Raw genomic sequence first — 57001 nt, forward strand, 5'->3', positions numbered from 1 at the left:
CGACCCCGATCATCAACCACCCGGAGGCGGCGTTGCTCGGCATCGGCCGCATCGTGGACAAGCCGTGGGTAGTCGACGGGCAGCTCGCGGTCCGGAAGGTGACGCAGCTCAGTCTCACCTTCGACCACCGGGTCTGCGACGGCGGCGTGGCCGGCGGGTTCCTGCGGCACGTGGCGGACTGCGTCGAGCAACCCGGTTTGCTGATCGCGGCGGTCTGACGGCTCAGGTCGATCGAGGGGCCCGTCCCGGCCGGGACCGGCCCCTCGATCGACCGCCGTCCCGCCGGATCAGTGGTACGGCGGACATCGCGCCACAGTCGGCCGAGTATCGCCCGTAAGGTCGTCGTTGACATTTTTTGTTCGCCTCGGTGCGATTACGGAAAAGCTTCTCAGGCAATGTTTCTCGCTCTTGGTCGAAACCACGGAAACGTCGGTACCGAGCTGGTGAGAATGTGCGGAGGAAGCGGCGACAACGGGGGGACGCATCATGATGTTGAGGCGGCGACTGACGCTGTTGGCGGTGAGCGTCGCAGCGGCACCGCTGGCGCTTGGCGCGTGCACCGGCGACCGCAGGACCGGGCAGCCCGCCGAGGCGCGCGCAAACCCGGAGCTGTCCGTGACGCCGGCCGAGGGCACCCGCGACGTGCCGATCACCGGGGAGATCGGCACCGTGGTCAAGCACGGGCGGGTCACCGCCGTGCGGATCACCGACGACAAGGGCGCGGCGGTCGCGGCGGAGCCCCGGGAAGACGGTAGCGGCTGGGTGCCGAGCCGGACACTGGAGCCGAAGCGGACGTACACCGCGGAGGTCACCGCGACCGGCGACTCCGGAAAGACGGTCACCCGCCGGACGACGTTCACGACCCAGCCCAAATCATCCAAACCAGCCATCGTCAGCACTTTGTATTTCGCCGGTGATCGGACGTACGGAACCGCTATGCCGGTGACCGTCGCCTTTGACCCGCCAATTCCCGAAGAGGCGCGGGCGGATGTGCAGCGCCGATTGTTTGTGAAAACCGACCCGCCGCAGCCGGGCACCTGGTCCTGGGTGTCCGACGGCAGCCAGGTCTACTACCGGGCGCCCGATTTCTGGCGGCCGGGTACGACGATCAAGGTTCGTTCGGCGCTGGAGGGCCTGCCGATCGGCAAGGACAGCGTCGGTGACGCCGACCGGCGGGCCACCTCGAAGATCGGTCGGCAGGTCGAGTTGGAGATCGACAACGCGACCAAGCAGATGTCGGTGATCCGCGACGGCAAGCTGTTGCGCAAACTGCCGGTCAGCCTCGGCAAGCCGAGCACACCGACCTCCAGCGGCAAGATGGTGATCATGGAGAAGCACGACTTCACCACGTTCGACACCCGGGGCTCGGCCGATCCGTACGTGGTCGACGTGGAGGACGCGCAGCGGCTCACCTGGGGCGGCGAGTTCATCCACGGCGCACCCTGGTCGGAGGGGGATCAGGGCTACACGAACGTCTCACACGGCTGCACCAACCTGTCGGCGGCCAACGCGGACTGGCTGATGGGTGTCACGCAGGTCGGTGACCTGGTCACCGTCAAGGGCACCGAGGTCTCGCTCAACGAGGGCAACGGCTGGACGGCGTGGAACGTCAGTTGGGAGCAGTTCGCCAGGGGCAGCGCGCTGCCGGTGCCGGCCGGCCTGCGGCCCACGCCCACCCAGGCGCCGGACCCGGGGGCGGTCGCCGGAGGCTCGCCCGAGCCGCAACCGTCGGCGAGCGGCGGCTGACCCAGGCGTACGCCGGGCCGCCCGCCGTGGGTCGGCCCGGCGTCTCCTCGCGGCTGGTCACCCGGGGGCCGGGGTTGCTCCCTAGGGTGGAGCCGGGCGGCCGGCGGGTCATGCCCTGGGCTTACCCGGAACCACCTCTCAGCAGGGTGGAAGTGTCGGTGGTGGGGGATAGGTTCGTCGTATGCGAGAGCGCGAGGAACGGTTCCACGTCGAGACCGTCGTGTCCGGCGACGCGGTGTGCGTTCGCGTGGTCGGTGTGATCGACATCGCCACGGTCGCGGCGTTCCGCGCCGCGCTCTGGGCGGCCCCCACCCGCACCGAGTTGCGGGTGGATCTCTCCGGGGTCCGGCTGCTCTCCGCGGCCGGGGTCCGCACCCTCGTCGCGGCCCGGCTCTGGGTGCGGTCGCAGGGCGGCAACCTGGTGCTGGTCGACCCGCCGCCCTTGGTGGAGCGGGTGCTGCGGGCCACCGGCCTGGGGCGGGTCATCCCGGTCGTCGGCGGCACGCCGGAGCGGGTGCTCGCCGCGGCGTGAGGGTCGACGCCGCCCGGCCGCCGGTGCCGGCATGCCGGTAGGTGGGTAGCGGGCGTCCGGCGCCGGGCACGGGGCCGGCGCCGGACGCCCGATGTCAGCGGACGCCGAGCAGGTCGACCACGAAGACCAGCGTCTCGTTCGGCTTGATGACGCCGCCGGCACCCCGGCTGCCGTACCCGAGGTGCGGCGGGATGGTCAGCCGGCGACGCCCGCCGACGCGCATCCCCACCACGCCCTGGTCCCAGCCGGCGATGACCCGTCCACCACCGAGCGGGAAGTCGAACGGCTCGCCCCGGTTCCAGGAGGCGTCGAACTCCGCGCCGGTGGAGTGGGACACACCGACGTAGTGCACCCGGGCCACCTGCCCGGGCTGGGCCTCCGGGCCCTCGCCCACGGTGATGTCCTCGATCACGAGGTCGGCCGGCGGGGTGCCCTCGATCGGGCCGATCTCGGGCTTGCTCGCTGCCTGGTTCATGCGGATTCTCCTGGTGCGTCGGTTCCGGTCAGCACCATCCTGCCGGATGCTCCGGCCCGGTGCGCGACGTGCACCGACGCGGCCGATCCGGACGGACACGGTGTCGGCGGGCGCCACCCGTGGGTGACGCCCGCCTCGGGGAGGTGATCAGGGTCAGCGGAGCCAGCCGAACCGCTTGACGATCGGCAACCGCGCCCAGGTGCGACCCAGCCCCCAGGTGTCACCGGCGTTGGTCACCGCGATCAGGGCCAGCACGCCGGCGTAGACGAGGTGGTCGTCCATGAAGGGGTTGTTCTCCGGCGGCAGGACGGCCGTCCACATCAGCACCAGCAACAGGCCACCGGTCGCCGCGGCGACGCGCACCCCGATGCCGAGCAGCAGTGCCGTACCGATGGCGGCCAAGCCGATCATGAAGAGCCAGTCGGCCCAGGCGGCTCCGGCGATGCCGTTGTAGAAGCCCTGGAACGGGCCGGCGGCACCGAAGCTGAGGAAGCCCTTGGTCGGGCTGCCCCCGTTGATCCAGGCGTTCTTCGTCTCGGTGGCGAAGCCCAGGCCGAACACCTTGTCCAGGAAGGCCCAGAGGAAGACCCAACCGAGCGCCAGGCGGAGCCCGGCGAGCAGCCAGCGGGCGGCCCGGGTACGGAGGTTCTGGTCCTGGCTGGTCTCGGCCACCGGGGTCTCGGCGGCGGTGTTCCGCTCGATCATCGCGGTCATCATGTCCACGTCCCTTCTCTGCTTCGCACCGCGTGTCCCGGTGGCACTTCCATTGGACGTGGGGAGGGCAGGTGGCGATCAGGGCCGGCGGGCCGTTACCGGCCGGGACCTTCGGCCCCTGTTCGTCGGGACCGCTGACACGGGCCGGCCGGCACCGGGGACGCCCGCCCGGGTCAGTGGGCGACGTACAGGTCGGCCAGTTGCGCGGCCAACAGTGCGGGAGCTTCGGCCAACGAGGGCCCGTACCAGGTCAGGTGGCGGCCGGACAACAGGGCGCAGGGAACCCCGGGAAACGCCTCGGGCCCGTCGTCGCGGGTGAAGCGGTACGGCTCGTCCGGCAACACGACGAGCTCGGGTGCCTGGTCCCGCAGCTGCGGCAGGCTCGGCCGCGGATAGCGCTGCGGCTGGTCGGCGTACGCGTTGGCGACGCCGAGCCGCCGCAGCAGATCCCCGGCGAACGTGTCGGCGCCGAGCACCACCCAGGGACGCCGCCAGACCGGGACCACCGCGCGTCGGAGGACCGGGGTCGCCGGTAGCGCGGCCCACTCGGCACGAGCCTGGGTCAGCCACCGCGGTTGCCCTACGCAGCCCAGAGCGCGCAGCAGCTCGGCCAGCTCGGTCAGCGCACCGTCCACGGTGCGCGGATAGGTCACCCGGACCGGTACGCCGGCCGCGGCCAGGGCATCGGCGTCCGCACGCCGATTCTCCTCGACGTTGAGCAGGACCAGGTCGGGGCGCAGCGAACGGACCCGATCCAGGTCCGGGTACTTGGTGCCGCCGACCCGTGGCACGTCCAGGTCCGCCGGATGGGTGCACCAGTCGGTGGCGCCGACCAGCAGCCCGGGCAGGGTCGTCGCCACCGCCTCGGTCAGCGACGGCACCAGGGACACCACCCGCACCGTTGACCTCCTCGGCCCGGCCGCCGGGTGACCGCCGTCGACCATCGTCCGGTCACCGACGGCCCGCCGGGGGAGCCGCCGGCATGATCGTCATCCTAGACTCGGTCGGCCGGCGGGAGGAGACCCTTGTCGAGCCGGTCGCGTGCCGCGGTCCGGTCCAGCGGCCGCCGACCCGCCAGGAGAGGTTGGGCAGGACTCATGGGTACCACGATGGACGGTGACCACGACCGCGAGCTGGCCCCGGTGGCGGAGAACGCGGGTCGTGGACCAGTGCTGGTCCGGGGGGAGCAGCGGGTGCACGCCGGCCTGCGCCTGGGTGAGATCGTCCGGCGGCGCCCACCGGGTCTCACGGCCAGCCAGTGGAACACCGCCAGCCGGACGCTGTTCGACCACGTGGTCTGCACGGCCGCGACCGGACGGCCCGAGTTCGCCGTCGAGTTCCACGCTCCGTCGACCGACGCCACCGCCAGGCGGGCCGCGCGGACCACGCAAGCCGTCGCCGCCGCGACCGGCCTGCCGCTGCTGCGGATCGTCTCCGCCACCCTGCGTACCGCCGGACACGGGCCACGGATCGTCGCGTACCTCGTCGACGCCCGCCGGTACGCCGCCGGTGCCGCCGGCTCGGACGTGGTGGCGGTCGGATTCCGGGACATCGTGGGCCGACTGCCCGACGGGCGCGAGGGCGCGGTCAACGACCTCGGCGCGCTCGCCCGGGTCGAGGCGGTGCAGGCGTACGTGGCGCGACGACTGGCCGACCCCATCCTGCGCGGGCTGCACGTGCACTGGACGCGAGGTCCGGCCGAGGGCTGGAGCTGGGCCGAGGTGCGTCCGGGTCAGCTGCTTGTGGAACGGGTGACCACGCAGGCGTACGGACTCTCCTGCGGCGTCGAGCCGTCCCGGTTCGCCGAGGACCTGGCCGTCCTCGCGGTCGGGGAGCGGTTGCGGACGGTCGAGGCGGGTGAGCCGCCGTTGCTGCCACGCGAGGATCTGCTCGCCGACATCCGGCGGCTGCGGGACCGCCGTGACGAACTCGTGGGTGACTTCGCCTACGACCATCTGCTGCCCGCGGTGACCGCCTCCTGAACGGTGCCGGTCCGGGCGGACGGTGACCGGCCGGGCGCGGAAAGAAACATCGAAAAAAAGTCCGCGGCCTTTGAACCGCCGTCGGAGCGGGCCCGTACCTCACCGCGAATGGACAGGAACTCCCCAACCCGCACCGGCAGGCGCGGGAGACGGTGCGGAAAGGGCATCGTCGTTCGTCGACGTGCCACCGGCGCGTTCAGGCGGTCACCGTCGAGCGTGCCACCAAGATTCCGTTCGGTCCGTCGAGTCACGAATCAGGAACCGGATCGAGAAGGAGAGCAATTCGATGCGCAGGTCAACCCGGTCGCGCCGACCAACCGGTAACGCGCGGACCAAGCGACTTCTGGCCGTTGGCGCCACGCTCGCTGTCTTCGGCGGCGTCGTCGCCGTGACCCAGATCTCGTCGGCCGGTGACCGACGGTCAAACCAGCAGCAGCGACCGGTGGCGGCCGAATGTGTCGAGCCCAGCCCCGGCGCCACCGCGCCGACCGCTCGCGGCGCCACCACGACCCGCACCTGGCAGAACGGCCGCTGGGTGGTCAACCACTGGGGCGACGGGCAGCAGACCGTCGAGGAGTGCCAGGAAACCCGCGACGGCACCGATGACGCGACCACCGGCGCCCTCGCGGTGGCCTGCCCGGACGTGGTCAGCCGACTGCCGCAGGTGCCCGACCGGGCCCGCGCCGAGGTCGACCGCAACCTGAACGCGTTGCAGACCCAGATCACGGAGGCCGACGAGCGGCTCGCCAGGGAGGGCGACCGGGGCGAGGGGTTCATCCGTAACGCCATCCTCAACCCGCTGGCCAGCAAGCGTCGGGCGACCCTCGGCCGGATCACGATCGCCATCGACCGCTTCGGCCCCCGGCCGCGCGGCCTCGGCAACCTCGCCACCTGCCAGGTGCAGCCGGTCGACAACAACAACGGCGGCAACAACGGTGGCGACAACAACGGCGGCGACAACGGTGGCGACAACGGCGGCGGCAACAACAACGGCCTGGATGTGCTGGCGAACAACTGTGACAACAGTCAGCTCCAGGCGCACGACGGTTTCCAGAACGGCAACCGCTGCATCAGCACCGCCTTCGGCGAGGTCGGCGCCGCGGCCAACAACCCGTCGCTGCTGATCACCGACTTCCCGCAGGAGATCAACCGCAACGAGGGCTTCTCGATCCAGGTCAGCACCCGCAACCTCGTCCGGGACCGGTTCCTGCCGGCCGGGCAGGGCGGCTACTACCTGGAGAGCTCGCTGCTCAACGGGCAGGGCCTGACCCGTGGCCACTTCCACACCGCCTGCCGGATGCTGAACAACACCGACGAGGCGCCCGCGCCGGAGCCGGTGCCGGCCTTCTTCGTCGCCACCGAGGACGGTGGCGGCGGTGCCGAGCCGGACCAGGTGACCATCCAGATCCCGGGCCTGCCGGACTCGGGTATCGCACAGTGCGCGGTCTGGGCCGGTGACGGTTCGCACCGCATCCCGATGTCGGAGCGGGCCAACCAGACCCCCGCCTTCGACGCGGTGCGTATCCAGGTCAACTGACAGCGAACACGCGGCGGGGCCGCCCGGAATTCCGGGCGGCCCCGTCACCTGCCGGAAAGCCGAGCAAACCTGTGGTGACCGGCCCCGGGCCGCGACATACCCGACGCAAACCGTTCCGAGCGGTATTCTCGCTGCTCAGCGGTTCTTGTACGCCTCGGTCACCTCGACCGGGATGCGACCCCGCTCGGAAATCTTGTAGCCGTTCTGGATCGCCCATTCGCGGACGGCGCGGTTCTGCTCGCGGTTCATTCCGGGGGTGCCTGAACCGATGGTACGACGTGGGTTACGGCCCGTGTCGGCGGCGCCACGGCCGAGCCGCCGGCCGGCATTGATAAACGGATCCAGCGCCTTGCGCAGGACGCCCGCGTTCTCGTCGGAAACGTCGATGGTGTATGCCACGCCATCCAGGCTGAACTCGACCGTGCGGTCGGCCTTTCCGCCGTCGAGGTCGTCGGTCAGCACCGTGATTACTTGTTTGGCCATCGTGGATTACTCCCTGTGTCTGGCGGGGTGTGCTCAAAGTTTGACTGATCGTCCGCCAATTGCGCAACAAAAGCGCTTCCGGCGGCGGTTCGCGTTTTGCGCGGCATCGGAATCCCCGATTTCGGATCTGCTCCGCGTGGGCACGGCTCGCCGCGGCGGCCGGTCGGCACCGCCGCGGCCGGTGGGCTGTGTGCCGGGTCACACCGAGGAACAACCTGGGCCTGCCGTGACTTGAGCCAGACACGCTCAACCCAACGCGATAGCAGGTGTTCGATGGCAACTCTTCCGGTACTTCCACTGACCGACGCCGTGCTGCTGCCCGGCATGGTCATCCCGGTGACCCTCGACCCGACCACCCAGGCCGCGGTCGACGCGGCCCGGGCCACCGGCGACCGCCGGCTGCTCGCCGTGCCCCGCCTGGACGGCGAGTACGGCTCCGTCGGCGCGATCGCCACGATCGAGAAGGTGGGGCGGCTGCCCAGCGGCGAACCCGCCGCGGTCATCCGTGGCCTGTCCCGTGCCCGCATCGGCTCGGGTGTGCCCGGCCCCGGCGCCGCGCTGTGGGTCGAGGCGACCGAGATCGACGAACCCGCCCCCGCTGGTCGGGCCCGCGAGCTGGCCCGCGAGTACCGCGCGTTGATGACCTCCGTGCTCCAGCAGCGGGGCGCGTGGCAGGTCATCGACGCGATGGAACGGATGACCGACCTCTCCGAACTGGCCGACTCGGCCGGTTACGCCTCCTGGCTGAGCCTGGGGCAGAAGACCGAACTGCTGGCCGCGCCCGACGTCACGGCCCGGCTGGAACTGCTCGTCGGCTGGGTCAAGGACCACCTGGCCGAACAGGAGGTCACCGAGCAGATCAACTCCGACGTCCGCGAGGGGCTGGAGAAGTCGCAGCGGGAGTTCCTGCTGCGGCAGCAGCTCGCCGCGATCCGCAAGGAACTCGGCGAGGACGCCCCGGACGGTTCGGCCGACTACCGGGCCCGCGTCGAGGCCGCCGACCTGCCCGAGAAGGTACGCGAGGCGGCGCTGCGCGAGGTCGGCAAGCTGGAACGGGCCAGCGACGCCTCCCCGGAGGCGGGTTGGATCCGTACCTGGCTCGACACGGTGCTGGAGATGCCGTGGAGCACGCGTACCGAGGACAACACGGACCTGGCCGCGGCGCGGGCCGTGCTCGACGCCGACCACGCCGGCCTGGCCGACGTCAAGGACCGCATCCTGGAGTACCTGGCGGTGCGCAACCGGCGCGCCGAGCGTGACCTCGGGGTGGTCGGCGGTCGTGGCTCCGGTGCCGTGCTGGCCCTCGCCGGCCCGCCCGGCGTCGGCAAGACCAGCCTCGGCGAATCGGTCGCCCGGGCACTCGGTCGGACGTTCGTCCGGGTCTCCCTCGGCGGCATCCGGGACGAGGCGGAGATCCGGGGACACCGCCGCACCTACGTGGGCGCGCTGCCCGGCCGGATCGTGCGGGCGCTTCGCGAGGCGGGCTCGATGAACCCGGTGGTGCTGCTCGACGAGGTGGACAAGGTCTCCGTGGGGTACGCCGGCGACCCGGCCGCGGCCCTGCTGGAGGTGTTCGACCCGGCGCAGAACCACACCTTCCGGGACCACTACCTGGAGGTCGATCTCGACCTGTCCGATGTGTTGTTCCTGGCCACCGCCAACGTGGTGGAGGCCATCCCCGGTCCGCTGCTGGACCGGATGGAACTGGTCACCCTGGACGGGTACACCGAGGACGAGAAGGTGGCCATCGCCCGGGATCACCTGCTGCCCCGGCAGCGGGAGCGGGCCGGGCTGACCGCCGACGAGGTCGACGTGGACCCCTCGGCGCTGGGTCGTATCGCGGGGGAGTACACCCGGGAGGCCGGCGTACGGCAGCTGGAGCGTGCCCTGGCGAAGATCATGCGGAAGGTGGCCGTGACCCTGGCCGACGACCCGACGCCCGCCCGCGTCGGCGCCGACGACCTGGTCCGCTACCTCGGCCGGCCGAAGCACACGCCGGAATCGGCGGAACGCACCGCGACACCTGGCGTGGCCACCGGCCTGGCGGTCACCGGTGCCGGGGGAGACGTCTTGTTCATCGAGGCGACCAGCATGGATGGCGAGCCGGGGCTGACCCTCACCGGCCAGCTCGGCGACGTGATGAAGGAGTCGGCGCACATCGCCCTGTCCTACCTGCGCGCCAACGGCCGTCGCCTCGGCCTGGACCCGAACGCCCTCGCCGGGCGGCGGATCCACCTGCACGTCCCGGCGGGCGCGGTGCCCAAGGACGGTCCCAGCGCCGGCATCACGATGGTCACCGCCCTGGCGTCGCTGGCCAGCGGCCGACCGGTACGTCCCGAGTTCGGGATGACCGGCGAGGTGACTCTCTCCGGGCGGGTGCTGCCCATCGGCGGCGTGAAGCAGAAGCTCCTCGCCGCGCACCGGGCCGGACTGACCGAGGTGATCATCCCGGCCCGCAACGAACCGGACCTGGACGACCTGCCGACCGAGGTTCGCGAGGCGCTGACCGTGCACACCCTGGCCGATGTCGCCGACGTCCTCGCGCTGGCGCTGCGCCCGGTGGACATCGACGCGGTGTCGCTCGGCGGCGATGGTCAGCGTCTGACCGCAGCCTGAGACACACCCGTGGGGGCCTGGGCAGGTCGGTCCAGGCCCCCACGGGGTTTGTGCGGCGGAGTACGGCGATCAGTCCGGCAGATTCTTGATGATGGCCTCGGTGACGGCCTTGGTGCTGGCGTTGCCGCCAATATCCCGCGTCAGTAGACCCTGCGCGGTCGTTGCCTCGATGGCGGCGTTTATCTTCTTTGCCTCGTCGGGCAGGCCGAGATGGGTCAGCATCATGGCGGCGCTGCCGATGGCGCCGATGGGGTTGCAGATTCCCATTCCAGCGATGTCGGGTGCGGACCCGTGCACCGGCTCGAACATGCTCGGATACCGACGTTCGGGATTGAGGTTGGCGCTCGGGGCGAGGCCGAGGCTGCCCGCCAAGGCGCTGCCGAGATCAGAGAGGATATCCGCATTCAGGTTGGATGCGACGACCACCGAGAGGTCCTCGGGGTGCAGGACGAACTTTGCCGCCATAGCATCCACCAGAACACTCTCGGTCTCGACGTCCGGATAATCGGCGGCAACCCTCCGGAATGTGTCGTCCCAGAGGACCATGCCGTACTGCTGTGCGTTGCTCTTGGTGACGCTGGCCACTTTCTTGCGGGTCCTGGTCCGGGCAAGATCGAACGCGAACCGCATGATCCGTTCGCACCCGACCTCGGTGAACAGGGCAGACTGGACGGCAACCTCTCCGCCCGCACCGCGGGCGGAAAGGTTGCGTCCGCCAAGGCCGGCGTATTCGCCCTCGGTGTTCTCGCGTACGACGACCCAATCGAGTTCGACGGTGTCGGCCTTGCGCAGCGGGCTGGTGATGCCCGGCAGAAAGTTCACCGGCCGCACATTCGCCCAATGATCGAAGCCTTGGCAGATGCGCAGGCGGAGACCCCACAGGCTGATGTGGTCAGCCACGGTGGGCCACCCTACGGCGCCGAAATAGATGGCGTCGAAGTTGCGCAACTTTTCCAGACCGTCATCGGGCATCATGACTCCGTGCTCGGCATAGTAGTCCGAGCCCCACGGGAACTCCTCCCAGTGGAATCCGAAACGGCCACCGGAGCGCGCTTCCAGCGCGTCGAGGACGTCCCGTCCAGCGGCGACTACCTCGCGACCGACACCGTCGGCGGGAATGGCGGCGATACGGAAACGGTGCTGATTGCTCATGGCAACTCCGGCCTCGTGGCAGTTGGTAGGCACAAATCAGTGAACCCGGATGTTCCATAGGCGTCCAACACCGCTATCCGATCGGTTGCATTGGCGCAGCCTATGAATCCCGCCGCACTACACCTCGCAGCTGTGGGTGTGCTCGCCGGCCGTCATGCGCTGCTTACCCACGAACGCCTTGACCGCGCGGGGCCGGCCCAGCTTGATCCGGTCCAGGGCCTTGATCCTGTCCTTTTTGCTCTTATCGCGCCACGTGTCGTCGTCGGTGTCGAAGGCGAGCGGCTGCAGATAGTCGACCGGGTCGATGACCCACCGCACGTGCGGCCGGTCGGCGTCCGGCACCTCCATGAGGTCCATCTGTTCCAGGTAGCCGGCGTACACGGCCAGGGAGCAGCCTTCCCGCGTCCGGGTGCCCGAGGTCAGATGGTTCGGCACGAAGATGCGTGGGTGCAGGACCGACTGGTAGTGGATGAGGTCGCGCAGGCCGTTGTTGGTGTAGTTCGCCGTCGACGCGGTCGCCAGGTGCAGGTCGGTCTGGGGAAGCGACGCGAGGCGGCCACGGATGCGCTCGCCGTCCTCGGGAGTGCCGGACCAGCCGTTGCCGATGCCCTCCTTCAGGGCACCCGCGGTGTTCTGCCACCCGAAGCTGAAGTTGCTGCCGTGCCGCAGGGTGATGTGGAAGTAGATGCTCACGGTGCCGCCGGAGCCTCCGCCGGTACGCAGGTTCATCTGCCCGGGCTGCGGGCTGGAACCCGGAGTGAGGGATGTGCCGGACGGGAAGAGCGCCGCGTCGCGCGGGTCGACGAGGATCTCGGTACGCGGTGGCGGGTACTGCGGGTCCTGCGGCACCGCGACCGAGTGCAGGTGCCGGAAGGCCACCACCTGGGCGTAGGGTTCGAGCACGTCGAGCCGGATCATCTCGGTGCCGGGAACGGAGTCGGCGCTGGTGACCGGCACGGTCCGGAGGACGGCGTCGGCGGGGATCCGGGTCTTCTGATCAGCGTTGACCAGCGGGTCAGCCTTCAGCCGGGCGAAGTCGGCGGCCAGCACGGCACAGGTCTCCTCCGAGGCGTAGATCGTCGCCCCGGTCATCGCCGCGATGTACGCCGCGTTGTCGGCGTGGTCGCCATGCCCATGACCGAGCAGGATGGCGTCCGGGCGGGCATCGATGAGGTCGGCGATCACCAGCGGCGTCCGGCCCCGTTCCACCTCCAGCCGGCTGATGAACGTGTCGAGGTAGACGAGCCGTCCGCCGACCGCCACGGCGAACGACGAGTTGGACAGCCAGGATGTGATGACGCGTTCCTGGGGAAAGGCGCCGGTCCGAGGATCGACGTTCTCCGGGCCGAACAGCCGCAACCGGGCGGCGATGCCGGCATCCGAGAGGCGTCTGCCGCCCTTCAGCGGTGCCCAACTGGTACCGAGGTGGGAGGCGAAACCCGGGGCGGCGGCGACTGTCGAACCGATGGCGACGCCGGACACCGCGGTGGCCGAGGCGAGGAACAACCTTCGTTTCATTGCTTCTCCTCATTGCCTGGTGCAGGCACGGAGTAGGGACGGGGAAGGTGAGGGTGCTCGCGGGTGGGGCTGAGATCGACTCACTCAACCAATGTGATCGCCGCCACGTCCAAGACCGGTGTCCTCTGGACGCGATAGCGCGCTCCTATGAGTCGTCGCGTCGCGCCTGATCAGCCGCGACGCTCGCAGCTACAGCACCGCCCGCCGACGTCACCCGGTGAGATGGTCCCGAGCGATCCGTCGGCCGATCTCGGTGAGCAGCTCGGCGGCGTTCGACTGGCATCGGTGGACGTCCGGTTCGACGCTGGTGAGCAGGTAGACACCGGCGAAGCCGGCGGCGGCGAGTTCGGCGGCGTCGAGCGTCGACTGACCGGCCACCGCGACGACCGGCACACCCGCGGAGCGTGCCGCGGCGGCCACCCCGACGGGAGCCTTGCCGGCGAGGCTCTGCCGGTCGAGCTGACCCTCGCCGGTGATCACGAGCCGTGCGGTGGCCAGGGCCGGGGCGAAGTCGGTCAACTCCAGGAGAAGCTCGATACCCGAGCGGACGCTCGCGCCGAGGGCCAGGGCGGCGAATCCGACCCCACCGGCGGCGCCGGCCGAGGGCGACGAGGCCAGTCGCGTACCGGTGCTCTGCTCCACCACGGTCGCCCACCGGGTCAGGGCGTGTTCGAGGTGGTGGACCTGCGCGGGGTCGGCACCCTTCTGCGGACCGTACGTCGCGGCTGCGCCCCGGGCACCGAGCAACGGGTTGTCCACGTCGGCGGCCACCGTCACGGAGACGCCCTGGAGCAGTTCGCGGGCCGGGTCCAGGTCGACGGAGGAGACGTCGGCGAGCCAGCGACCACCGCGCCGGACCTCCCGCTGATCGCCGTCGAGCAGCCGGGCGCCCAGTGCCTGGAGCAGGCCGGCGCCGCCGTCGGTGCTGGCGCTGCCCCCCAGACCGATGACGAGTTCCCGGCAGCCGTTGCGCACCGCTGCGGCGACGACCTGCCCGAGCCCGTACGACGAGGCGTCCAACGGCGCGGGAACGTTGTCGGGTAGCCGGCTGAGCCCGCATGTGTTGGCGAGTTCGACCACCGCGGTCGTGTCACGGGCCGCGTAGCTTGTCTGCACGGTGCAGCCGGTTGGCCCGTCGACCGTGACCGGGATCCGCTCGAAGCCGGCGGCAGTCAGGACCGCGAGTGTGCCATCCCCACCGTCGGCCATCGGCCGGCATCCGACGTCGAGTTCCGGACGTACGTCCTGCAGCCCGGCTCGTAGAGCCTGCGCGACCCCTGTCGCGTCCAGGGAGCCCTTGAACTTGTCCGGTGCCACAAGACATGTTGTCCTGCTGGTGGGCACGGTGCCTCCCGGGGTTGCTGCTGCACGATGGGCTGCCGGATCGGTAGCCCCATCAACCTTGGGTTGGCCCCGGTACGGCGTCCAACACGCTGGGTCTACCACTCCCATAGGTGGGGCCTATCGGACTGGCTCCGGCGAGATGGACCGGAGTCGGGTCGATTTGGTACGCGACCGACGAGGCCCGGCCCGGGTGCCGATCCGGTCTGTCAGGCGACCGGCCGATCACGTCTCTCGGCGCGGTACGCCTGGGCGACGTCGATGAACGCTCGGGCGGCGGGCGTCAGCTGGGTGCGGCGACTGACCATGACGACCCGGAGATGCGCCGTGGGGCGAATTGGCAGCACGTCAGCGCCAGCCCTGATGGCCAGATCTTTCCAGGCGGCGGGCAGGATCGCGTCGGCCACCCCGGCAAGGACGAGTGGCAGGATCGACGTACGGTGGGCGACCTCGGCGACCAGCCGGGCCTGGCTGCCCTGGGCCAGGATGTGATCGACGAGCTGCCGCATGAGGGAACCGGGCTGCGAAGCGATGAGCCGGTGACCGTCGAGATCGTCGGCGGTGACATGGTCACGCCCGTGAAAGGGGCCACCGGGAGCGGTGAAGAGCATCAGCGGCTGGTCCTCCAGGGCCACGATGTCGAGCTCCGCGACCCGGACGAGGTCAGGCGCACCGAGCAGGCCGATCTCGACGGCCCCGGTCCGCACGGCGTCGATGACCTCGTCGGGTACGAAGGCGGCGTTGACACTGACGGTGACGTCTGGATGGGCGGCGGCGAATCGTTGCATGATCGGTGCCAGCGGCTGGATGCCTGCGGAGGGCATCGAGGTGATCTCGACCCGGCCTCGGGCGACTCCCTTGATGGCGTCGATGGTCGCCTGGGCCGTGGCCAGGTCCCGGATGACCTGTCGGGCCGGGCCGATCAGTTGCTTGCCGGCGTCGCTGAGTACCACGCCGCGGCCGACCCGGTGGAACAGGGCAACGCCCAGCTCGCGTTCGAGGCCGGCGATGGCCTGCGACAGTGACGGTTGCGCGATGTAGAGCCGTTCGGCGGCCTTGCCGAAGCCCTCGGCATCGACGACGGCGAGAAAGTAGCGCAGCTGGCGGGCGTCCATCGCCGGTCAGTGCCGGGCACCGCTACGACGCCGCAGTGGTCGGTGGCGGCCGTCGTCGGATACAGCCATGGTGAACCTGCGGTGTGTCATGCGCGCACACCTTTCGCCGAAGTTCATGATCAGATCTTCCTGACCTGCCGACATGCAACCAGGCTGACGCCGATAGGTCCAGTGCCGGTTCGCGAGGGATCACATAGGTGACGCCTACTGGCGAGGATTCCTCGGCCGGACGGCTCTGCATCACCGACGTACGGACGAGTGAGCGCCCTCGGGTGGGCGTCAGCCCCGCAACGATAGGCACGACCTATCGGTTGGATCGATGCAGCGTCTTGGACGTCACTATGACCGCCGAGTTAACTGTTGTGCTGCAGGACACAGTCAGCTTGGAGACAGCAGATGCCGCGATCCCCGCCACCCCCACTGGACCTGTCGAAATGCAGGGCGACGTGCGAGCGTCAGGTGCCCTGAAGGTTGGATCGCCATGACCGGCTCGCTCCCGTGCCCGTCCGGTCGGTGACTCCGACGCAGCACGGCGTCGTCCGCGGAACCTGCGGCTAGGACGCAAGCGGCGCGAGACCTGTCCAGGTCGGCCCCGACTGGCGTGTCAGCGCGCCGACGAACGGACCCGACCGTTCCAACACCACGGCCACCAACCGGAGCCAGTCGCCTAGCCGACGAGTCCAAGGGAGTCCCTGCATGGTTCAACCGTCCCCGCCGCGTACCGAGCCGGAACGGAGCGTGCCGCACCCCGGCGAGCGACCGGACACGCTGCTCCGCGTGTCTCACGCGTCGATCGGCTATCGGGTCAACGGCGCCTTCACCCGAGCCGTGGCAGACGTGAGTTTCGACGTCGCCGCCGGCGAAACGATCATGTTGATCGGCCCGTCCGGATGCGGAAAGTCGACCCTCCTCAAGACCATCGCGGGATTCCTGGACCTCGCCGACGGCACGATCACCGTCGCCGGGCGACGCACACTCGCTCCCGGGCCGGACCGCGCGGTCGTGTTTCAGGAGTTCGACCAGCTGTTTCCCTGGCGTGACGTACTGGACAACGTGGCGTACCCGTTGCGCCGCAACGGCCGCACAAAGGCCGAAGCGGAGCAACAGGCTCGTCGCTATCTGGAGATGATGGGGCTGAGCCGTGCTCTCGACCGCCACCCGCACCAGCTCTCGGGTGGCATGAAGCAGCGGGTGGCGATCGCGCGTGCGTTCGCGCTGGAGCCCGTCATGCTGCTGATGGACGAGCCGTTCGGCGCCCTGGACGCCCTCACCCGCGCCCGCCTCCAGGCCGAACTCAACGCCATCGCGAAGCGTACCGGGGTGACCATCCTGTTCGTCACCCACAGTATCGAAGAGGCCATCGTCCTCGGCGATCGCGTGGTCGTGCTGACCGACCCGCCCTCGGTCGTCCGCGAGGTTGTGACGATCACCGAGGAGGCGAAGGTGGTCGGTTCAGAGCAGTACCGAAGCGTGCGGACACACTTGGGCAGCCTGCTGCACCGGGATGGTAAGGAGGCAGACGAGGATGTCGCTGAGTTCACCGACTGAACAACAGACGATCGCGCCGGCCGGGGGGACTCCGGCGCCGCCGACGACCACCACCGACGCCGCGCCGCGGCGGGTGCGGGACTGGCGGTGGGGATCGATGCCGGTATGGCTGCGACGGGTGCTCGTTGTCGTCCTGCTGCTGACCGGTTGGCAGCTCTACGTCACGGTGTCGGGCGTCAACCCCCTGCTGTTCTCCTCGCCCGCGGACGTGGGCAAGGCCCTGGTCGCCGGATTCCAGAACGGCGAGCTGCTCCGATCGACCGGCACCACGATGCGGGTCCTGCTGCTCGGCATGCTCTTCGGCAGTCTGATCGCGGTCGTGCTGACCACTCTCGCAGTGTGGACGCGTTTCGGGGAGGACGTCCTCGTCGTCTTCTCCTCGATGCTGAATCCATTGCCATCGATCGCTGTGCTGCCGCTGGCTATCCTGTGGTTCGGGCTGAGTGAAACGGCGCTGGTCTTCGTGGTCGCCAACGCGGTCATCTGGCCGATTGCCATCAATGTCAATACCGGTTTTCGGACGGCGAACCGCACGATTCTGGCGGTGGGGCGCAACATCGGCCTCAAGCGCTGGCGCATGATTTCCGAGGTGCTCTTTCCCGCCGCTCTCCCGCACACCATCTCGGGGGTGAAGACCGCCTGGGCGTTCGGCTGGCGCACCATCGTCGCCTCCGAACTCGTGTTCGGCGTTGCTGGCGGTGGGGGCGGCCTCGGCTACTTCATCAACAACAGCCGTTACTACCTCGACATCCCCGACGTTTTCGCCGGCCTGGTGACGATCGCTGTCATCGGTCTCCTGATTGACATGGTGTTCATTCTCATCGAGCGGCGTACCGTCGTGCGATGGGGCATGAAGACGTAGCCGGCTCGCCGACCCGTCGGCCTTCCGGTGACCACCACCGCAGGTGGAACGCAACTGTCCACCGCACACCCCCGTCCACTACCAGCAAGACAAGGTGGGGTTCACTTCATGACTTCAACCAAGCCTCGAACCGCTCGGCGATCCCGTTTCACCGCCGTCGCCGCACTTGCCGCGCTCCTGCTGACCTCGACCGCGTGCGGTTCGGACGAAGCCACCGAGCAGGCCAGTGACGGTATGCCGGCCAAGGTCACCATCGCGTACCAGCCGGGCCTGTCATACGCTCCGCTCATCCTGCTCAAGCAGAGCGGCACCCTGGAGAAGGAATTCCCCAACACAACGTTCGAGTGGACGGAGTTGTCGTCCAGCGCCGCAGTGCAGGACGGCATGATCTCCGGCGACATCCAGGTCGGCGCGGGTAGCGCGGCGCAGATGATTCTGGCCTGGGACAAGGGCGTCGACTGGCGGTACCTCGCCTCACTCAACGACGCGGAGCTGTGGCTGATGGCCAAGGACGAGCGTCTCAAGTCTCTCAGTGACTTCACCGGCTCCGACAAGATCGCAATGCCCTCGTTGACGTCTATCCAGGCGCTGGTCCTCCGCAAGGGAGCCCAGGCGCAGCTCGGTGACGCCAAGGCGCTCGACACCAACATCGTGCCGATGTCTCACCCGGACGGCTTGCAGAATCTGGTCAGTGGCCAGATCGCCGGGCACCTGACCTCACCGCCGTTCCAGTTCGACGAGCAGGATCAGGGCATGCGCGTCGTCCTGAAGAGCAGTGACCTCTTCGGGCCGATCATGTTCAACGGCGTGTTCATGATGAACGAGTACTACGAGCAGAACACCGAGTTCTCGACGAAGTTCTATTCGATCCTGGAGAAGCAGATCGGCGCGCTCGCGGACAACCCGGCCGCGGCGGCGAACGACCTCTCGACGAACTCCGGCGGAAAGACCTCGCCGGAGAGCTTCGAGAAGTACCTCACCAATCCGGCGATCACCTACACGACCGAACCGCACGGTCTCCAGGACATCGCCGGTTTCATGAAGGAGATCGGAATGATCTCGAAGACCCCGGGCAGCTGGAAGGACCTCACCTTCCCCACCGTCCACGAGAGTGCTGGCAGCTGACAGCACGACCCGTATATCCCGCGCGGTGACCTCGCCGTCGGCGGTCGCTTCCGGCGACCGCCGACGGCTCGTCGTGCCCCAGTGACCGGCAACGGACGGCGCTGCGGTCAGCGGCGCTCGTCGCGGTCCCGGCGGACGGTGGCCTTGCGACCCTTGATGGTGCTTCCCCGCAGCCCGGCGATGACCTCGTCGGCGACAGTGACAGGCACCTCCACCAGGGAGAATCGATCGGCGATCTCGATCGAGCCGATGTCCCGGCCCCGGACCCCGGTCTCCCCGGTGATCGCGCCCACCAGATCCTGCGGGCGCACCCCGGCCCGCCGGCCCACCCCGATGAAGACCTGGGTGGTGCCGGCGGTGCGGGGCCGCGCCGGTCGGCGCTCGCCCCGGCCCTCGTACCCCGCCGACCGGCCCTCCCGAGGCGGGCGGACCGCGACCTGCGGGATCTCCTCCTCGGCCTCGTCGGAACCGGGCAGCGTCGCCTCGTGGGCCAGCTTCACGGCGGCGAGCGCCACCTCCATCAGGTCGAACTCGTCGCTGAGCGTCTCGACGATCACCCGGAATGGGTCCAGGTCGTCCTCCAGCAGGCTTTCCCGCAGCGCGGCCTGGGTCAGCTCCAGCCGACGGGTCCGAAGATCGGCGACCGTGGGGATCTTGTCGATGGTGATCCGCTGCCCGGTGACCCGCTCGATGGTCTTGAGCATCCGGTGTTCCCGGGGCTCGGCCAGGGTGATCGCCACCCCCTCCCGGCCGGCTCGGCCCACCCGACCGATGCGGTGCACGTACGACTCAGGTGCCGACGGCACGTCGAAGTTGACCACGTGGCTGAGCTGCTCGACGTCGAGCCCACGGGCCGCCACGTCGGTGGCGACTAGCAGATCGGCGGTGCCGGCGCGCAGCCGCCCCATCACCCGGTCCCGCTGCTCCTGGCTCATGCCGCCGTGCAGCGCCTCCGCCCGGTAACCGCGACCGTTCATCGTCTCGGTGAGCCGGTCCACCTCCTCCCGGCTGCGACAGAACACGATCGCCGCGGTGGGCGACTCGACGTCCAGCACCCGCCCCAGCGCCGCTGGTTTGTGCGCCCGCGCCACCAGGTACGCGCTCTGCCGTACCCGGGGCGCCTCACCGGCCACCGGCTGCTCGCGGGCGATCAGGATGCGCACCGGATCGGTCAGGTGCGCTCGGGCCATCCCGTCGATACGCGCCGGCATGGTGGCCGAGAACAGCACCGTCTGCCGCTGCTCGGGGGTGTGTTCCAGGATCGCCTCGATGTCCTCGGCGAAGCCCATGTCGAGCATCTCGTCGGCCTCGTCCAGCACGACCGTGGCGAGATTGCCCAGCCGCAGCGTGCCCCGGGCGATGTGGTCCAGAGCGCGACCGGGAGTGGCCACCACGACGTCGATGCCGGCGTCCAGCGCCCGCAACTGTCGACCGATCGGCTGCCCACCGTAGATCGGTAACACCCGCGCACCGAGGTCCTTGCCGTAGCGGTGGAACGCCTCGGAGACCTGCACCGCGAGTTCCCGGGTCGGCACCAGCACCAGCGCGTGCGGGTCGTCCCCCGCCCGGTCGTCGGGCATCCGCTGCAACAGCGGCAGGGCGAACGCCGCCGTCTTGCCCGTTCCCGTCGCCGCCTGCCCGAGCAGATCCCGGCCGCTCAGCAGCGGTGGGATCGCCTCCCGTTGGATCGGCGTGGGCTCCTCGTACCCGAGCCCGGCGAGCGCGGCGAGCAGTTCGGGCCGGAGGCCGAGTTCCGTGAAGGCGGGCGGCTCGGTGGACGGGTCGGGCAGTACGGACGTGGAACTCATGGGTCAAGCCTTTCATCACGCCCACCGGTCCGCTGCGGCGACCACCCGAAGATGTGTGCGGGGCCGCCGACGGCGGCCCCGCACACCCTGCCCGGTCCCGGTCATCCGGTGAGCAGCGCGAGGATGATGGTGATGCCCAACACGGCGTCGATGACCGCGCAGCACTCGGCGTAGGCGCGCGGCACCACCCGCCGACGGCGGTGGTGGAGCAGGTCCCAGCCGGCATGGGCCAACCAACCGAGCGCCACGAGCCAGTGCCCCACCGTGCCGCCCGCCAGCACGGCGACCAGGGCCAGGGCGGACCAGCCCGCCAGGCCGGCGAGTTGGAGCCGGAGGTTGCCGGGCACCTCCCACTGGCGGCGGATCGTCCCGATCACCAGGTAGCCCACCGGCAGCACCAGCAGCGTGTACGCGCCGAGCAGGGTCGGCGAGGCCCAGTTGTCGGCGGTAAGCAACACCGCCAACCCCGCGGGCCAGCGGTGCGCCAGCACCCGTGCCAGCGGGCGTCCGTCGGCAGGCCGGCCGTTCGGGTGCCGTGCGTACTCGGTGGGTCGTCGTAGCATCGCCACCGCCATCGCCGGCACCATCAACAGGTGTGCGCCGACCAGCAGGAGGTCCGCGTCGAGTAGTCCGGCCCGGTGACCGACCAACAGGAGCAGCACCGGCGCGTACATGGCCAGCACCATCTCGCCGATCGCGGTGAGGGAGTGCTTCCGGTACACCATCCAGGCGGCCATGCCGATGCCCATGTCGGTGGCCATGAGCAGCGCACCCGCCCCCGGGGACGCTGGGGCGAGCCCGAGCACCGTGCCGAGGGCGGCTCGCGCCGGACCGAGCACCAGCATGCCGGCCACCATGGCCAGCACCATCTCCAGCAGGTGCCGGGCCAGCGGCCGCAACCGAGCGGCACGACCCGGCCCGGTCGGTCGCCCGGATGCCATGGTCTCGATGGAACTGGATCCCGGGATGGTCGATGTCGCTGCGGTTCTGAGTTCTGCCATGTCACCGAGCCTGGTGGCGGCGGTGCGGGGCGACCATCCCCGAGTTGTCACCGGTCGGCCGGGTGGAACGCCCGGCGCAACCGGGCGGACCGGCGGGTCCACCGGTGCGGCGGCGCGCTCTACCCTGGCGACCGTGGTGACCGGGGTGTTGGTTGCGGGCGGCGGGCGGACGCTGTCCCGCGCCCGGGCCGCGACCCTGGTGTCACTCACCTCGGGAATGGCCGCCACCCTGCTCCTACCGGCGGTCGGGCTGACCAGGGAACCGGACGCCTGGCGGGCGGCGGCGGGCACGGTCGGGCTGTCCGCGTTCGCGCTGGTGCTGGCGGTGGCGTTGTACGCGGCGGTCACCCCGGCGCCGCCCGTCCGGCTGCGCCGGTGGTTGCTGGCCGGGTACGCCGCGGTGACGGTGCTCAGCGTGCCGCTCGTCGCGCCGGTCGCCGGTGCCGCGTGGCCCACCTGGGCGTGGCTCGGCGCGGCGGTCGTCGGCGGGCTCGCGTTGCTCGCACCGCTACGGTCGGTGCTGCCGGCGGCGCTGGCCACCGTGGCGATGTCCGGGGCGGTGGCCGTGCTCACCGGCACCTCCGTCGGGCGCTCGGTGCTGCTCACCGGCTCTGTCGGCGTCGGCATCGCGCTGGTGAACGGCTTCCAGGTCTGGTTCTGGCGGTTGCTGGTGCAGGCCGAACAGGGGCGGGCGGCGCAGGCCCGGCTGGTCGCCGCGCAGGAGCGGTTGCGCTTCGCCGCCGACGTGCACGACCTGCTCGGACATCACCTGACCGTGATCGCCCTCAAGTCCGAGCTGGCCGCCCGGCTCGCGTCGGACGACCCGGTGCGCGCCGGCCGGGCGGCGGGCGAGGCGCAGCGGTTGGCCGCCACCGCCCTCACCGAACTACGTCGTACAGTGCACGGTTACCGTCGGATCGACCTGACCGAGCAGCTCACCGCCGTGGCGGAGGTGCTGCGCTCGGCCGGGGTGCGGTGCACCGTCGTACCACCCGCCGGTGAGCTGCCGTCGGAGACGGCGACCCAGCTCGCGGCGGTGCTTCGCGAGGCCGGCACCAACGTGCTCAGACACAGCCGGGCGGGCTGGTGCCGGATCGAGTTCACTGAGGAGGAGCAGGTGACGCGGATGATCGTGACCAACGACGGGGTGCCCGACACGGCCACGCCCGACTTGCACAGCCACGGGCTCCGCGGGCTGGCCGAGCGCCTGACCGGCACCGGTGGGCAGTTGCGTACCCGGTGCGCAGACGGTGTGTTCACCGTCGAGGCGACCGTACCGACCGTCGCATGATCCGGGTCCTGCTGGCCGACGACGAGGAGCTGATCCGCACCGCTCTCGCCGCGCTGCTCGATCTCGAAGAGGATCTGTCGGTCGTCGCCCAGGCGGCCGACGGAGAGGCGGCGGTGACCGCCGCTCTCGCCCATCGACCCGACGTGGCGGTGATCGACCTGACCATGCCCCGGCGGGACGGGTTCCAGGTCGCCACCGAGCTGGCCCGGGCGCTACCGGCGTGTGCGGTGGTCATCCTCACCGGCCAGGGGCGGCCGGCGCACCTGACCCGGGCGCTCGGCGCGGGCGCCCGAGGCTACCTGCCCAAGGGCGCGCCGGGTGGCGCGCTGGCAGACGTGATCCGTCGGGTGCACGCGGGTGGCCGGTACGTGGACCCGGCCCTCGCCGCCGACGCGCTCACCATTCCGCCCTGCCCGCTGACCCCGCGGGAACTGGAGACGCTGCGGCTCTCCGGCGACGACGCCCCGGTCGCCGCGATCGCCCGACGGGCACACCTGTCGCCCGGGACGGTGCGCAACTACCTGGCCCTGGCGGTGCAGAAGCTCGGCGCGGGAAGCCGGGCGGAGGCGCTTCGGATCGCGCGGGACAACGGCTGGTTGTGATCCGCCCGTCGCTGATCCCGGAAGGCTGGCCGGCCCTGACCTAGCATCGGGTCGTGACAGTCACGGTGTCGGCCGGCGGCCCGCAGCAGGCTCTCCTGCGGCGGGTGATCGCGTACTTCGCGGCCAACGGCGTCGGCGACACGAGTCTGCGTACGCTCGCCGCGGAGATCGGCACCAGCCACCGGATGTTGATCTACCACTTCGGCTCGCGTGAGGGGTTGCTCACCGCGATGGTCGAGGCCGTCTGGCGGACCCAGCAGGAACTGCTCGAATCGCTGCTCCGCGAGGCGATGGACGACCCGTACGAGGGCGCCTGGCGGTTCTGGGTCCGGCTCGCCGACGACCGGGCCTTCGCGCCGCTGTTCTTCGAGATGTCGGCGGCGGCGATGCAGGGGCACGGGTGGGCCGGTGCGCTGCGTACCTGGATCACCGTCTGGACCGACCGGCTCGGTCGGTTCTTCGAGCAGGTGGGCCACCCGCCCGGGCCGGCCCGGACGCAGGCGCGGATGGCGATGGCGATGACCCGGGGCGTGTTGTTCGAGTTGGCGCTCACCGGTGACCGGGCCACCGCCGACGCCACCATGGCGGCCTTCCTGGAGTCCACGCGTCCGACCAGCCGAGCCGGGTGACCTCTCGCCGCGGCCGGTGACCCGGTGACGCGTCCGGTCGTGGGTGGGCTCAGTGGTGCGGGCGGTGCACCTCGGTGGAGACGAACCGGGCGAGCTCCGCCGCGAGCCGGCGGGGCTGGTCCTCGGGTATCAGCGTGTAGCTGTCGTCGATCTCGACCAGCCGGCCCCGCCGAAACAGTGCCGCCAGCCGGGGCCCGTGCGAGCGGGGCATGAGCTTGTCCTCGCGGGCCCAGACCACGAGGACCGGTCGGTCGAACGACGCCACCCGGTCGGGCAGGGCCCGCAGTTCCGCCTTCGGCGGGGTGGACAGCGCGAAGGTGCGCAGGTCCCGTCGGATCGCCCGGTCCCGCTGCGCGGGCCGGAACCAGGCGTCCATCACCTCGTCGGGAATCGGGTACTTGCTCATCCATCCCCAGGCACCGGGGGCGCGGCGGAACCAGCCGAACCGTTGCAGGTGCATCGACAGCCAGAGCGCACCGGGCAGTCGCGCGCTCTTCGCCACCGCCTTGCCCGGTCTGCCCGGTGGGAAGTTGTCGAACGCCTCGCAGGCGACCAGCACCAGAGCGGCGATCCGGTCGGTCGGACCGTCGGCCACGAGGAACTGCACGCCACCCCAGTCGTTTGCGACCAGGGTCACCTCGCGCAGGTCCAGCGCGTCGAGCAGTTCTCCCACGAGCGCGGCGACGCCGCGGTGGGTGACCAGCTCCGGTCGGGCCATCGGTCGCCGGTGGCTGCCGAGCGGCAGCGTGGGGCAGACGCAGCGCACGGTGGGCCCGAGTTCGGTGACCACCCGACGCCACAGTGTCGCGTCCATGTTCACCCCGTGCAGCAGCACCAGGACCGGTCCGTCACCACCCGTGTCGGTGTAGTCGATCGTCCCGGCGGTCAGGGTGATGGTCGGCATCGACCGGGCCTCCTGTCGATCGACCGTACCTCCGCGGCACGGCCATGTACCGAATGGTACATGGCCGTGCTCGGTCGGGTCCGTTCTGTCCGTCGCCGAGGCGGTGCCCGCCCACCGGCGTGTTCTGCCACGCCTTAGGGGGATACGGGAGTATTGCTCGTACTCATCCGGATCGGTGACGTTACTTTCTGTTACGAGCGATCATCGCGGCGGCAGAGAGGACCGATCATGCGAGTGCCCAGCCGAAGCCCGGGACACCGATCCGGTCCTGCCGTCACTCCGGCTCGCCGTCGCCCCCGAGGCGTCGTGCGCCCGCTCGCCGCGGCCCCGCCCGACCTGGCGGCCTACCGCGACGCCGTGGCCGAGCTGTTGGTCGAGGTGAGCGCGCTGGCCGGAGAGGGCAGCGCGAAGGCCCGTCAGGTGCTGATCGACCAGCGACTGCGGGAGCCGGCCATCGTGCGGGTGCTCGACGCCACCTCCCAGGGCCTGATCGGAGCCCGCGAGACCCTGCTGCTGGAGATGGCCCGCTACCAGCCGAACGAGCGCAGCTCCGCCGCCGACCTGGCCGCCCTCGTGCGGATCTACCTGCTGTCGCGGATCGACGTGATGTGGTGGCGCGACGCCGCCACGTTCCTCACCGACACGCAGGTGAACCACAGCACCGAGCTGGTGGACCTCGAATGGCTGCGGCGCCGGGGCCTGCTGCGCTTCCAGTACACCGAGCAACCCCGCACGATCGTCGGCCGGGGCGTACGGGCGCTGCGTCGTCGGGTGCTGCCCGACGCCACGCCGCGTACCGCCGGGCTGTTGTTCCGCCGGGCCCGCCGCGAGGTGATCGCGCTGCTCAACGACATCGGGCGTGAATTCGCCGCCGCCACCCCGGCCGGCGCCCCGCCGCTGTGGGTGACCAGCCTGGTCCGCAGCGCCGAACACCAGTACCGGTTGCGACGCCTCGGGTACGCCGCGATGGTGCCCAGCGGCCACTGCCTGGGCTGGGCGGTGGACGTGGAGATGGACTGGTACCGCCGCTTCGGTGTGCGCGAGACCCTGGCCGGGCTGCTGCTGAACCGGCAGCGGGCCGGCGAGATCAACGTGGTCGACGAGGGGCAGGCGTGGCACATCTGCCTCGCGCCGTCGGCGGCGCTGCGGCTGCGCCGCGCGTACGAGGCCGAGATGGGGATCTGACGATGTGCGGGATCATGCTCAGCATCGGCCCGGAGGCCGATCCCGCCATCTTCCGGCGGATGCTCGGCACGCTCGCGCCACGGGGCGAGGTGACCGAGACCCGGCACGAGAACGGACTGCTCGCCGGAACCCGGCGGCTGCGGGTGGTGGACCGGGAGCGCGCGGTGCAGCCCTGGGTCTCCGCCGACGAGCGTTGGCTGCTCTGCTACAACGGCGAGGTCTTCAACCACCACGAGCTGCGGACCGAGCTGACCGCTCTCGGCCACCGGTTCCGCAGTGCCAGCGACACCGAGGTGGTGCTCGCCGCGTTCGAGCACTGGGGCGAGCGGATGGTGACCCGGTTGCGCGGCGAGTACGCCTTCGTCGTGGTGGAACGGGCCACCGGGCGCGCGTACCTGGTCCGGGATCCGCTCGGGGTCAAGCCGCTGTACTGGGCGCGGACCCCGGGCTGCCTGCACCTCGCCAGTGAGATCAAGGCGCTGGTCCGGCTGGGCGCGCCGGTGGCCGAGGTGCCGCCGGGGCACCATGGCTGGGCCGACGCCGACGGTGAGGTCCAGCTACGACCGTACGTGGATCTGCTCGCCCTCGGCGCGGGCCGGCCGGTGGTGGCGGACCCGGACGAGGCCGCCCTGCTCGTCCGTGCCGCCCTCACCGACAGCCTCCGGGTGCGGTTGGACACCGATCTCACGGTCGGCGTGGTGCTCTCCGGTGGCCTGGACAGCTCCCTGGCGCTGCTGCACGCGGCGCGGTCGCACCCGGACTGCGTCGCCGTCACCGTCGGCGTGCCGCAGAGCCCCGACCTGGCGTACGCGCGGCGGCTGGCGAAGGACCTCGGCGTCGCGCACGAGGTGGTGGAGTTACGCCCGCGCGACATCCGGCTGGCGGACGTGCGGGAGGCGATCCGGATATCGGAGCTGACCGAGTACGGCGACATCATCAACGCGGTGGTCTCCGTACCGATCTTCCGCAGGCTGCGGGAACTCGGCGTCAAGGTCGTGCTCACCGGGGACGGATCCGACGAGCTGTTCGGCGGTTACCCGATGTATCACGAGGTGGGCCCGGAGGCGTCCCGGCGACTCTTCCTGCACAAGATCCGAAACCTGTGCCGGACCGAGTTGCAGCGGGTCGACCGCACCAGCATGGCCTTCGGCGTCGAGGCCCGGGTGCCCTTCCTCGATCTCGCGCTGGTCGAGTTGGCGATGCGGTTGCCGATCGAGTTGAAGATGCGGGACGGCCAGGAGAAGTGGATCGTCCGTCGGGCGTTCGCCGACCTGCTGCCCGACTACATCCGACGTCGGCCGAAGAACCCCATGTCGTACTCCTCCGGGCTGCACGAGCGGACCCGGCTGTACAAGCCGCTCTTCGCCCGCCTGCACCGCTCCTTCGGCTACCACCTGCTGGAGCCGGTCCGCCGCGACTTCGACAGCGTGCTGACGCGCTGCGGCAACGACCTGGACGCCGCGCTCGCCGCCGGCCGGGCGAGGCCCGACTACACGGTGCTCGAACACGCCCGCGACCTGGTCGGCGCGGCGAAGTGGAACGCCACCCCGATCATGCGCCGGCTGGTGTCCCCGCGCCGCAACCGTGGCGACGAGGCCCCGCTGCCCGGCTGAACCGTTGCCGGCGTCCGGTGGGCCAGGCTTGACTCTGACACGGTGTCAGCGCCGACCGTGGAGGTGCCATGTTGACCATCGGAGACTTCGCCAGCCTCGGCCGCGTGTCGGTACGGATGCTGCGGCACTACGACAGCCTCGGGCTGCTACCGCCGGCCGCCGTCGACCCGCACAGCGGCTACCGCTACTACACCGCCGCCCAGTTGGGTCGGCTCAACCGGGTGATCGCGCTGAAGGACCTCGGGCTGACCCTGGCCCAGGTGCGGGCGATCCTCGACGAGACTGTCGACCTCGGTGAGCTGCGGGGCATGCTGCGGCTGCGCCGGGCCCAGTTGGCGGCCCAGGTGGCGGCGGACACGGCGCGGCTGTCGAGCGTCGAGGCGAGGCTCCACATGATCGAGACGGAGGGTCAGATGACCAGCCAGGATGTCGTGCTCAAGCAGGTGCCGCCGATCCGGGTCGCGGAGCTGAGTGCCGTCGCCCGCAGCTACGAGCCGGCGGACATCGGTCCGGTACTGACGCCGCTCTACCCGGAGCTGTTCCGCCGGCTGGAGGAGGCCGGGGTGCACCCGGCCGGACCGGCGGTGGCCTGGTACGACCAGGCCGCCGACGGTGAGGGCGTGGTCGTGCATGCCGGGGTGGGGATCGAAGGCGCAACGGCGGCCGGTGACGTCGCCGTGGTGGAACTGCCGGAGATCACGGCGGCGACGACGATCCACCACGGCCCGATGGACACGGCCGACCGCAGCATGCAGGTGCTGGCCCGGTGGATCGAGGAGAACGACTGGCGGCCGGACGGCTACGCTCGCGAGTTCTATGTCGAGTACTGGCCGGAGGAGGCCGACAAGGGGGTCACCGAGCTGCAGCTGCCGGTGCGTCGGGCCTGAACCGGGCGGGTGGCCGGGCTGGTGGCCGGCCACCCGCCGCGCGGTGGTCCAGGTCAGCCCGTGAGCAGCAGGGCGCCGACCGCGACGAGCGTGCCGAGCACCGCGACCGCGGCACTCGTCACCAGGAACCGAACCACCGGTACCCGGACCCGGGCGGCTCGGCAGCGTTCCAGCCACAGCAGCGTCGCCAGCGACGCCCAGGGCAGCGCCAGCGGTCCCACGTTGGTGCCGATCAGCAGCGCCAGCAGTCGCTGCCGTTCCCCGGCGGGCAGCGCCACCTCACCGGCCAGATAGGCCGGCAGATTGTTCACCAGGTTGGCCAGCAGAGCTCCGGTACCGCCCGCGCGTAGCGCGCCCAGGACCCCACCGTCCCGCCCGACCAGTCCGACCACCAGGTCGTTCAACCCGTGCCGACCGACCGTCTGGATCACCAGGAACAGTCCGGTGACGAAGAGCAGCAACCGCCAGGGGACCAGCGCGTACCGCAGCGCGGCGGGCGAGCGGAGCGCGAAGGCGACCACCAGCAGACCGGCGGCGACCGCCGAGCCGAGGCCGACCGGCACGCCGGTCAGGATCGCGCCGACGAACACCAGGCAGCCCGCGAGCGCGATGCGGTACAGCACCGGGTCGGGCGGACGGTGCGGTGCCGGTGTCGGGAACCGGTTGCCCGGCGGTCGCTCCGGCCGCCACCAGCAGTACCAGAGCAGCACCGTGGTGACCGCGAGCACGGCCAGTTGCGGCAGCCACATCAGGCTCGCGTACGTGAGCGGGTCCAGCCCGATCCGGTCCGCGGCGAGCAGGTTTGTCAGGTTGGACACCGGCAGCAGCAGGCTGGCCGTGTTCGCCAGCCAGACGGTGGTGACCGCCAGCGGCGCCACCGCGGTGCGCAGCGTGACCGCCAGGGTGAGCAGCACCGGGGTGAGCAGCACGGCGGTGGTGTCCAGGTTGAGCACGACGGTGGTCACCGCGGCGAAGCCGACACAGAGCGCGAACAGCGCCGGCCAGCTACCTCCGGCGGCGCCGGCCAACCGGGTCGCGAGCACGTCGAAGACGCCGGCGGCCGCGGTCAGTTCGGCGAGGATCACCACGGTGCCGAGGAAGATCAGCAGCGGCAGGATCCGGCCGAGGGTGGCGGCGGCCTCGGGACGGGGCAGCAGCCCGGTCGCCACGCAGCCGGCCCCGACGACGGCGAGCGCGACGGCGATCGCGTCGAGCGGGTGCGGGCGTCGTCGGGTCGGTCGGATCGGGGCGGGCGGGGCAGCCCCGGCGGAGGTCACGGTCGGCCATCCTGACACGCCCGGCGTACGCTGCCGGTTCCGGTGCCGGTGCCGGTGACGGCGGGCACGGCCGGCGGTGACAGCGCAACCGGGACGGCGGCCTGCCGACCGCACCCGGAGTGGATGGTGTCGGCAGGCCGCCGCCGGTGTGGCCCGCTCAGCCGGCGGGCGGGTACGGGTCGTCCTGGTAGGTGTACTCGGTCTCGATCTTCCCGTCGGCGGTGTGCACCACGAGCTGGCTGGGCTCGTTGCCGTGCGCCGTCTCGCGCCCGACCTCGACCGCCCGCTGCTTCGTGTCGTACGTCCCGACGACGGTGCTGCCCTGCTCGACCTTCCAGCCGGTGCCGTCGGGCACCACGTGGTACTCGTTGCGCGTCATCTCCCACCCCTTCCCTGCGTGACGGACGAGGTACCCGGGACGGGCGGGGGAAAACGTGGCCACTGCGGCGGCTGGTGGGCGTGGTCCGGCACGGACCGGGCCCGGCCACCCCCCGCGGGGGCGACCGGGCCCGGTCGGTGTGCTGGTCCTACCAGCTCAGGTAGCTGGGCTGGGTCTGCACGTTCAGTTCGCGGAAGTAGGCGAGCTTGGCCGTCCACGTCCGCCAGTCGTTGAGCTCGAGCACGTCGAGCCCCTTCTGGATGTCGGAGGAGTAGATGTGCCCGTTGTAGTAGTAGGCCGACCAGGAGCCGCCGATGATGAGCTGGTCCTCCGACAGCGGGCCGCGCTCCCAGTAGCCAATCTCCTTGGGCTTGCGGGAGTTGGTGAAGTCCCACACCGAGACGCCGCCCTGATACCAGGCCTGGACCATGATGTCCTTGCCGAGGACCGGGATGAGCGAACCGTTGTGGGCCACGCAGTTCTCGGTGTCGGCGTTGGTCCGCGGGATCTTGTAGTAGCTGCGGAACTCCAGTTCGCGCGCGTCACCCCGGCCGGTGATGTCGTAGATGGCGTTGGCACCGCGCTCCGGGCCCACGGCCTCGTTGCAGGTGGCGCCGCCGCCACCGCCCAGCTCGTCGGTGAAGACGACCTTGGTGCCGCGGTTGTTGAAGGTGGCCGAGTGCCAGAACGCGAAGTTGGTGGTGTCCCGCACGGTGTGCAGCACCCGTGGTGCCTCCCGCTTGCTGATGTCCAGCAGCACCCCGTCACCCATGCAGGCGCCGGCGGCGAGGTCCTTTGACGGGTAGGCGGTGATGTCGTGGCAACCGGAGGTCGCCGAGCCGCCGGTGCGACCCCCGTAGCCGCCGTCGGGGAAGAGGTTCGGCGTGGCGACCACGGCCGCGTCGGTCGGCTTCTTGAGCGGCACCTTGACGATGCTGATCGAGTCGTGCGGCGGCTGGCAGTCCGGGAAGGCGGCGTTCGGGCTGTACGAGGAGACGTACAGGTAGACCGACTTCTTGTCCTTCGCCGGTACCAGGGTGTGGGTGTGCGAGCCGCAGGCCGTCTCGACCGCCTTGATGTAGCGCGGGCTGGCCTTGTGGCTGATGTCGAAGATCTTGATGCCCTCCCACGATTCCTTGATCGTGGCGGACTGGGAGGTGCTGCCGCACGAGTCGTCGTTGCGGGACGCGTCCGTCGACAGGAAGAGCAGGTCACCGTAGACGGAGACGTCGTTCTGCGCGCCCGGGCAGAGCACCTGGGAGACGATCGTCGGTTTGCTCGGCTTGGCGACGTCGTAGATGACGAAGCCGTCGTAGTTGCCGACGAAGGCGTACCTGCCCTGGAAGGCGATGTCGGTGCCGAGCGCCGCGGTGGTGTTGAACGGCGCCTGCTTCGGCAGGTTGGCGATCAGTTTGAGGTTGGGGCTGCTGGCGATCTCGTCGACAGCGAGCGGTGCCTCGACGGCCGCGGCTGGCTCGGTTGCCGCTGACGAGACCGTCTGCGCGTTGCCGGGTGAGGCAACGGCGACGCTGGCGAGGAGGAGCCCGGTGGCGGCCACACTGACGATGCGCAGTTGCCGCCCCCGTGGCAGGGTCGATCCGACCATCGGCGACGCCCTTCGAGAGGGTAGTGACGTTGGCCGTACCCTACTCGTAGATGAGTTTCGTCGATGTGATCCAGCTCACATTCGGCGTCCAATGTGAATGGTTGCGATCGCGGCGACCTCGACTCGGAGACGGGGAGGCATGACCGCCCGACGTGGACGCCCGTTCGCCACCGTCACATCAGAGGCGTTCCACCATGGAGCCGGCGCAGCGGTTGCGGGTGTCGAAGACGTATCGGGCATGGCGGACCACGAGGTCGTAGTCGAACACGTCGTGGTCGGTGACCACCACGACCCCGTCGGCCTCGCGCAGCTCACGCTCGGTCAGGCTCACCGTCAGCACCCCGTCGGGGAGGTGGTGCGCCTCGGCGTACGGCTCGACCGCCCGGACCTCGGCGCCGAGTTCCCGTAGCCGCCGGGCGACCTCGACGGCCGGCGAGTCACGCATGTCACCGGTGTTGCGCTTGTAGGCCAACCCGAGCAGCAGCAGCCGGGCGCCCCGGACCGCCCGCCCGGAGCGGTTCAACCCGGCCATCACCCGCTGGGCCACGTGCTCGGGCATCTCGTGGTTGACGTCGTTGGCCAGTTCGATGAACCGGAACTGCCGGCCGAGCCGGCGCTTGACCTGCCAGGAGAGGTAGCAGGGGTCGATCGGCAGGCAGTGTCCGCCGACGCCGGGCCCGGGCCGGAACGGCATGAATCCGAACGGCTTCGTCTCGGCCGCCTCGATGGCCTGCCACACGTCGATGTCCAACTGGTGCGAGAGCATCGTCAGCTCGTTGACCAGCGCTATGTTGACCTGGCGGAAGGTGTTCTCGATGAGCTTGGTCAGCTCGGCGACCCGGGTCGAGTCCACCGGCACCGTCCGCTGGACCAGCCGCCGGTAGAACGAGTCGACCCGCGCCAGCGCGGCGGCGTCCACCCCGGAAACCACCTTCGGCGTGTTCGCCAGCTGCCACGTCGGGTTGCCCGGATCGATGCGTTCGGGGCTGTACCCGAGGTGGTAGTCCCCGGGACTACGCAGCCCACTGGCCGCCTCCAGCAGCGGGCGGAGCAGCTCCTCGGTGGTGCCGGGGTAGGTGGTCGACTCCAGGACCACGGTGCAGCCGGGCCGCAGGTACGGTCCGATCCTCGTACCGGCCTGTTCCACGAAGCTCAGGTCGGGGGTGCCGTCGCGCAGCGGAGTGGGCACGGTGATGACGCAGACGTCGAAGTCCTTCGCATCGGCGTACTCGGTGCTCGGCTGGTAGCGACCGCTGGCCAGGGCCCGGCCGAGCCGGTCGGCCGGGATGTCCGACACGAACGACTCGCCGGAGGCGAGCCGCTTGATCCGGTCGGCGTCGACGTCCAGGCCGACCACGTCCATCCCGGCCTCGACGGCCTGCATGGCCAGTGGCAGACCGACGTAACCCTGGCCGACGACGACCAACTTCTCCACGCTCACCCGAACTCCCGCACCCTAGGAGATAACTGCTGGTGAGGAGCCTAGAACGCGGTGTGGTGCCGTACGTCCGTTTCGGGGATTTCGGGAAGGTTGAGGCTGGTGTGGTCAGCCGCCCTCGCCCTCACCGGTGCCCGGCGGATCACCACCGTCGGGCGGCGTGGTGGGCGTGGACGGTTCGATGGGTGTCGACGGTGCCGGGCTGCTGGGCGTAGCCGTGGGCTCCGAGGTGTCGGGGCTGGGCGCGGTCGGGTCCGGCGACGGGGGTTCGCTCGACTCGCTGGGCTGCGGGGAGGACGGCTCGGGCGACGGGGACTCGGTCGGTCGGCTGGTCGAGCCCGCCGGACGCAGCGACGGCGCCTGCGCAGGTGCGCTCTCCTGGGGGCTCGGCGGTGCCTCGTCCTCGACGCTGGACTCCGCCGTCGGCGCGGTCGTCGGCAGCTTGACCGCCGGGGTGTTCGCCTCCTGCGTGGCGCCGAGCGCCGCACCGAGCGCCGTCATCCCGACCAGCACGGCGGTCAGCGCGCCGACCAGCTTGCCGCGCCGTCGTCGGCCCGATGGCCGTGGGTCGAACACCGGCTGCCCGGTGCGCGTGTCCGGTCCCGCCTCGCGCAGCGCCGGTCCCATCGGGGTCACCGTGGTGGGCAGGCTGCCCTCCGAAACGGCGGCCCGGGCCGCCTCCGCCATCGCCGCGCCGCTGCTGAACCGGTCGGCCGGGTCCTTGGCGAGCGCCCGGTCGACCAGCACCCGGACCGCCTCGGGTATGTCGTGCGGCAGTTCCGGTGGCGGGTCGTCGAGGTGCCGGACGGCGACCTGGAGGGGGTTGTCGCCGGTGAACGGCGGACTGCCGGTCAGGCAGCAGTAGGCGACCGCGCCGAGCGCGTACAGGTCGGTCGCCCCCGAGACCGGCCGCCCGGCGGCCTGCTCGGGAGCCATGTAGAGGGCGGTGCCCGGGACGGCGTTCGTGCTGGTGATGCTCGTGACGTTTGTCGACCGGGCGACCCCGAAGTCGACCAGGACGACCGTACCGTCCTCCTGCATCAGCAGGTTGCTCGGTTTGACGTCGCGGTGCACGATCCCGCCGAGGTGCGCGGCGTGCAACGCCTGCGCCGCCTGGGCCACCACCGACATGGCCACGCCCACGTCCAGGCGGCCCTCGGCCTCGATCCGCTTGGACAGCGGTTGACCGGTGACGAACTCCATGACCAGGTAGTCGGCTCGGCCACCGTCGGGCAGATCGTCCTCGCCGCAGTCGTAGACCTGCACGATCCCCGGGTGCCGCAGCGCCGCCATGATCCGCGCCTCGGCGCGGAACCGGGCGATGAAGTCAGGATCGGAGACGAGCGCGGGCAGCAGCACCTTGACCGCGACCTGCCGGCCGAGGATCAAGTCGGTTGCCCGCCAGACGTCGCCCATGCCGCCGGTGGCGACACGCTCGTCCAAGCGGTACCGGCCGCTGAGTACGACCTCCGAAGACAACACGGCACCACCGTACCCACAGCGGGCTCGACCGGCGCGTCGGCGGGTCGGGCCGTCCCGGTGCCGCAACCGACATGTCCGTCGGCGGCGGGCCACGGACGTGTCAGCTGGTGATCGCACCGGCACCGGGTGCAACATCGTCGTCGGTACCGCCCGGTACGTCCGGGCTGCCGGTGGCCGCAGCGTCGTCGCCCCGCACCGCGTTACGGCGAACCGCAGCGACACGGGTAGACAATTCTCACTGCGGGTACGCCTCGACCCGTCCGGTCGGCGGCGTCGGCGGTCCCGACCTCAGCCCGGTCAGGTCGGCCGACGCGGGTCGCGCGGTCCAGGTTGTGATCCCCGGCGTTGTCGGCGAGAATCCGCTACCGGGCCGCACCGGCCCGGCTCGGTCAGGTGGACGGGGGTGGGGTGCGGATCGAGGTTCGGCGCGCGCAGCGGGCCGAACCGTCGCGTGCCCCGGCCAGGCGGGCGTCGCGTCAGCGGCCGGTGGGTCAGCGGCGGTGCGACCGTGCCCGGTGAACTGGACGATCTGGTATCGGCAGCCCGGGCCGGTGACGAGGACGCCTTCCGCCAGCTCTACCGCACCCTGCAGCCCGGGCTGCTGCGCTACCTGACCGCCCTGGTCGGCGCGGACGCCGAGGACGTCGCGTCGGAGACCTGGCTGCAGGTCGCACGGGACCTGCCCACCTTCACCGGTGGGGAATTTCGTGCCTGGGCCGTCACCATCGCCCGGAACCGGGCCATGGATCACCTGCGCCGGCAACGCCGTCGCCCCGCACTGTCAGTGCCGGTGCAGGAACTGAGCGAGTTGGCCGGGGACGCGGACACCGCCGAGCGGGCGGGCGAGACCCTCGGTACCGAGGCGGCACTCGCGCTGATCGCCAGCCTGCCGCCCCGGGAGGCCGAGGCGGTCCTGCTGCGTGCCGTGATCGGGCTCGACGCGGAGACCGCCGGACGGGTGCTCGGCCGTCGGGCCGGTGCGGTGCGTACCGCCGCCCACCGCGGGCTGCGCCGACTGGCCGTCCTACTGGACCAGCGAGGAGCGGCCACCGCCCCGGGCGACGCGGCGGCCGGACCGGACGGGGCCCCGAGCCGGACGGACACCCGGCCGGCCGGCCTCCCGCCCCAGATCGAACCGGTGGACGGCTGACATGCGCGGACTGCTGCTGATGCTGCGCCGGTCGCGTCGTGCCGACCACGAGCGGCTGCTGGACGCCGCCCCGGACGCCCGGCCCACCCGGGCGGCGCCGGGCCCGACCGGCCCGCTGGCCGACCTGTTGCGGGCCGCGGCCGCTCCGGCCCGGGAGCGGGAACTGGCCGGCGAGGACGCCGCCGTCGCGGCGTTTCGGGCCGCCCGCCAGCCGGAGGCGGCGGTACCGGCGGCCCGGCGACGACGGCACCGGTTCACCGCCGGTGCCGTGGCCTGGATCGCCGGGCTGGTGGCCACCGCCACCGCGGGCGCCGCCCTGGCCGGGGTCGGCCTGAACCGCGCCGGTCCGGGCACGTCACCGGTGGTCACCAGCCCGGCCGTGCCGGCCCCCGGCGTCGACGACCGCACGCCCGCCGGCGAGGCCACCGCGACCCCGACCGGTGCGCCCACCGGTACGGCGACCTCCGTGCCCACGCGGTCACCGAGCACCTCGGTGTCGCCGAGCGCGTCGGCGACACCGAGCCCCGACACCAGCGGGTACGTCGGTCCCGGCAACTCGGACAACACCGCCGACCGGCCGGGGCTGTGTCGGGCCTACCTGGCCAAGTCGGAACGGCAGCGGGAGAAGGCACTACGCAAGCCCGCGTTCGAGGAACTGGTGGTCGCGGCCGGCGGCGCGGAACACGTCGAGGAGTACTGCCGCGAACTGCGGGCCGGTGCCGACGCGGAGCCGACCGCGAGCCCCGGCGGCTGAATCGGGCCGGACAGCCCGCACGCTTCCCACCCGGACCGAATTCGACCGAATCGTGAAATCCTTTCGACGCGCTGTGTGCCCCTGCTAGACAGGTTGTGGCGACATCGTCCGGGCCGACATCGGACGAAGCGCCTCGTCTCCTGCCAGTCACCGCGCTGTGCCGGGCGTTCGGAGCCGGTGCGCCGGCACCGAGTGGTCCAGGTTCGTCGGGCGTCGATGTCACCGGGGTGGGCTACCGTGGCGGCGGATCCGATCGGGAAGGGAGCCACGCATGGTGATGTCACCGGAGGTGGACCGGATCCCGGTGCTGCGGGACCGCGCCGCTGCGGCCCGGCACCTCGCCCGGATCTGCTTCAAGACCGGTCCACCCACGCTCACGGGGGTCGAGCTGGAATGGACGGTCCACGACGCCGTCGATCCGGCCCGCCCCGTCGACGCCGCGCGGCTACGCGCGGCACTGGGGCCGTACGCCCCCACCACGCTGGACCCGACCAGCCCGGCCCGGTGCCTCCTGCAGGGCGGCGCGATGACCGTCGAACCGGGCGGGCAACTGGAGATCTCCACCCCACCGCGAGCCCGCGTCGCCTCGTTGATCGACGCCACCCAGTCCGACGTGGCGCAGGCAACCAGACTGTTGCACGCCGCCGGCCTGACCCTCGGCCGGTCCGGCATCGATCCGTACCGACCTCCCCGGTCGGTGATCGACACTCCCCGCTACCGGGCGATGCGCCAGGTCTTCGACCGGCGCGGCCCGGACGGGCGCACGATGATGTACAGCACGGCCGGCCTGCAGATCTGCCTCGACGCCGGGCAGCCCGAGCACCTGCTGGCCCGGTGGCAACTGGTACACGCGGCCGGCCCACCCCTGCTCGCCACCTTCGCCACCGCCGGCCGGCACGCCGGCCGGGACACCGGCTGGGCGTCGGCCCGGATGGGCGCGTGGTGGCGCATCGACCCCGCCCGGACCGCCCCGGTCTGGACGCCGGACCGGGCCGACCGGGATCCGGTGGCCGCCTGGACGGCCTACGTGCTGGCCGCGCCGCTGCTCTGCGTGCGGGGTGACGGTCCGGACTGGACCGCACCACCCGAGATGACGTTCGCCGACTGGATCGACGGGGCGCTGCACCGGCCGCCGCGCGTCGACGACCTGGAGTACCACGTCAGCACACTCTTCCCGCCGGTGCGTCCGCGTGGCTACCTGGAGATCCGATACCTCGACGCCCAACCGGGGCGGGGCTGGATCCTGCCGTTGGCGGTGTTCAGCGCCCTGCTCAGCGGCCCCGACACCATCGACGCGGCGATCGCGGTGACCGCGCCCGCCGTCGACGGCTGGCACCGCGCCGCGCGGTACGGCCTGCGGGACGCGACCCTGGCCCGCGCCGCCACTGATCTGCTCGACCTGGCCCGGAGCGCGCTCCCGAGGCTGGAGCTGCCGCCCGCCCTGCACCGCGAGATCGACCAGGGACTACGACGGCGGTGTGCCGCCGCGGAGAGGAGTCAGCCGTGACCGACACCAGCACCGACCGCGACACCGAGGGGTTGCGCGACCGGATCGCGGCGGAACTCGCCCGTACCCGTGCCCGGACCGCTCTGCTGACCGAGGCGGTGGACGACGCCGATCTGATGCGCCAGCACTCACCGCTGATGTCCCCGCTGGTCTGGGACCTGGCGCACGTGGGCAACCAGGAGGAGCTCTGGCTGGTGCGCGACGTGGGCGGGCGGGAGGCGGTCCGGTGCGACATCGACGACCTGTACGACGCGTTCAAGCAACCGCGTCGGGACCGCCCGTCGTTGCCGCTGTTGCCTCCGGCGGAGGCCCGGGCGTACGTGGCCACGGTTCGGGAGAAGGTCCACGACCTGCTGGACCGCGTCACCTTCGACGATTCCCGGCTGGTCGCCGACGGGTTCGCCTTCGGCATGATCGTGCAGCACGAGCAGCAGCACGACGAGACCATGCTCGCCACCCACCAGTTGCGGTCCGGCCCGGTGGCGTTGCACGCGTCGCCGCCACCCGAGCCGACCGTACGGGTGCCCGCCGAGGTGCTGGTGCCCGCCGGCCCGTTCGTGATGGGCACCGACACGGACCCCTGGGCCCTGGACAACGAGCGGCCGGCCCACCGGGTGGAGCTGCCCGCGTACGTCATCGACGCCGCGCCGGTGACCAACGGTGCGTACCGCGACTTCATCGCCGACGGGGGATACGACGACCCGCGCTGGTGGACCGAGGTGGGCTGGCGGCATCGTCGGCAGGCCGGGCTCACCGCGCCGATGCACTGGCGGCGGGACGGCGACGGCTGGTCCTACCTGCGGTTCGGCCGTTGGGACCGGGTTCGCGACGACGAGCCGGTGGTGCACGTCTGCTTCCACGAGGCGCAGGCGTACGCCACCTGGGCGGGCAAGCGGCTGCCCACCGAGGCGGAGTGGGAGAAGGCCGCCCGGTGGGATCCGGCGACCGGCCGGTCCCGACGCTATCCGTGGGGCGACGACGACCCCACCTCCGCGCACGCCAACCTGGGCCAACGGCACCTGGCGCCGGCACCGGTGGGCGCCTACCCGGCGGGCGTCTCGCCGCTGGGCGTGCACCAGCTCATCGGCGACGTGTGGGAGTGGACCGCCACCCCCTTCCGGGGCTACCCGGGCTTCGCGGCCTTCCCCTACCGGGAATACTCCGAGGTCTTCTTCGGCGACGACCACCAGGTGCTGCGGGGCGGTTCGTTCGGCACCGACCGGGCGGCCTGCCGCGGCACGTTCCGCAACTGGGACTACCCGATCCGGCGACAGATCTTCAGCGGCTTCCGCTGCGCGCGCGACGCCCGGCCCGACGAGGCGCACCGGTGACGGTCGGAAGCCCGGTCGTCTGATGTGCCGACACCTGGCCTATCTGGGGCCGCCGGTGACCCTGCGGGAACTCCTGTTCGACCCGCCGCACTCACTGCTGCGCCAGTCCTGGGCCCCCCGCGACATGCGCGGCGGCGGGACCATCAACGCCGACGGCTTCGGCGTCGGGTGGTACCCGGACGGCGCCGCGCCGGTGCGGTACCGCCGGGCTCAGCCGATCTGGAGCGACCCGACGATCGCCGAGCTGGCGGCGGTCACCTCGGCCGGCGCGGTGCTGGCCGCCGTCCGCTCGGCCACCGTCGGCATGGCGATCGTCGACACCGCCGCCGCACCGTTCGCGGACGGTCGGTGGCTGTTCAGCCACAACGGCGTGGTGCGCGGCTGGCCCGACTCGATGGTCCCGCTCGCCGCCGAGCTACCCGTACGGGACCTGCTCACCCTCGACGCGACCACCGACTCGGCGCTGCTGTGGGCGCTGGTCCGCGACCGGTTGCGCGCCGGTGTCGCGCCGGCCCGGGCGGTGGCCGAGACGGTCACCTCGGTGGCCGCGGCGGCACCCGGCTCCCGGCTCAACCTGCTGCTCACCGACGGTCACACGGTGGTCGCCAGCGCGGCCGGGCACGCCCTGTCGCTGCGCGCCACCGCCGCCTCGGTGCTGCTGGTCTCCGAGCCGCACGACGACGAACCGGGGTGGCGCGAGGTGCCCGACGGGCAGCTCGTGCAGGCCACCGCGACCGAGGTGCGCCAGCAGGCACTGGCCTCGTGGTGAGGCGGGCCGACGACGCACCACCGGGCGTGCGCGGAGTCGCACGCACCTGTCAGACACGACGGAAGGGGACAGCAGATGGGCGCTGAGCCACTCGAGATCCACCTCGACGACCAGGACATCAGCCGCAGTCTGCGGCAGGACGTGCGCCTCGGGTTGACCGCCACGGAGAAGTGGCTTCCGCCGAAGTGGTTCTACGACTCCCGGGGCAGCGAGCTGTTCGACGAGATCACCCGCCTGCCGGAGTACTACCCGACCCGGGCCGAGCGTGCCGTCCTGGCCGAGCAGGCGGTCCAGATCGCGGAGTTGACCGGCGCGAAGACGCTCATCGAGCTGGGTTCCGGTTCCTCGGAGAAGACCCGCCTGCTGCTGGACGCCTTCACCCAGCGCGGCGGTCTCGGGACGTTCGTGCCGCTGGACGTGTCGGTGAGCGCGCTGGCCGGGTCCGCCGCCGCCCTCACCGCCGACTACCCGGGGCTGCGGGTGCGCGGCATCGTCGGCGACTTCACCCGCCACCTGGATCACCTGCCGACAGGTGGGCGGCGGCTGGTCGTCTTCCTGGGTGGCACGATCGGCAACCTGCTGCCCGTGGAACGGGCCGAGTTCGTCGCCGCGATGCGGGCCGCCCTGGAGCCGGGTGACTGGTTGCTGGTCGGCACCGACCTGGTCAAGGATCCGGCGGTGATCGTGCCCGCGTACGACGACGCGGCCGGAGTGACGGCCGAGTTCAACCGCAATGTGCTGCGGGTGCTCAACCGGGAACTCGACGCCGACTTCGACCCGGCGGCGTTCGCCCATGTCGCGCTCTGGAATCCGGAACAGGAGTGGATCGAGATGCGGCTGCGGGCGGAGCGATCCATGCGGGTGCGGGTGCTCGACCTCGATGTGCACTTCGCCGCCGGCGAGGACCTGCGGACCGAGGTGTCGGCGAAGTTCCGCCCCGAGGGGATCGCGGGTGAGCTGGCCGCCGTCGGATTCCGTACCGAGCGGTTCTGGACCGACCCGGACGGCCTGTTCGGGGTGACCCTCGCCCGCGCCGAGTGAGCGGAGCGTACCGTCCGCGCGGACCATGTCGCCGCAGGCCCGACCGCCCCCTGGACCGCGGTGCGGCACCGGAGGGTGATCGGCTAGGCTGGGCGCAGCGAAGGGGAGTAGCCCATAACGGCGTGGTCGACATACTGGTGCGTTTCGCATCCGGCCATCCGGCCTCGTTTCGGCGAAGGCGGGCGAGACCTTCGACCAGGCTGTCGCGGCCGGGTCGAGGGCGTCCCCACACCTCCTTCCCGGCCTGATCCGGGAAGGACATCATGGACGGGTTCCTCGCCGCGCTGGTGGTCAGCTTCGGCGTCATCTTCGTCGCCGAGCTGGGAGACAAGTCCCAGCTCATGGCGCTGGCCTTCGCCACCAGATACCGCACGCTGCCGGTGCTGATCGGCATCACCGTCGCCACCACCCTGGTGCACCTCGCCTCGGTGGCGATCGGCCACGGCCTCGGCGCGACCCTGCCGACCGGCTGGATCTCGCTGCTGGCGGGTCTGGCCTTTCTCGGCTTCGGCGCGTGGACGCTGCGGGGCGACCGGCTCACCGCCGACGACGAGCGGCGGGCCGCCCGTGGCGGCCGGTCGGCCGTGCTCACCGTCGGCGTCGCGTTCTTCCTCGCCGAACTGGGTGACAAGACGATGCTCGCCACCATCACGCTGGCCACCCAGTACGGCTGGTTCGGCACCTGGATCGGCTCGACCGTCGGCATGGTCGCGGCCGACGCGTTGGCGATCGTCGCCGGCCGGCTGCTCGGCCGGAAACTGCCGGAACGAACCATCCGGTACGGTGCCGCCGGGCTCTTCGCCGTCAGCGGTGTCTGGCTGATCGTCGACGCGGTGACCCAGCTGCGCTGAGCGGCGGCGACACCCGGCCCGCGACCGCGCTGACCGGCTTGACTCGTGCGCCCCCGGGCGTCGACTACCCGGACGCAGGCCGGGTAAGGCGCCGGGGTGGACGTCGAGGTCCTCCTCCAACGGGGTCACCAACTGCTGGTGACCGGGGTCGAACTGGTCGGCGCGTTCGTCATCGTCGTCGGTGCGGCCATGGCCGCGCTGCGTTTCGTGGTCGACGGGCTGCGTCACCGCGACGCCGCGGTGTTCACCCGGATCCGGCTGTCCCTCGGGCGCTTCCTGACCCTCGGCCTGGAGTTCCAGCTGGCGGCGGACATTCTGCGTACCGCGCTGTCGCCGACCTTCGCGCAGATCGGCCAACTGGCCGCCATCGCCGCCATCCGGACGGTGTTGAACTACGTGCTGGGCCGGGAGATCGAACACGAGCAGCGGCAGGTCGACGACCGATGAGGATGCTGCTGTCCGCGCTCGTCACGGCCTTCGGCGTGCTCGGCGCGACCGTGGCGCTGCTGACCACCGGTTCCCGCGCGACGGCCCTGGGGGTGCTGCTCGACATGCTGCTCGCCGCCGGCCTGCTGCGGCTGGCCGGGGAGCAGTCCTGGACGGAGATCGCCGTACTGGTGGCGATCGTGGCGCTGCGCCTGCTGGTGCGTACCGCGCTGACTGCGGACTTCCGCCGACGGTCACGAGACGGGCAACGCCCGGCCGAGCGGGTCGACCGGGCGTTGCCCAGATGAGTGAGCGCGGTGGTCAGCCGGCCGGCTTCTGGTAGACGTCCGGCACGCCGTCCTGGTCCTCGTCGGCCTGCTCCTTGAGGGCGATCGCCCGGTACACCTTGTTGCGCCGCCGTAGCACGACGGTGGCCAGCAACGCCGAGATCAACGAGCCGGCCAGCACCGCCGCCTTGACGTTGTCGCCCTCGGCGCCGTCGGAGCCGAAGGCCAGTTCGCCGATGAGCAGCGACACGGTGAAGCCGATACCGGCCAGGAACGACACCCCGAGCAGGTCCGACCAGCTGATGTCCTCGTCCAGGCTGGCCCGGGTGAACCGGGCCAGCAGGAAGGTGGAGCCGAGGATGCCGACGCACTTGCCGACGACGAGGCCGAGCACGATGCCGAGGACGATCGGGTCGGTGACCACCGCGCCGAGGTCCGCGCCGCGCAGCGAGACGCCGGCGGCGAAGAACGCGAAGACCGGCACCGCGAAGCCGGCCGAGACCGGTCGCCACACGTGCTCCAGGTGCTCGGCGAGACCGGGCATCGGGCGACGCCCGTCGCCGCCCTTGCCGGCGAGCACCGGCACGGTGAAGCCCAGCAGCACACCGGCCACCGTGGCGTGCACGCCGGAGGAGTGCACCAGGGTCCAGGCCACCACGGCGAGCGGGATGAGCGCCCACCACCAGGTGCGACGGCGCTGCACCAGCAGGCCGAACAGGGCGATCGGCACCAGGGCGCCGAGCAGTGGGAGCACGCTGAAGTCGTCGGTGTAGAACACCGCGATGATGGTGATGGCCAGCAGGTCGTCGACCACGGCCAGGGTGAGCAGGAAGGCCCGTAGTCCCTGCGGGAGGTAGGCCCCGATCACGGCCAGCACCGCCAGCGCGAACGCGATGTCGGTGGCGGTGGGGATCGCCCAACCGCGCAGTCCGTCGCCACCGCCGGCGACGTTGACGGCCACGAAGATCAGTGCCGGCACGACCATTCCGCCGACCGCCGCCACCACCGGCAGCGCGGCCCGCCGCGGATCACGCAATTCACCGGCGACGAACTCGCGCTTGAGTTCCAACCCGACCACGAAGAAGAAGATGGCCAGCAGGCCGTCGGCGGCCCAGGTGGCGAGGTCGAGGTCGAGGTGCAGCGCGGCGCCGCCGGACCAGGGCACCCACTGGCCCAGCTCCGCGTAGGCGTCACCCCATGGCGAGTTCGCCCAGACCAGCGCGATCACGGCACCGAGGAGGAGCAGGGCTCCACCGACGGTCTCGGTACGCAGCACGTCGGCCACGAAGCGCGCCTCCGGCCAGGAGGTGCGGGAGAACAGGCGGCTCACGCCGCGGCGCTCAGGGCGCGGGTTCTGGTCGGTCATACGTGAGGTCCACCTCGTCCGTCGGAGGGCAGCACGGCACCATCGCCGACCAGGCTTCCCGGCACACCCGTGCAAGACCCTATCCAGTGCCGACGGCCGTCGCGAGCGGAGCCGACGCGACTCTTCCCACAGGAGAGAGCCGAGCCGCCCGGGGCGCTCGGCGACGACATCGCATTTTTTCCGGGTCGGAGCGATTCCGACGGACCGCTGGTCCGGTTGGTCACTGCGGACGAGATCGGCTATTCAGAAAATACCTAACTCCGGACATAAGCCGCATGTGCCGCTTTAATGGTTTCACGAGATTGAGTCGACCTTGGGGGTTTTCGTGAAGTTCTTTGGCGTTACCGGCCCGGTACGGAGGCCCGCCTGATGGACCTGTACCGCCAACTACGCCTGGTGCGCCGGCACTGGTGGATCGTCCTGGTCACCCTCATGGTGGCGCTGGGCGTGACCGCGCTGGTCACCGTGCGGGCCCAGCCTCGTTACGTCGCTTCGGTCACCTTCTTCGTCACCACACCGAGCCAGGGCGTCACCGACGCCTACCAGGGCGGGCTCTTCCTCCAGCAGCGGGTGAAGTCGTACGCGGAGCTGCTGACCAGTGACCGGTTGGCGCAGGCCGCGGTCTCCGACAGCCAGCTCGGGCTGACCGCCGAGGAGGTCCAGCGGCGGGTCAGCACCTCCACCGAGACCGGTACCGTGCTGCTGCGCGCGTCGGTGACCGACACCGACCAGACCCGGGCGTTGCGGGTGACCGAGGCGCTCTCGGCGAAGTTCGTCGAACTCGTGCAGAAGGTCGAGACGCGACCGGACGGCAGCCCCGGGCCGATCAAGATCGAAGTGGTGAGTGGGCCGCGGGTGACCCCCACGCCGGTGTCGCCACAGCCGGTGCGCAACACCGCGATCGGCGCCCTGCTCGGCCTGCTGGCGGGCATCGGTCTGGCGCTCCTGCGCGGCATGGCCGACGTCCGGCTGCGCGACGCGGCCGGTCTGCAGCGGGTGACCGGCAGTCCGCTGCTCGGTGAGATCCCGATCGACACCAGCGCGCGGTCGGCCCCCCTGATCGTCGGCGAGGCCGCCACCTCGGCGCGCGCCGAGGCCGTCCGCAAGCTGCGTACGAACCTGCGCTTCGTCGACGTGCACGAGCCGGCCCGGGTCATCGCCGTCACCAGTGCCCTGCAGGGCGAGGGCAAGACCACGCTGTCGTGCAACCTGGCGATCGCCCTGGCCGAGGCGGGTTGGCGGGTCCTGCTCGTCGACGCCGACCTGCGCCGGCCCAAGGTCGGCGACTACCTGGGCATCGACCGGGGTGTGGGGCTCACCGACGTGCTCGTCGGCGACGTGCAGGTGGGCGACGTGGTCCAGCGCTGGGGCGACAAGTCGCTGCTCGTGCTGCCCAGCGGCTCCGCACCACCCAACCCGAGCGAACTGCTCGGCTCCAAGGCCATGTCGGACCTGCTGCTCGCCCTTCGGGAGTCCGCCGACATCGTCATCATCGACACCGCGCCGCTGCTCGCGGTCACCGACGGTGTGGTGGTCGCGGTGCAGGCCGACGGCGCGCTGCTGGTCACCCAGCAGGGGCGTACCTCGCGGGCTCAGGTCGCCGCGGCCGCCCGGGCCCTGCACTCGGTGTCGGTGCGGCTGCTCGGCTGCGTGCTGAACATGGCCCGGGTGCCCAAGGCCGAGGCGTACCAGTACGAGGCGTACCGGGTGGTGGCCGCCGCGACCGGTGGTCAGTCGGTGCCGACCGACCGGAGCAGGGCCGGCCGGCATGCCGAGCGGACCCGCGCCGGCGAGGTGAGCGACCACACGCAGGAACTCACCCGGCTGTCCCGATGAGCGTCGCCAGTGGCCGCAGCGCCCGGTCGATCTCCTCCGCGCAGCGGCGGAAATCCTCCGGGGTGCCGCCCACCGGGTCCCGCAGGTCGTCGGCGTCCCCGGGGGCGGGCTGCAACCGCCCCCGGGCCAGGGCCGCGGCGGCCACCGCCGCCCGGACCGGATCGTCCTGCTCGCTCCCTGCCGGCTCGGCCGCCGCGGCGAGCCGGCCGAACTGGCGCAGCGTGAACGTCCGATGCAGCGCGGCCGGTGCCAGCGCGGTGCAGATCGAGCGCTGGCGCCGGGTGGCGGTCAGCACCAGAACCGCCCCGGTGAGGTGTTCCGGCAGCAGCCGCCGGCTGCGGAACGACGTCGGGTCGTCACCGGTCTCGGCGGCGATCGTCGCCGCGTACGGATGCATGGCCAGGCCCTCGACGGCGTCGGTTCCGGCGCTGGCCACCGTCACCGGTCGCCCGGCGAGCAGGCGACGCGCGGCGTACTCGGCCATCGGCGACCGGCACAGGTTGGCGTGGCAGACGAACAGCACCCCGCTGAGCATGTGGAACCCCCTGGACGACGCGGTCGCGGGCGGTGGCACCGCGACGACGGGCGGTCGCCGGCGGCGTCCACCCGATGAGGGGATGCCGAGATCGTACGCAGTCGTCGCGTCCCCGGTCCCGGGCGGCGCGCCGAACCGGAACGCGGAGACGGGGGTGTCCCGGTGCGAATCGGGCTCGTGACGTACCACTTCCCACCGGAGCCGGCGTTCATCCCCGGCAGCCTCGCCGAGGAACTGGCCGCGCGGGGCCACGAGGTACGGGTGCTGACCGGATTCCCGGACTATCCGGGCGGGCACGTCTACCCGGGCTGGCGGCAGCGCTGGCACCACGAGACCCGCAGCCGGGGGCTGACCGTGCGGCGGGTGCCCCGGTACAGCACCGGGGACGCCACCGTACGGGGCCGGATGGCCTCCTGGCTCACCTTCGCCGGCAGCGCGGCGCTCGTCGGCCGGCGCTTCCTGGCCGGAGTGGACGTGCTGTACGTGCATCAGCCGCCGGCCGCGGCGTTCGCCTCGGCGGCCCTGCTCCGCCTGCTCGGCCCGGTGCCGCTGGTGCTGCACGTGCCGGACGTCTGGGCCGAACAGCTCCCCGAGTCCGTCGACGACGGCAGGTGGGCGGCCCGGGTCCGGGCGGCTACGCTCCGGACCTACCGGGCCGCCAGCCGGGTCGCGGTGACCTCCCCCTCACTGCGGGACGCGGTGCTGACGGACGGGATCGACCAGGCACGGGTCCGGGTGGTGCTCAACTGGACCGACGAGCGGATCTTCCGTCCGGTGCCGGCCAGCCCGGCCGCCCGACGGCTGGTCCGCCGGGACGAGCGGTGCGTCGTGATGCACGCCGGCACCATCGGTGCGCGGCAGGGGCTGGACACGGCGGTACGGGCGGCGGCCGCCCTGGGCGACACCGTGGACCTGGTTCTGGTGGGCTCGGGTGCCGAGGAGCGGCGGGTGCGCGGCCTCGCCGCCGAGCTGCGGGCCGACAACGTCCGGTTCGTGGACCGGCGCTCCCCGTTGGACATGCCGGAGCTGTACGCCGCCGCGGACTACCAGCTGGTGATGATGCGTGATCTGCCGGAGTTGCGCGGCAGCGTGCCGGACAAGCTCCAGGCGTCGCTGTCGTGCGGCGCGCCGGTGGTCGCCTCGGCCGGCGGCGACACCGCGGCCCTCGTCGAACGGGCCCGGGCGGGGCTGTCCTGCCCGCCGGAGGACTGGGCCAGCCTGGCGGATCGGTTCTGGCTGGCGGCGCAGATCCCCGCACCGGCGCGGGTCGAGATGGGGCGGCGTGGTCGGGATGCGTACCTGCGGGAGATGTCGCTGTCGTCCGGCGTCGACCGGATCGAGGAACTGCTGCGCGAGGCGGCGGCCGGCGACACCAGACGCGACACGAGAGCCGAACGGATCTCTCGTAACGCCTGATTCCGTCATTAACGCCCCCGAATCGCCGTTAGGTGTTAGGAACAATGTGGTCTTCTGTCCGTTTCGGAAAGAGGTGTGACGTGACGCAGAGCGAGAGCCCTCGACGGCGGCGTAGTCGGTCCCGCCGTCGTCGGCGCGCCCGACTGCGTCGCGTCCTGCTGACCACGTTGGTGGTCGGCTCGTTGCTGCTGGGCCTCGCCGGCTGGGTCGGCTTCCGGGGCTGGCAGGCCCGCGCCCACCTGGTCAACGCCGCCGGTCTGGCCGGTGAGCTGAGCGCCCATCTGGTCGGTGGCGACACCGCGCGCGCCCAGCGCACCCTCGCCGCGCTGCAGGAGCAGTCCGGGGCGGCGCGGCGGGCGACCGGGGATCCCGGCTGGTGGCTCGGCCGGCAGGCCCCGGTCGCCGGGGCGAACCTCTCCGCGGTCCGGCAGATCGCCGTCGCCATCGACGACCTGGCGCGCCAGGCGTTCCCGGCGCTGCTCCGCGTCGACCTCGGCGGGCTGGTGCCGCAGGAGGGCCGGCTGGACCTGACCGGCCTGCGGGCCGTCACCGACGATCTGGTCGCGGTGCACGACGAGGTGCAGCGGACCCGCACGAAGCTGGCCGATGTCTCCGACGACCGGCTGGTCGGGCAGGTCCGGCGCGCCCTGGCGGAGCTGCGCGGCGAGATCGACCGGTTGGTCGCGATGACCTCGGCGGCGGACCGGGCGAGCCGCCTGTTGCCGCCGTTGCTCGGCGTGGACGGGCCGCGACGCTACCTGCTGGTGTCGCAGAACTCCGCGGAGTTGCGCGCGACCGGCGGCATGTTCGGCGCGTACGCGGTGATCGAGGCGAACAAGGGCCGGGTCAAGATGGGTGCCCAGGGCAGCAGTTCGAGCCTCGGTCGGTTTCCCGCGCCGCTGAAGATCCCGGCGGAGGTGCGCGCCCTCTGGGGTGAGCTGCCCGGCATCTACCCGGCGGACGTCAACCTCAGTCCACACTTCCCGACCGCCGCCGCGCTGTACCGGGAGATGTACAAGCGGTACAGCGGGGAGAAGGTGGACGGCGTCCTCGCGGTCGACCCGGTGGTGCTGTCGTACCTGCTCAAGGCCACCGGGCCGGTGCGGGTGCCGGGCGGGGTGGCGTTGAGTGCGGAGAACGCGGTCCGGACCCTGCTCAGCGACACCTACCAGCGGATGAGTCCGGGGGAACAGGACGGCTTCTTCGCGGGTGCGGCAGCCACGGTGTTTGACACGCTTTTTGCCCGCAACATCCACCCGAATGGGTTGTTGTCCGCATTCGACCGCTCTATACAAGAACGTCGGATACTGTTCTGGAGTGCCCGACCGGAGGAACAGCGGACAATCGGCGACAGCCGGATGGCCGGGGCGCTTCCGGAACAGGACACCGTGCCGACTGTCGGCGTGTTCCTCAACGACGGCAGCGGCGCGAAGCTCGGCTACTACCTCCGGCAGACCGCCGACCTGAGGGTCGGCGACTGCCACGCCGACGGCCGCCGTGAGTTGAGCCTCCGGGTGACGCTCCGGTCCACCGCACCGGCCTCGGGGCTCAGCGAGTCGGTTCTCGGTCTCGGTCGGGCCGGGGACCCGTACACCGTCCGGACCCTGGTGTCGGTGTACGGCCCCACCGGCGGGGCGGTGCTCGACACCCGACTCGACGGTGCCGAGACCTCCGTGGGCAACGGAACCGAACGGCGGCGGCAGGTCGCCACCGTGAACGTCGAGATCGGACCGGGCGGGACCCGCACGTTGGAGGTCTCGCTGCTGACCGGGAAGACGGACAGCGGTACGGCCGAGCTGTGGCTGACCCCGACCGCCACCCCATGGACCACCCATGTTGTTACCGCACCAAGCTGTTCTCAGTAGGAGGGAACGAACCATGCGGCTATCCCGCATCATCATGGCGCTCACGGTCGGTCTGGCCGTGGTGGCCGTGCCGGCTGCGGCGGGGGCGGCGCAACCGCAGCCGCAGCCGTCGCCAACAGTCACCGATCCGCCCCAGCCACCGCCGTATCCGCCGGTGCTGGCGTCGCTGACGGTGAACCGACCCACCATCTTCATCGGTGAGACGGTCATCCTCACCGGCCGCAACTTCGGGCCGAACGAGACGGTGGACATCGTCGTCTCGGTGTCGCCGCTGGCCGCGCCGGCCGCCGGTACGGCACGGCGCAGCGACGGCAGCACCGTCGCCATGGCACCGGTGGCATTCCAGGCCAGCGCCCCGTTGAGCTTCACCGCCCGGACCAACTCCGAAGGGGTCTTCACCCGGCGGTACACGCCCTCGGTGACCGGCCTGCTCACCTTCACCGCGACCGGCCGGGAGTCCGGCCGCACCGCCTCGACCCAGCTGCGGGTGCTGCCCAAGAAGAAGCCGCACCTGCCGGTCACCGGCAGCAGCCTGGACACGCCGATGAAGGTCGGCGGCGGGCTCGTCGCCGCCGGTGCCGTCCTGCTGCTCGGCACGCTGGTCTGGCGGCGGCGCAACCGCTTCGGTGCGGGTGGCGCGAGCTGACCCACCATTCCGGGCAGGGCCCGGAGACCAAGGTACCGGTGCCCGCCGCTCCCTCCGACGGGCACCGGTACCGTTGCGCCCGACACCGGGCTGTGCGCCGGCACCGCCTCGGCGACCCGGCGGAACCGTCGATGTCCGGCCCGGCCCGGGCCTCGGTTGCGTCGCGCGTCCTCGGATACGGTCCGTCACCACCGTCCGGTGCGCCGCGGTCCGTTGCCAGCTCAGGCCCGGGTTCAACGCCCGGTCGACTGATCCGTCCCGCCTCCTGGCGCGTACCCCTCGGTAGGGGACCGTGGAAGGGGAGACCGATGGCCGGATCGGTGCGGGACGGACAGGATCGAACACCAGCCGGGTCGATCCCGGTGTCGCAGGTCGAGATGTCACTGGCGACGCCCGCCGACGTCGATGCGGCACCACCGGATCGGTCGAGCTGGTCGCCGGCTGCCCGGCTGCTGGTCGCCGCCGTGGTACTGGTGCTGGGTCTGGGAGCGGTCGCGGTCGTGGCGATCCTCTCCGACCCGTACCGGCTCGGCCTGGTCTTCTCCGGCGGAACGGACCCGGTGGCCGGCGCGACCGCCGTGCCGGACGACGCCGGCGGACTGGGCGGTGCCGCCCGGGCCGCGCGGGAGAACCCCGAGCAGGTGTGGACCGCACCGTTGCACGATCGACGGCGGGCCAGCTTCGAGCTGGTTGACGGGCTCGACCGCGTCGACCTGCGGGTCACCGAGCTGGGGGAGGAGCTGTACCGCGTGGTCAGCCCCGCCGGGTCCGGCGCGCGGGCACGTCCGGTACTGGTGGGCGATCGGATGGCACTGCGGATGGAGCGGGTCGGCGAGCAGCCGGGCACGGTCGAGGTGCTGCTGAACGCCCGGGTGTCCTGGCACCTGCGGCTCACCGGCGGGGCCGCCGAGCGACGGGTGGACCTGAGCGCCGCCCGGCTGTCCGGACTGGAGCTGGTGGGTGGCGCGACCCGGACCGACCTTCGACTGCCCGGCGTCGACAGCCCGCTCGTGGTGCGGGTCACCGGTGGGGTCAACCAGTTCGACGTCACGGTCACCGACGGCGTGCCGGTACGCGTCCGGGCCGGCTCCGGCGCCGGAGCCGTCGAGGTGTACGGCGAGCGCCGCGACGGCGTCGCCCCGGGTACGGTGCTCGGCTCAGCGGGCTGGGACCGGGCCGCCGGACGGATCTTCCTGGACCTGGTGGCCGGTGCCAACGTGGTGACCGTACGCGGCGGTTGAGCCTCCTCCGGGCGCCGGCTCGCCGACGAGCGGGCGGGCGACCGGAGCGGGCGTAGAGTCGAACCGTGGAGCGTGCCGAAGCGATGCCAGCGCAGACCCGACCACCCGGTGTGGCGACGGTCGATCCCGGCAGTGTGCTGCTGCCCGGCCACGACGTGCCGCTGGGTCGGTACACCACGGTGCGCCGGCTGCTGCCGCAGCGCACCCGACGGCTGGTCGGTGCCTGGTGCTTCGTCGACCATTTCGGACCCGACGACGTGGCCGAGCGGCCCGGCATGGAGGTGCCGCCGCACCCGCACACCGGCCTGCAGACCGTGACCTGGCTGCTCGACGGCGAGATCCTGCACCGCGACAGTCTCGGCAACCAGCAGCCGATCCGTCCCGGTCAACTGAACGTGATGACCTCGGGTCACGGCATCGCCCACTCCGAACGCTCACCGGCGCGGCATCCGCCCCTGATGCACGGGGTGCAGCTGTGGGTGGCGCTGCCGGACGGGGCCCGGGCCGGCGCGCCCGACTTCGCCCACCACGCCGAGCTGCCCCGGTGGCGCGACGGGGATCTCGACGTCACCCTGCTGGTCGGGGAACTGGCCGGGGAACGCTCACCGGCGCGGGTGCACACCCCGCTGCTCGGTGCGCAACTGGAACTGGCCGGGCCGGCGCCCGCCGGACTGCCGCTGCGGCGTGACTTCGAGTACGCGCTGCTGGCCCTCGACGGTGCCGGCGAGGTCGACGGCCTGCCGCTGACCCCCGGTGCGCTGCTCTGGCTCGGCTCGGGACGGGACGCGCTGAGCCTGCGTGGTGAGCCGGGCAGCCGGTTGATGCTGCTCGGCGGCACACCGTTCGAGGAGCCGCTGGTGATGTGGTGGAACTTCGTCGGCCGGGACCACGACGAGATCGCCGCCGCTCGCGAGGACTGGATGGCCGGCCGGCGGTTCGGGGTCGTCGCCGACGACCCGGACCCGCCGCTGCCCGCCCCGGCGCTGCCCACCGTCCGACTCAAGGCCCGGGACCGCTCCGGCGGCTTCCACGGCTAGGCGTTCGCTGGCAGGTCTCTTCCGCTCCCACGCCGACGACGGCCAGCAGTGTGTCCAGGGTGTCCAGGACAGCGGTCAGCCGCCAGGAGGAGACGATGTCGAACGCGTGCTGGCCACCGGGCAGTTCGAGGTGGACCACCGGCTGTGACGACTCGGCCCGCAGCTTCTCCGCAAGGGCGCGCGCCGTGCCGGCGGAGGTGTAGTTGTCCAGGCTTCCGTGCGCGATCAGAAAGGGCGGTGCGTCGGATGCCGGCAGCGCGAACGGGGTCGACGTGACCGCCTCGTCGGCGCCGCGGCCGTAGTAACGGCCGTAGTAGCCGTAGAGGCAGACCGCCGCGGCCGGCCGTTCCTCGGGCTTCGCGCGCAGCGCGTGCAGAGAGATCAGATGGGCCCCTGCGGAGCTGCCCGCCAGCACGACCGTCGTGGCGTCCGCGCCGTGCTCTCCGGCGTGCGTACGCGCCCAGGCCACCGCGGCCTCGGCGTCGGCGAGGTGCTCCTCGAAACCCGCCCCGGGGCGGAGCCGGTAGGTCGCGCTCACGCACACCCAGCCGCGGGCGGCGAGGTGATGCAGCAGGCCACGAGCCTCCCAGTTCTTGCTGCCCGAGAAGTAGCCGCCGCCGTGGAAGTAGACCAGCACCGGGCCACCCGTGGGTCGGTCCCGGCGGCGCAGGACGTCGAGCCGCTGGCGCCGGTGGTCGCCGTAGCGCAGGTTGCGCAGTCGCCGCACGGAACGGGGTCGGATCGGCAGCGGGGTGAGGGCGGTCCGCCACCAGCTGCGCCGAGCCGGTGCGCGGTCCATGCCGGCCGCTCGCAGTGCGGCGCCGGCGACGGACCTCGAACGGGCGGCCCGGCGGGTCAACAGGATCAGCATCACCGCGGTCGCCACCGCGCCCGCCAGCAGGACGCCCGACAGCACGTCGGTGCGCAGGTCTCCGCTCCAGATCGCCGCGGCGGTCGAGGCGGCGAGCAGCGCCAGGACCAGGTGCGGCACCTCGTTCACCACCATCCCGGCCAGGAAGGCGGCCCGCGCCAGCAGCCGTGGTCGAGTGGGTGGGACCAACGCGGCGGTGGTGGCCAGGCCGAGCACGAGGACGTGCACCAGGTAGTCGTTCGACACGGGCTCCTCCTCTACAGATGTCGAGGCCTGCTACTCTACACCTGTAGAGCATCGGGAGGGGAAGCCCATGGTGACCGAGCGTCGGACCGTGATCGCGGATGCGGCGATCACCACGCTGGCCAGGGCAGGTGGACGTGGACTCACGCACCGGGCCGTGGACCGGGAGGCGGGGCTTCCGATGGGCTCGACCTCCTACTACTTCCGTACCCGGGCGGACCTGCTCCGGGCGGCCGTCGATCGGCTGGCCGAGCTGGACGAGGCGGCCATCGCCCCCGCCGCCGCCGGGCCCCTCGCCGCAGACCTCGCGCGCGTGGTCGACCGGCTGCTCGGCGCCGACCGGGAGCGGCTCCTCGCCCGCTACGAGCTGGCACTCGAATCCGTACGACGCCCCGAGCTGCGCGGGTTCCTGGCGGCCGGCACGCACCGGGTGCGTGGTGCCATCGAGCAGCGACTCCGCGAGCGTGGCGTGACGAGCCCACGGGAGGTGGCTGACGCCGCGCTCGCGCTCATCGACGGACTGCTCCTCGCCGAACTCACCGCGACCGAGGGGCAGCAACGCGGCCGCGCCGAGCTGGAAGGCACCCTCGCGAGGCTGGTGGGTGCCGAGTGACCCCAGGTCCGGCCGGACCAGCCGACGACCTACCGATCCGACAGTCGACAGTTCCGCAACGCTGGACCGGCGCTGAGATCTGGGCCCAGGCAGCCGGGCGTGGTCCGGCGTACTCACCCCGGGCGCGGGTAACAGCCGCCCATGCCCACCACGGTTGCCACGATCGAGGACAGGAAGCGGTTGGCGCGCCGGCTCGCCGGCAGTGGCCGGGGCTTTGCCGAGCAGTACGGCTTCCGGGTCACCAACAACCCGTCCAGCCTGTTCCAGCTGCTCTGCCTGTCGGTGCTGCTGGCCCGCCGGGGAGATTTCCGGCGGGCCGTCGACGGTGCGCACGCGCTGCCCGACGCGGGCTGGGACAGCGCGGCCCGGCTGTCCGGTTCATCCCGCTCCGATCGGGTCAGGACGCTGCGCGACAGCGGCCAGCGCGGTGACATCGAGGCGCTGGCCGACCTGCTGGGCGAGTTGGCCGGTGCGGTCGTCGGGCGCTACCGGGGCGACCTGCGGCGGCTGCGGTCGGCGGCGCGCCGTGACCCGACCCGCGAGCGGGCACTGCTCACCGCCCTGCCGGGGGTCGACGACCGGGTTGCGGACCTGTTCCTGCGCGAGGTGCAGGCACTGTGGGGCGAGGTCGCGCCGGTCGCCGACCGGCGGGCGCTGACCGCGGCCCGACGGCTCGGACTGGGGCGCTCCGCCGAGGATCTCGCCGGGCTGGCCGGGGGCCGCGAGTCGGAGCGGCTCGCCTGGCTGGTCGGCGCGCTGGCCCGGATCGACCTGGAGGGGCGATATGCCGAGCTGACAGGATGAGGCCCTTTGTCGGCACCCACTGTCCGTTCGGCTGATGACGTGCGGTAGGCTGGCCGCAGTAACGCACAGCCACCCGGTTCGGGTGGCTGTCGGCCGCCTGGTGGCCGCGACCCGGTTCGGGCGCACACCGTCGCCAGGGCAGGCGGTTACTCAGGAGCGCCCCCGGCCGCGGTTCGCGGCCGGGGCGTCCCCCTGTCCGAGCCGCCCGGCTAAATGCCGCGCAGGTGCTGTGACACCCGCTGGTGCCGCTTGTCGCGCCCCTGGGCACCACGCTGCGCGTCGGTGATCTCGGGCGCCGCGTCGATGCCGGCCGACCGGGCCACCTGGTTGCCGTTGGCGTAATCCACCGGAGGCAGCGCGCGTAGCGCCTGCAGTACCTCCGGCGGTGCCCCTTCCCGCTCGGCCTCGCGCAGCACCTCGTCCTTCCCGGCGGGGTAGTCCAGGCTGGACAGGTACTGCAGGACGTCGGCGTAGCTCGCCATGGTGTCGACTCCTCCCGGGCCTCGATCCGGCCACGACCGGGCGCGGATACCCGACGCGGGACAGCTCACGCGCCGAGGTCGACGAAAATGCGGTCGCCGTTTCCGTACCGGTCGGCTGGGTAAGCGCCGGCCCGAGGGGGTACGCGATGAACTACGACACCTTCGTCGACCAGGTTGCCCAGCGCACCGCCACCTCGTCGTCGCGGGCGGCAGAGCTGATCCGGGCGACGCTGGAGACGCTGGCCGAGCGACTCACCGGTGGCGAGGTGCTGGACCTGGCCGTTCAGCTGCCGGCCCCGCTGCGGCTGCCAATGCGCCCGACACCGGACATCGAGGCGGCGGAACGGTTCGGCGCCGCCGAGTTCGTCGCCCGGGTGGCCGTGCGTGCCGGGGTGGCCGAGCCGGCCGCCCGGGACGCGGTCCGGGCCGTCTTCACGACACTGCGGGAGGCGGTGACCGGCGGAGAGTTCGACGAACTGGTGGTCCAGTTGCCCCGCGACTACCGCGACATGGTCGAGCCCGCCCTGGCCCCCGGTGCGACGTTGCGCCGCCGTTGAGCGGTTGTCGCCCCGCGATGTCAACCGACCGCTCCGCTGGCGCGTAACTGGGCGACCCGGTTCCGGTCGAAGCCGGCCTCGGTGAGCACCTCGTCGGTGTGCTCACCCGGCCAGGGTGGCGGCCGCCGGATCGCGGTCGGTGTGGCGGAGAACCGGGGCGCCGGCGCCGGCTGGACGACCCCGTCGCGGAGCACGAACGTCCTCCGGGCGGCCAGGTGCGGGTGCTCCGACGCCTCCTGCCAGTCCAGCACCGGCGCGGCGCAGGCGTCGGAGGCGGTGAGCAGCGCCGCCCACTCGTCCCGGGTACGGGTGCGGAACAGGCGCGCCCAGGCGGCCCGCAACGCCGGCCAGTTCGCCGGGTCGGTCCGGTCGATCGGCCCGTCCGGCGGGAGTGGGAAACCGGTACGCCGGACCAGTTCGTCGTAGAAGTGTGGCTCCAGTGCGCCGACGGCGAGGTACCGCCCGTCGGCGCACTCGTAGGTGTCGTAGAAGGGTGCCCCGCCGTCGAGCAGGTTGACCCCGCGC

54 protein-coding genes (2 of these 54 cut by a window edge) are annotated in these 57001 nt (G+C 71.7%); 33 read left to right on the forward strand and 21 right to left on the reverse strand.

From position 1 onward, the window contains the following. The 3 genes from O7605_RS22865 to O7605_RS22875 all read left to right on the forward strand — a co-directional run. On the forward strand, positions 1 to 218 hold the end of the coding sequence (locus tag O7605_RS22865) for a dihydrolipoamide acetyltransferase family protein (RefSeq protein WP_269741058.1). It extends 1201 nt beyond the left edge of the window; only the last 218 of its 1419 coding nucleotides appear in the window; the start codon falls outside the window, past its left edge; the stop codon is at positions 216 to 218. Positions 219 to 486: 268 nt separating this feature from the next. Further along, positions 487 to 1746, forward strand: a complete 1260-nt coding sequence (locus tag O7605_RS22870) for a L,D-transpeptidase (protein WP_269741059.1) — start codon at positions 487 to 489, stop codon at positions 1744 to 1746. A 181-nt stretch (positions 1747 to 1927) separates the two neighbouring features. Further along, on the forward strand, positions 1928 to 2278 hold the full coding sequence (locus O7605_RS22875; protein WP_269741060.1) for an STAS domain-containing protein: 351 nt from the start codon (positions 1928 to 1930) through the stop codon (positions 2276 to 2278). Between the two features lie 94 nt (positions 2279 to 2372). Here O7605_RS22875 and O7605_RS22880 read toward each other — a convergent pair whose 3' ends face one another. The 3 genes from O7605_RS22880 to O7605_RS22890 form a co-directional block, all read right to left on the reverse strand. Continuing rightward, on the reverse strand, positions 2373 to 2753 hold the full coding sequence (locus O7605_RS22880) for an FKBP-type peptidyl-prolyl cis-trans isomerase (protein WP_269741061.1): 381 nt from the start codon (positions 2751 to 2753) through the stop codon (positions 2373 to 2375). Positions 2754 to 2906: 153 nt separating this feature from the next. Continuing rightward, entirely contained in the window at positions 2907 to 3467 is a 561-nt protein-coding gene (locus O7605_RS22885; RefSeq protein WP_443084001.1) for a hypothetical protein, read from the reverse strand. A 173-nt stretch (positions 3468 to 3640) separates the two neighbouring features. Next, entirely contained in the window at positions 3641 to 4366 is a 726-nt protein-coding gene (locus O7605_RS22890) for a helical backbone metal receptor (protein ID WP_269741063.1), read from the reverse strand. A 198-nt stretch (positions 4367 to 4564) separates the two neighbouring features. On the opposite strand from O7605_RS22890, the gene O7605_RS22895 reads away from it, so the two are divergent. Then, positions 4565 to 5449 carry a DUF2726 domain-containing protein gene (locus O7605_RS22895; RefSeq protein WP_269741064.1) on the forward strand — a complete coding sequence of 295 codons (885 nt, stop codon included), beginning with the start codon at positions 4565 to 4567 and terminating at the stop codon, positions 5447 to 5449. Between the two features lie 286 nt (positions 5450 to 5735). Further along, complete coding sequence (locus tag O7605_RS22900; RefSeq protein ID WP_269741065.1) at positions 5736 to 6986, forward strand: hypothetical protein; 1251 nt, start codon at positions 5736 to 5738, stop codon at positions 6984 to 6986. A gap of 135 nt (positions 6987 to 7121) precedes the next feature. Here O7605_RS22900 and O7605_RS22905 read toward each other — a convergent pair whose 3' ends face one another. Continuing rightward, complete coding sequence (locus O7605_RS22905) at positions 7122 to 7469, reverse strand: histone-like nucleoid-structuring protein Lsr2 (RefSeq protein ID WP_164447337.1); 348 nt, start codon at positions 7467 to 7469, stop codon at positions 7122 to 7124. A 273-nt stretch (positions 7470 to 7742) separates the two neighbouring features. Here O7605_RS22905 and lon point away from each other — a divergent pair, with 273 nt between their 5' ends. Further along, positions 7743 to 10085, forward strand: a complete 2343-nt coding sequence (gene lon / locus O7605_RS22910) for an endopeptidase La (RefSeq protein ID WP_269741066.1) — start codon at positions 7743 to 7745, stop codon at positions 10083 to 10085. 69 nt (positions 10086 to 10154) lie between these two features. Here lon and O7605_RS22915 read toward each other — a convergent pair whose 3' ends face one another. The 4 genes from O7605_RS22915 to O7605_RS22930 form a co-directional block, all read right to left on the reverse strand. Then, positions 10155 to 11237, reverse strand: a complete 1083-nt coding sequence (locus O7605_RS22915) for a tartrate dehydrogenase (RefSeq protein ID WP_164447335.1) — start codon at positions 11235 to 11237, stop codon at positions 10155 to 10157. Positions 11238 to 11354: 117 nt separating this feature from the next. After that, positions 11355 to 12755 (reverse strand): MBL fold metallo-hydrolase, encoded by a 1401-nt coding sequence (locus O7605_RS22920; RefSeq protein ID WP_164447334.1) that lies wholly within the window; start codon positions 12753 to 12755, stop codon positions 11355 to 11357. Between the two features lie 210 nt (positions 12756 to 12965). Next, positions 12966 to 14072: a glycerate kinase gene (locus O7605_RS22925; RefSeq protein ID WP_208020873.1), complete on the reverse strand. Its 1107-nt coding sequence runs from the start codon at positions 14070 to 14072 to the stop codon at positions 12966 to 12968. 233 nt (positions 14073 to 14305) lie between these two features. Continuing rightward, entirely contained in the window at positions 14306 to 15211 is a 906-nt protein-coding gene (locus O7605_RS22930; protein ID WP_164447332.1) for a LysR family transcriptional regulator, read from the reverse strand. A gap of 696 nt (positions 15212 to 15907) precedes the next feature. Between O7605_RS22930 and O7605_RS22935 the strand changes: the two genes are divergently transcribed. Genes O7605_RS22935 through O7605_RS22945 form a run of 3 tightly spaced genes read left to right on the forward strand, consistent with a single transcriptional unit; the run spans position 15908 to position 18746 of the window. Then, positions 15908 to 16759, forward strand: coding sequence for an ABC transporter ATP-binding protein (locus O7605_RS22935; RefSeq protein WP_164447331.1), 852 nt, complete (start codon positions 15908 to 15910; stop codon positions 16757 to 16759). Then, positions 16737 to 17621: an ABC transporter permease gene (locus O7605_RS22940; RefSeq protein ID WP_164447330.1), complete on the forward strand. Its 885-nt coding sequence runs from the start codon at positions 16737 to 16739 to the stop codon at positions 17619 to 17621. The genes O7605_RS22935 and O7605_RS22940 overlap by 23 nt, the downstream gene beginning before the upstream one ends. Before the next feature lie 27 nt (positions 17622 to 17648). Further along, a complete protein-coding gene (locus O7605_RS22945) occupies positions 17649 to 18746 on the forward strand; it encodes an ABC transporter substrate-binding protein (protein WP_164447329.1) in 1098 nt (365 codons plus the stop codon). Positions 18747 to 18853: 107 nt separating this feature from the next. Here the strand turns inward: O7605_RS22945 and O7605_RS22950 are convergent, their stop codons facing one another. Together O7605_RS22950 and O7605_RS22955 are read right to left on the reverse strand one after the other, a co-directional pair. Continuing rightward, complete coding sequence (locus O7605_RS22950; protein ID WP_269741067.1) at positions 18854 to 20554, reverse strand: DEAD/DEAH box helicase; 1701 nt, start codon at positions 20552 to 20554, stop codon at positions 18854 to 18856. 101 nt (positions 20555 to 20655) lie between these two features. Beyond that, positions 20656 to 21495, reverse strand: a complete 840-nt coding sequence (locus O7605_RS22955) for a hypothetical protein (RefSeq protein ID WP_269741068.1) — start codon at positions 21493 to 21495, stop codon at positions 20656 to 20658. 193 nt (positions 21496 to 21688) lie between these two features. Between O7605_RS22955 and O7605_RS22960 the strand changes: the two genes are divergently transcribed. From O7605_RS22960 to O7605_RS22970, 3 genes are read left to right on the forward strand one after another with little or no spacing between them, the layout of a single operon-like run. After that, the gene (locus O7605_RS22960; protein WP_269741069.1) at positions 21689 to 22846 is read left to right on the forward strand and encodes an ATP-binding protein; all 1158 of its coding nucleotides are present in this window, start codon (positions 21689 to 21691) and stop codon (positions 22844 to 22846) included. Next, positions 22843 to 23448, forward strand: a complete 606-nt coding sequence (locus O7605_RS22965; RefSeq protein ID WP_269741070.1) for a response regulator transcription factor — start codon at positions 22843 to 22845, stop codon at positions 23446 to 23448. Before O7605_RS22960 ends, O7605_RS22965 begins: the two co-directional genes overlap by 4 nt. A 53-nt stretch (positions 23449 to 23501) precedes the next feature. After that, positions 23502 to 24077, forward strand: a complete 576-nt coding sequence (locus O7605_RS22970) for a TetR/AcrR family transcriptional regulator (protein ID WP_269741071.1) — start codon at positions 23502 to 23504, stop codon at positions 24075 to 24077. A 49-nt stretch (positions 24078 to 24126) separates the two neighbouring features. Here O7605_RS22970 and O7605_RS22975 read toward each other — a convergent pair whose 3' ends face one another. Further along, on the reverse strand, positions 24127 to 24981 hold the full coding sequence (locus tag O7605_RS22975; RefSeq protein WP_269741072.1) for an alpha/beta fold hydrolase: 855 nt from the start codon (positions 24979 to 24981) through the stop codon (positions 24127 to 24129). Between the two features lie 228 nt (positions 24982 to 25209). Between O7605_RS22975 and O7605_RS22980 the strand changes: the two genes are divergently transcribed. The 3 genes from O7605_RS22980 (at position 25210) to O7605_RS22990 (ending at position 28666) form a co-directional block, all read left to right on the forward strand. Beyond that, positions 25210 to 26166 (forward strand): DUF5715 family protein, encoded by a 957-nt coding sequence (locus O7605_RS22980; RefSeq protein WP_269741073.1) that lies wholly within the window; start codon positions 25210 to 25212, stop codon positions 26164 to 26166. A gap of 2 nt (positions 26167 to 26168) precedes the next feature. Beyond that, positions 26169 to 27779: an asparagine synthetase B family protein gene (locus tag O7605_RS22985; RefSeq protein ID WP_269741074.1), complete on the forward strand. Its 1611-nt coding sequence runs from the start codon at positions 26169 to 26171 to the stop codon at positions 27777 to 27779. Between the two features lie 68 nt (positions 27780 to 27847). Then, on the forward strand, positions 27848 to 28666 hold the full coding sequence (locus O7605_RS22990; RefSeq protein ID WP_269741075.1) for a MerR family transcriptional regulator: 819 nt from the start codon (positions 27848 to 27850) through the stop codon (positions 28664 to 28666). 53 nt (positions 28667 to 28719) lie between these two features. Here the strand turns inward: O7605_RS22990 and O7605_RS22995 are convergent, their stop codons facing one another. The 5 genes from O7605_RS22995 to O7605_RS23015 all read right to left on the reverse strand — a co-directional run bounded on the left by O7605_RS22995 (position 28720) and on the right by O7605_RS23015 (position 34848). Continuing rightward, entirely contained in the window at positions 28720 to 29943 is a 1224-nt protein-coding gene (locus tag O7605_RS22995; RefSeq protein WP_269741076.1) for an SLC13 family permease, read from the reverse strand. Between the two features lie 157 nt (positions 29944 to 30100). Then, positions 30101 to 30322, reverse strand: coding sequence for a DUF2188 domain-containing protein (locus O7605_RS23000; RefSeq protein ID WP_164447321.1), 222 nt, complete (start codon positions 30320 to 30322; stop codon positions 30101 to 30103). A 148-nt stretch (positions 30323 to 30470) separates the two neighbouring features. Next, positions 30471 to 31928 (reverse strand): LVIVD repeat-containing protein, encoded by a 1458-nt coding sequence (locus O7605_RS23005; protein ID WP_269741077.1) that lies wholly within the window; start codon positions 31926 to 31928, stop codon positions 30471 to 30473. 178 nt (positions 31929 to 32106) lie between these two features. Next, a complete protein-coding gene (locus O7605_RS23010) occupies positions 32107 to 33369 on the reverse strand; it encodes a nucleotide sugar dehydrogenase (protein ID WP_269741078.1) in 1263 nt (420 codons plus the stop codon). 105 nt (positions 33370 to 33474) lie between these two features. Beyond that, entirely contained in the window at positions 33475 to 34848 is a 1374-nt protein-coding gene (locus O7605_RS23015; RefSeq protein WP_269741079.1) for a serine/threonine protein kinase, read from the reverse strand. A 508-nt stretch (positions 34849 to 35356) separates the two neighbouring features. On the opposite strand from O7605_RS23015, the gene O7605_RS23020 reads away from it, so the two are divergent. The 9 genes from O7605_RS23020 (at position 35357) to O7605_RS23060 (ending at position 42985) form a co-directional block, all read left to right on the forward strand. Next, complete coding sequence (locus O7605_RS23020) at positions 35357 to 35998, forward strand: RNA polymerase sigma factor (protein WP_269741080.1); 642 nt, start codon at positions 35357 to 35359, stop codon at positions 35996 to 35998. A 1-nt stretch (position 35999) separates the two neighbouring features. Further along, entirely contained in the window at positions 36000 to 36752 is a 753-nt protein-coding gene (locus tag O7605_RS23025) for a hypothetical protein (protein ID WP_269741081.1), read from the forward strand. A gap of 271 nt (positions 36753 to 37023) precedes the next feature. After that, positions 37024 to 38259 carry a glutamate-cysteine ligase family protein gene (locus tag O7605_RS23030; RefSeq protein WP_269741082.1) on the forward strand — a complete coding sequence of 412 codons (1236 nt, stop codon included), beginning with the start codon at positions 37024 to 37026 and terminating at the stop codon, positions 38257 to 38259. Beyond that, on the forward strand, positions 38256 to 39590 hold the full coding sequence (gene egtB / locus O7605_RS23035; protein ID WP_269741083.1) for an ergothioneine biosynthesis protein EgtB: 1335 nt from the start codon (positions 38256 to 38258) through the stop codon (positions 39588 to 39590). Before O7605_RS23030 ends, egtB begins: the two co-directional genes overlap by 4 nt. A 22-nt stretch (positions 39591 to 39612) precedes the next feature. Next, a complete protein-coding gene (gene egtC, locus O7605_RS23040; RefSeq protein WP_269741084.1) occupies positions 39613 to 40359 on the forward strand; it encodes an ergothioneine biosynthesis protein EgtC in 747 nt (248 codons plus the stop codon). A 75-nt stretch (positions 40360 to 40434) separates the two neighbouring features. After that, a complete protein-coding gene (gene egtD / locus O7605_RS23045) occupies positions 40435 to 41400 on the forward strand; it encodes an L-histidine N(alpha)-methyltransferase (RefSeq protein ID WP_269741085.1) in 966 nt (321 codons plus the stop codon). A 263-nt stretch (positions 41401 to 41663) separates the two neighbouring features. Further along, positions 41664 to 42251 (forward strand): TMEM165/GDT1 family protein, encoded by a 588-nt coding sequence (locus O7605_RS23050; protein ID WP_269741086.1) that lies wholly within the window; start codon positions 41664 to 41666, stop codon positions 42249 to 42251. A gap of 96 nt (positions 42252 to 42347) precedes the next feature. Beyond that, positions 42348 to 42698: a DUF1622 domain-containing protein gene (locus O7605_RS23055; protein WP_269741087.1), complete on the forward strand. Its 351-nt coding sequence runs from the start codon at positions 42348 to 42350 to the stop codon at positions 42696 to 42698. Beyond that, positions 42695 to 42985, forward strand: a complete 291-nt coding sequence (locus O7605_RS23060; protein ID WP_269741088.1) for a DUF1622 domain-containing protein — start codon at positions 42695 to 42697, stop codon at positions 42983 to 42985. The genes O7605_RS23055 and O7605_RS23060 overlap by 4 nt, the downstream gene beginning before the upstream one ends. A 13-nt stretch (positions 42986 to 42998) precedes the next feature. On the opposite strand, the gene nhaA is transcribed toward O7605_RS23060, so the two are convergent. After that, positions 42999 to 44330 carry a Na+/H+ antiporter NhaA gene (nhaA, locus tag O7605_RS23065; protein ID WP_269741089.1) on the reverse strand — a complete coding sequence of 444 codons (1332 nt, stop codon included), beginning with the start codon at positions 44328 to 44330 and terminating at the stop codon, positions 42999 to 43001. A gap of 369 nt (positions 44331 to 44699) precedes the next feature. Between nhaA and O7605_RS23070 the strand changes: the two genes are divergently transcribed. After that, positions 44700 to 46166 carry a polysaccharide biosynthesis tyrosine autokinase gene (locus O7605_RS23070; protein ID WP_269741090.1) on the forward strand — a complete coding sequence of 489 codons (1467 nt, stop codon included), beginning with the start codon at positions 44700 to 44702 and terminating at the stop codon, positions 46164 to 46166. Here the strand turns inward: O7605_RS23070 and O7605_RS23075 are convergent. Beyond that, the gene (locus O7605_RS23075) at positions 46147 to 46701 is read right to left on the reverse strand and encodes an arsenate reductase/protein-tyrosine-phosphatase family protein (RefSeq protein ID WP_269741091.1); all 555 of its coding nucleotides are present in this window, start codon (positions 46699 to 46701) and stop codon (positions 46147 to 46149) included. The genes O7605_RS23070 and O7605_RS23075 overlap by 20 nt on opposite strands. A gap of 162 nt (positions 46702 to 46863) precedes the next feature. Between O7605_RS23075 and O7605_RS23080 the strand changes: the two genes are divergently transcribed. The 5 genes from O7605_RS23080 (at position 46864) to O7605_RS23100 (ending at position 52906) form a co-directional block, all read left to right on the forward strand. Then, positions 46864 to 48117 carry a glycosyltransferase family 4 protein gene (locus O7605_RS23080; RefSeq protein ID WP_269741092.1) on the forward strand — a complete coding sequence of 418 codons (1254 nt, stop codon included), beginning with the start codon at positions 46864 to 46866 and terminating at the stop codon, positions 48115 to 48117. Between the two features lie 80 nt (positions 48118 to 48197). After that, positions 48198 to 49982 carry a DUF4012 domain-containing protein gene (locus tag O7605_RS23085; RefSeq protein ID WP_269741093.1) on the forward strand — a complete coding sequence of 595 codons (1785 nt, stop codon included), beginning with the start codon at positions 48198 to 48200 and terminating at the stop codon, positions 49980 to 49982. Positions 49983 to 49995: 13 nt separating this feature from the next. Then, entirely contained in the window at positions 49996 to 50628 is a 633-nt protein-coding gene (locus tag O7605_RS23090) for a hypothetical protein (protein WP_269741094.1), read from the forward strand. Between the two features lie 308 nt (positions 50629 to 50936). Further along, a complete protein-coding gene (locus O7605_RS23095; RefSeq protein ID WP_269741095.1) occupies positions 50937 to 51869 on the forward strand; it encodes a hypothetical protein in 933 nt (310 codons plus the stop codon). Between the two features lie 83 nt (positions 51870 to 51952). After that, positions 51953 to 52906 (forward strand): pirin family protein, encoded by a 954-nt coding sequence (locus tag O7605_RS23100; protein ID WP_443084002.1) that lies wholly within the window; start codon positions 51953 to 51955, stop codon positions 52904 to 52906. Here the strand turns inward: O7605_RS23100 and O7605_RS23105 are convergent. Next, positions 52869 to 54023, reverse strand: a complete 1155-nt coding sequence (locus O7605_RS23105; RefSeq protein ID WP_269741097.1) for an alpha/beta hydrolase — start codon at positions 54021 to 54023, stop codon at positions 52869 to 52871. The two genes, O7605_RS23100 and O7605_RS23105, sit on opposite strands and share 38 nt — an antisense overlap. Before the next feature lie 67 nt (positions 54024 to 54090). Between O7605_RS23105 and O7605_RS23110 the strand changes: the two genes are divergently transcribed. Both O7605_RS23110 and O7605_RS23115 read left to right on the forward strand, forming a co-directional pair. Continuing rightward, the gene (locus tag O7605_RS23110; protein WP_269741098.1) at positions 54091 to 54633 is read left to right on the forward strand and encodes a TetR/AcrR family transcriptional regulator; all 543 of its coding nucleotides are present in this window, start codon (positions 54091 to 54093) and stop codon (positions 54631 to 54633) included. A 141-nt stretch (positions 54634 to 54774) separates the two neighbouring features. Continuing rightward, the gene (locus O7605_RS23115; protein WP_269741099.1) at positions 54775 to 55437 is read left to right on the forward strand and encodes a hypothetical protein; all 663 of its coding nucleotides are present in this window, start codon (positions 54775 to 54777) and stop codon (positions 55435 to 55437) included. A gap of 209 nt (positions 55438 to 55646) precedes the next feature. On the opposite strand, the gene O7605_RS23120 is transcribed toward O7605_RS23115, so the two are convergent. Further along, positions 55647 to 55919 (reverse strand): DUF2795 domain-containing protein, encoded by a 273-nt coding sequence (locus tag O7605_RS23120; RefSeq protein WP_269741100.1) that lies wholly within the window; start codon positions 55917 to 55919, stop codon positions 55647 to 55649. A gap of 146 nt (positions 55920 to 56065) precedes the next feature. Here O7605_RS23120 and O7605_RS23125 point away from each other — a divergent pair, with 146 nt between their 5' ends. Further along, on the forward strand, positions 56066 to 56476 hold the full coding sequence (locus O7605_RS23125; RefSeq protein ID WP_269741101.1) for a DUF2267 domain-containing protein: 411 nt from the start codon (positions 56066 to 56068) through the stop codon (positions 56474 to 56476). 20 nt (positions 56477 to 56496) lie between these two features. Here O7605_RS23125 and O7605_RS23130 read toward each other — a convergent pair whose 3' ends face one another. Further along, a protein-coding gene (locus O7605_RS23130; protein WP_269741102.1) for a CaiB/BaiF CoA transferase family protein crosses the window boundary here: on the reverse strand, positions 56497 to 57001 show its 3' end. The gene runs 662 nt beyond the window's last position; only the last 505 of its 1167 coding nucleotides appear in the window; the start codon falls outside the window, past its right edge; the stop codon is at positions 56497 to 56499.

Origin of the sequence: Verrucosispora sp. WMMA2121 (assembly GCF_027460185.1) — a bacterium.
GTDB classification, from domain to species: domain Bacteria; phylum Actinomycetota; class Actinomycetes; order Mycobacteriales; family Micromonosporaceae; genus Micromonospora; species Micromonospora palythoicola.

Coding starts and splice junctions, on each gene's coding strand:
- O7605_RS22870 (WP_269741059.1), top strand. CDS start 487: ATGATGTTGAGGCGGCGACTGACGCTGTTGGCGGTGAGCGTCGCAGCG.
- O7605_RS22875 (WP_269741060.1), top strand. CDS start 1,928: ATGCGAGAGCGCGAGGAACGGTTCCACGTCGAGACCGTCGTGTCCGGC.
- O7605_RS22880 (WP_269741061.1), bottom strand. CDS start 2,753: ATGAACCAGGCAGCGAGCAAGCCCGAGATCGGCCCGATCGAGGGCACC.
- O7605_RS22885 (WP_443084001.1), bottom strand. CDS start 3,467: ATGACCGCGATGATCGAGCGGAACACCGCCGCCGAGACCCCGGTGGCC.
- O7605_RS22895 (WP_269741064.1), top strand. CDS start 4,565: ATGGGTACCACGATGGACGGTGACCACGACCGCGAGCTGGCCCCGGTG.
- O7605_RS22900 (WP_269741065.1), top strand. CDS start 5,736: ATGCGCAGGTCAACCCGGTCGCGCCGACCAACCGGTAACGCGCGGACC.
- O7605_RS22905 (WP_164447337.1), bottom strand. CDS start 7,469: ATGGCCAAACAAGTAATCACGGTGCTGACCGACGACCTCGACGGCGGA.
- lon (WP_269741066.1), top strand. CDS start 7,743: ATGGCAACTCTTCCGGTACTTCCACTGACCGACGCCGTGCTGCTGCCC.
- O7605_RS22915 (WP_164447335.1), bottom strand. CDS start 11,237: ATGAGCAATCAGCACCGTTTCCGTATCGCCGCCATTCCCGCCGACGGT.
- O7605_RS22920 (WP_164447334.1), bottom strand. CDS start 12,755: ATGAAACGAAGGTTGTTCCTCGCCTCGGCCACCGCGGTGTCCGGCGTC.
- O7605_RS22930 (WP_164447332.1), bottom strand. CDS start 15,211: ATGGACGCCCGCCAGCTGCGCTACTTTCTCGCCGTCGTCGATGCCGAG.
- O7605_RS22935 (WP_164447331.1), top strand. CDS start 15,908: ATGGTTCAACCGTCCCCGCCGCGTACCGAGCCGGAACGGAGCGTGCCG.
- O7605_RS22940 (WP_164447330.1), top strand. CDS start 16,737: ATGTCGCTGAGTTCACCGACTGAACAACAGACGATCGCGCCGGCCGGG.
- O7605_RS22950 (WP_269741067.1), bottom strand. CDS start 20,554: ATGAGTTCCACGTCCGTACTGCCCGACCCGTCCACCGAGCCGCCCGCC.
- O7605_RS22955 (WP_269741068.1), bottom strand. CDS start 21,495: ATGGCATCCGGGCGACCGACCGGGCCGGGTCGTGCCGCTCGGTTGCGG.
- O7605_RS22965 (WP_269741070.1), top strand. CDS start 22,843: ATGATCCGGGTCCTGCTGGCCGACGACGAGGAGCTGATCCGCACCGCT.
- O7605_RS22975 (WP_269741072.1), bottom strand. CDS start 24,981: ATGCCGACCATCACCCTGACCGCCGGGACGATCGACTACACCGACACG.
- O7605_RS22980 (WP_269741073.1), top strand. CDS start 25,210: ATGCGAGTGCCCAGCCGAAGCCCGGGACACCGATCCGGTCCTGCCGTC.
- O7605_RS22985 (WP_269741074.1), top strand. CDS start 26,169: ATGTGCGGGATCATGCTCAGCATCGGCCCGGAGGCCGATCCCGCCATC.
- O7605_RS22990 (WP_269741075.1), top strand. CDS start 27,848: ATGTTGACCATCGGAGACTTCGCCAGCCTCGGCCGCGTGTCGGTACGG.
- O7605_RS23000 (WP_164447321.1), bottom strand. CDS start 30,322: ATGACGCGCAACGAGTACCACGTGGTGCCCGACGGCACCGGCTGGAAG.
- O7605_RS23005 (WP_269741077.1), bottom strand. CDS start 31,928: ATGGTCGGATCGACCCTGCCACGGGGGCGGCAACTGCGCATCGTCAGT.
- O7605_RS23025 (WP_269741081.1), top strand. CDS start 36,000: ATGCGCGGACTGCTGCTGATGCTGCGCCGGTCGCGTCGTGCCGACCAC.
- O7605_RS23030 (WP_269741082.1), top strand. CDS start 37,024: ATGGTGATGTCACCGGAGGTGGACCGGATCCCGGTGCTGCGGGACCGC.
- egtC (WP_269741084.1), top strand. CDS start 39,613: ATGTGCCGACACCTGGCCTATCTGGGGCCGCCGGTGACCCTGCGGGAA.
- egtD (WP_269741085.1), top strand. CDS start 40,435: ATGGGCGCTGAGCCACTCGAGATCCACCTCGACGACCAGGACATCAGC.
- O7605_RS23050 (WP_269741086.1), top strand. CDS start 41,664: ATGGACGGGTTCCTCGCCGCGCTGGTGGTCAGCTTCGGCGTCATCTTC.
- O7605_RS23060 (WP_269741088.1), top strand. CDS start 42,695: ATGAGGATGCTGCTGTCCGCGCTCGTCACGGCCTTCGGCGTGCTCGGC.
- nhaA (WP_269741089.1), bottom strand. CDS start 44,330: ATGACCGACCAGAACCCGCGCCCTGAGCGCCGCGGCGTGAGCCGCCTG.
- O7605_RS23070 (WP_269741090.1), top strand. CDS start 44,700: ATGGACCTGTACCGCCAACTACGCCTGGTGCGCCGGCACTGGTGGATC.
- O7605_RS23075 (WP_269741091.1), bottom strand. CDS start 46,701: ATGCTCAGCGGGGTGCTGTTCGTCTGCCACGCCAACCTGTGCCGGTCG.
- O7605_RS23090 (WP_269741094.1), top strand. CDS start 49,996: ATGCGGCTATCCCGCATCATCATGGCGCTCACGGTCGGTCTGGCCGTG.
- O7605_RS23095 (WP_269741095.1), top strand. CDS start 50,937: ATGGCCGGATCGGTGCGGGACGGACAGGATCGAACACCAGCCGGGTCG.
- O7605_RS23100 (WP_443084002.1), top strand. CDS start 51,953: ATGCCAGCGCAGACCCGACCACCCGGTGTGGCGACGGTCGATCCCGGC.
- O7605_RS23110 (WP_269741098.1), top strand. CDS start 54,091: ATGGTGACCGAGCGTCGGACCGTGATCGCGGATGCGGCGATCACCACG.
- O7605_RS23115 (WP_269741099.1), top strand. CDS start 54,775: ATGCCCACCACGGTTGCCACGATCGAGGACAGGAAGCGGTTGGCGCGC.
- O7605_RS23120 (WP_269741100.1), bottom strand. CDS start 55,919: ATGGCGAGCTACGCCGACGTCCTGCAGTACCTGTCCAGCCTGGACTAC.
- O7605_RS23125 (WP_269741101.1), top strand. CDS start 56,066: ATGAACTACGACACCTTCGTCGACCAGGTTGCCCAGCGCACCGCCACC.